The sequence below is a fragment of the Herbaspirillum sp. CF444 genome, from assembly GCF_000282135.1.
Taxonomy (GTDB): domain Bacteria; phylum Pseudomonadota; class Gammaproteobacteria; order Burkholderiales; family Burkholderiaceae_D; genus Herbaspirillum.
Genome location: NZ_AKJW01000027.1, coordinates 1 through 57222 on the forward strand (window position 1 = coordinate 1; position 57222 = coordinate 57222).

Below are 57222 nucleotides of genomic sequence, written 5' to 3' on the forward strand. Positions count from 1 at the left end.
CCGGCGTATAGCGCAGCGCGAATCGATTCGGCGCTTGCATCGCCGCGATACCAGCGCTGCGCACCGCCCCATTCGATCAGTTGCGTGCCGGCCAACGGCAGCGGTTGCGCCACCGATGGCAAGGAGAGTCGCCACAACGGCGCCGCCGTGTCGGCGAAAAAGCCATGGCTTTGCTCGCGCACATCGCGCCAAAAATCATCGCCGTTGGTCAGCGCCGTGCCGCCCAGTTTTTTCTGCGCCGCGTCGACAGCCGCCTGTGCACCCGACAAGCGTATCGTCAGCACGCCGTTGACCCAGGCGCTGGCCGATACCGGCAATGGCTGGCCGCCCCACTCGTTGAGCAGGCGAATCGCATTGGCCTCGTCGACTTCGAACACGCGCGTGCTGCTCGCGAACGGCTGCGGCAAGACTTTCAGCGAGACTTGCAGGATCAGGCCCAGCGTGCCGAGCGAACCGGTCAGCAGGCGCGAGACGTCATAACCGGCGACGTTCTTCATCACCTGTCCGCCGAAGTGCAAGATTTGCCCCTGCGCATCCATCAGATCGGCGCCAAGCACGAAGTCGCGCACCGATCCGCTGAACTGGCGGCCCGGTCCGGACAAACCTGCCGCGACCATGCCGCCGACGGTTGATGCGCCGCCGAAGCGCGGCGGTTCAAACGCCAGCACCTGGTTGTTGGCGGCCAGCGCGGTATCGATCTCCGACAGCGGCGTGCCGCAACGCGCGGTGATCACCAGCTCGGTCGGCTCGTAGTCGACGATGCCGCTGTAGGGTCGTGTATCGAGCACCTCGCCGCGCAGCTCCTGGCCGTACCAGTCCTTGGTGCCGCCGCCGCGGATCTGCAGCGGCGTTGCGCTTGCCGTGGCCGCGACGATGCGTTCTTTGAATACGTGCAATGGTTCGGTCATCTTCAGAATCTCGGCAAATCGGGAAATTTGATCTGGCCGCGCTGCACGTGCATCTTGCCGTACTCGGCACAGCGATGCAGCGACGGGATGGCCTTGTCGGGATTGAGCAGGAAAGCCGGGTCGAAGGCGCGCTTGACCTTGAAGAAGGCTTCGCGCTCGTCCGGCGAAAACTGCACGCACATGGAGTTGATCTTTTCGATGCCCACGCCATGCTCGCCGGTGATAGTGCCGCCGACTGCGACGCACAGCTCCAGGATCTCGGCGCCGAACAATTCGGCGCGGTGAAATTCATCCGCCAGGTTGGCGTCGAACAGAATCAGCGGATGCAGATTGCCGTCGCCGGCATGAAACACGTTAGCGCAGCGCAGGCCGTATTTGCCTTCCATCTTCGCGATGCCGAGCAAGACTTCCGCCAGCTTCTTGCGCGGAATGGTGCCGTCCATGCAGTAGTAATCCGGCGAGATGCGGCCCGCCGCCGGGAAGGCGTTCTTGCGACCCGACCAGAAGCGCAGGCGCTCGGCTTCGGATTGCGAGACGGCGATGGCGGTGGCGCCGCTGGCGTTGAGCACTTCGCTCATGCGACCGATTTCTTCCTCGACTTCTTCGATGGTGCCGTCCGATTCGCACAGCAGGATCGCTTCGGCGTCAATGTCGTAGCCGGCCTTGACGAAGGGCTCCACCATGCGCGAGCTGGTCTTGTCCATCATCTCCAGCCCGGCCGGGATGATGCCCGCGGCGATCACGTTGGCGACGGCGTTGCCTCCCTTTACCACGTCGTCGAACGAGGCCATGATCACGCGCGCCTGTTGCGGCTTGGGCACCAGCTTGACGGTGACTTCGGTGACGATGCCGAGCATGCCTTCGGAGCCGATGAACACCGCCAGCAGATCAAGACCGGGGGCATCGAGGCCGGCGTTGCCGAGCTCGACGACGTCGCCTTCGATGGTGACCATGCGCACGCGCAAGACGTTGTGCACGGTCAGGCCGTATTTGAGGCAATGCACGCCGCCGGAGTTTTCGGCAACGTTGCCGCCGATGGTGCAGGCGATCTGCGACGACGGATCGGGTGCATAGTACAAACCGTAAGGCGCAGCTGCCTCCGAGATTGCCAGGTTGCGCACGCCGGGCTGGACCACGGCGGTGCGCGAATACTTGTCCATGCTGACGATCTTGTTGAACTTGGCGGTCGACACCACCACGCCGTCGGCGATCGGCATCGCGCCGCCCGACAAACCGGTACCGGCGCCGCGCGGGACGATCTGGACTTTCAGGTCATGGCAGGTCTTGAGGATGGCGACGACCTGCGCTTCGTTCTCGGGCAAGACGACGACCATCGGCAACTGCCGATAGGCGGCAAGACCGTCGCATTCGTAAGGACGGGTGTCTTCTTCGTCGAACAACACGCAATGCGGCGGCACCACCGCTTTCAGCGCGGCAACCACCTCGCGCTGGCGCGCGGGAGAAAATAAGGGGGCAACTGGGGCGTTCATGCGTGACCTCGTTTGGCTTTGGGCTGGGACGCGGCGATGACGGGTAGTTGATTTTTTGCCGGCTTATCGTGCAGGCTTTGAAATGCTTGTCTCGCTATTGTCTTCGCAATGCCTGAAGTGTAGCGAATTTCGGCTCCGGATAGCGAAAAGCGTGGTCTGGGCGCACTGAAAAGAATTCACGCCGGGCTATGAATAACTTTCAGGGACGCTGAACATATCTGATGCGTCGTCCGCGCACGCTGGGACCCAGTGTCTTACGACGGCCAAGATGATCGATACGTTCTTAACGCCGCTGGGTCCTGACTTTCGTCAGGACGACGGTGGTGTTTGTATGAGCCTGGGGAAATAATTAACGCTTAGATATTCTTGAACGCGTTCTGCAGCCAGTCGATGAAAGCATCCACCTCAGGCCGCTCGCGAATCTGCTTCTCGTACACCACGTAATAGGCATGCGGCGGCGTGCGCAGGCGGACGTCGAACAGTTCGACGATTTCGCCGCGGGCCAGCAGTTCTTCGGCGAAGTGCTGGCGCGTCAGGCCGACGCCGTAGCCGTGGCGAACCGATTCCAGCAACAGGCCGAGGTCATCGACGCGCAGGCCGGTGGACGGCTCCGGCCAGTCCTTGAGGCCGGCGGCTTCGAACCATGGTTGCCACGGCTCCAGTGCGGAACGCAGCAGGTTGGCGTGTTGCAGGTCTTGCGGCGTCTTCAGCGGCGCGATGGTCTTCAGATAGGCCGGGCTGGCGACGGCGAAGGCCGGCTCTTCGAACAGTTTTTCGGTAACGAGGTTGGGATAGTTGCCGGCGCCGAAGCGGATTTCGACATCGCTTTCCGACAGGCTCAGGTCGTACAGCGGCACCGACAGGTACATCTCTACGGTGATGTCGGGATAGCGCTGCGTGAACTCGGCGATGCGCGGCACCAGCAGGTGGCGGGCAAAGGTCGGCGGCAGCATGATCTTGACCTTGGGCTGCACCGTGGCATTGCGATGCGGCATCGGGAAATCGGTCAGCGTGCGCAGCGCGGAACGCACCACGTCGAGATAGCGGCGACCGAATTCCGACAGGCCGATGGAGCGGCCGTCGCGATAAAACAAGCGCTCGCCGACGAAGTCTTCCAGCAGGCGAATCCGGTGCGACAGCGCCGAGGGCGTGATGCAGAGTTCTTCGGCCGCGACGGCGAAGGAGTTGTGACGCGCCGCAGCTTCAAATGCCGAGAGGGCATGGACGGGAGGGAGGCGTGTTGCCATGTCTTGTTTTACCTGCTGTTGTTGTGCGGGACGGCCATCCTGTTTGATGGCCCATCCCGGGTACTGCCTGATGATGTTTAAACGACGATACGTTGCCGCTTACCAGCGCACGATCTTGCCGGGGTTCATGATGTTCTTCGGATCGAGCGCATGTTTGATCGCGCGCATGACGTCGATGGCGCCCTCGCCGTGCTCCTGCACGAGGAAGTCCATCTTGTGCAAACCGACGCCGTGTTCGCCGGTGCAAGTGCCGTCCATGGCGATGGCGCGCGCGACCATGCGTTCGTTGACGCCTTCGGCGCGGGCGACATCGGCCGGATCGTTGGGATCGACCATCATCTGCACATGGAAATTGCCGTCGCCGACGTGGCCGATGATGGCGTGGACCAGTCCGTTGGCTTCGCAGTCGGCCTTGGTTTCCAGCACGCATTCGGCCAGGCGCGAAATCGGCACGCAGCAATCGGTGGAAATCGCGCGCGCGCCGTGACGCAATTGCAGGATGGCGAAGTAAGCGTTGTGACGCGCCGCCCATAGACGCGAGCGATCCTCCGGACGCGTGGCCCATTCAAAGCCGAGCGCATTGTTGTCGTTGGCGAGTTCCTGCACGACTTCGGCCTGCTCCTTGACGCCATGTTCGCTGCCGTGGAATTCAAACAGCAGCAATGGGTTTTCGGGCAGCGTCATCTTGTCGTGGGCGTTGATGGCCTTGACGCCGTTTTCGTCGAGCAGCTCGACACGCGCCAGCGGCACGCCGACCTGGATCGCCTGGATCACGGTGTTGACGGCGTCGGCCACGCTGGGGAAAGAACAGATGGCGGCGGAGACGGCCTCCGGCTGCGGATAGAGGCGCACGGTGATTTCGGTGATGATGCCCAGCGTGCCTTCGCTGCCGACATAGACGCGGGTCAGGTCGTAACCCGCGGAAGATTTCTTGGCACGCGTGCCGGTCTTGATGATGTTGCCGTCGGCGGTGACCACCGTCAGCGCCAGCGTATTTTCGCGCATGGTGCCGTAGCGCACGGCGTTGGTGCCGGAAGCGCGGGTCGAGGCCATGCCGCCGATGGAGGCGTCTGCGCCCGGATCGATCGGGAAGAACAGGCCGCTGTCCTTGATCTCCTGATTCAACTGCTTGCGCGTGACGCCGGCCTGCACGGTGGAGGTCAGGTCTTCGCCGTTGACGGCCAGCACCTGGTTCATCTGCGACAGATCGATCGTGATGCCGCCTTGCAGCGCCAGCACGTGGCCTTCGAGCGAAGTGCCGGTGCCGTAGGGGATCACGGGGACTTCGTAGCTGCTGCACAGCTTGATGAAGGTGGCGACTTCCTCGGTGGTATGCGCAAACACGACGGCGTCGGGCAGCATCGGATCGTAGGAGGATTCATCGCGGCCGTGATGCTCGCGCATGGCCTGGGTGGTGGAAAAGCGATTGCCGAACAGGGCCTGCAAGGACGTCAGCAGCGCCTCGGGAACGGGCTTGCGCAATTTCTGCGCATCAACGATATGGTTCATTGCTTGTCTCTCTGTCTGTTGGAATAGTGACGCAAGGGAATATGTCGTTATGCCGGAAATGTACTGAAACTCCAGCTCGCTCGTCGTCAAAACCTCTGTGGGATTTTACTCTCTTGCCGCAAACATATTTTATATTTGTCTGACAACTTGAGCCTTAAACGCAAATTTTTAGCCTATCCTTGAGACTTTTTCTTGCAGAGAAAAGCATGGGCAATCGACTTTCCAAGATCACGACGCGCACCGGCGACGACGGCAGCACCGGACTCGGCGACGGCAGCCGCACGGCGAAAGATCATCCGCGCATTCACGCATTGGGCGAGGTGGACGAACTCAATTCGCATATCGGTCTGCTGTTGTGCGAAGACTTGCCGACGAGCTTGCGCGAGGAATTGCTGGCGATCCAGCATGACTTGTTCGACCTCGGCGGCGAGCTTTGCATCCCGGGCTACAGCCTGATTGCGGAAACACAGGTCGCGCGGCTGGATGCGTTGCTGGAGAAGTACAACGCCGGCTTGCCGCCGCTGAAAGAATTCATCCTGCCCGGCGGTTCGCGCGCGGCGGCGCAGATGCATGTGTGCCGCACCGTCTGCCGCCGCGCCGAGCGCGTCGTGGTGACGCTGGCGCAATCCGAAGCCGTGCATCCGCAGCCGCGGCAATATCTGAACCGGCTGTCCGATCTTTGCTTCGTGCTGTCGCGTGTGCTCAACCGCTATGCGGGTGGCAGCGACGTGTTGTGGCGGAAGGGCCGCACTGAAGACGAAAAGAAATAAACCATATAAATAAAAAAGCGGCCAAGGCCGCTTTTTTACGTCGTCATTCAGCTAACTCAAGCGTTGTTGACCACCAGACGCGGCTGATCCTTGCCGAAGCGTTGCACGATCGATGCGGCAATGCCGTCGCCGTCCAGGCCGCAGCTGGCCAGCAATTGCCCGGCGTCGCCGTGATCGATGAAGCGGTCCGGCAAACCCAGGTGCAGGATCGGTTTGACGATGCCGGCTTCAGCCAGCGCTTCGGCCACGGCAGCGCCGGCGCCGCCCATGATGCAGCCTTCCTCGACCGTCACCAGGGCATCGTGGCTGGCGGCCAGTTGCCTGATCAGCGCGACGTCGAGCGGCTTGATGAAGCGCATGTTGGCGACGGTGGCGTTGAGCTTGTCGCCAGTGGCCAGCGCCGGCGCCACCATGGTGCCGAACGCCAGGATCGCGATGCCCTTGCCTTCGCGGCGCACTTCGCCCTTGCCCAGCGGGATGGCGGTCAATGTTTTCTCGACTGCGGCGCCGGTGCCGGCACCGCGCGGATAGCGCACCGATGCAGGGCCTTTGTATGCGAAGGCAGTCGACAGCATCTGGCGGCATTCGTTTTCATCGGACGCGGCCATGACGACCATGTTGGGGATGCAACGCAGGAAGGCCAGATCGTAATTGCCCGCGTGCGTGGCGCCGTCGGCGCCGACCAGGCCGGCACGGTCCAACGCAAACGTCACGTCCAGGTTTTGCAGCGCGACGTCATGGATCAGTTGATCGTAGGCGCGTTGCAGGAAGGTCGAATAAATCGCCACGACCGGTTTCAAACCCTCGCAGGCCATGCCGGCGGCGAAGGTGACTGCATGCTGTTCGGCGATGCCGACGTCGTAGTAGCGATCGGGGAATTTCTGTTCGAACTTGACCATGCCCGAGCCCTCGCGCATGGCCGGCGTGATGCCGACCAGGGTCTTGTCTTGCGCGGCCATGTCGCACAGCCATTCGCCGAAGACTTGCGTGTAGGTCAGTTTGCTCGCCGCCGCCGGCTTGATGCCTTCGGCAGGATTGAATTTGCCGGGACCGTGGTACAGCACCGGATCGGCTTCGGCCAGCTTGTAGCCCTGGCCTTTCTTGGTGACCACGTGCAGGAACTGCGGGCCCTTGAGGTTCTTCAGGTTTTGCAGCGTCGGGATCAGCGAGTCGAGGTCGTGGCCGTCGATCGGGCCGATGTAGTTGAAGCCGAATTCTTCGAACATGGTGGCCGGGACGATCATGCCCTTGGCGTGCTCCTCCAGACGCTTGGCCAGCTCCAGCATCGGCGCCGGCAACATGGACTTGCCGACGTTCTTGGCCTTGGCATAGAACTGCCCCGACATCAGGCGCGCGAGATAACGATTGAGCGCGCCGACCGGCGGCGAAATCGACATGTCGTTGTCGTTGAGGATCACCAGCAGATTGACGTCTTCGCAGATGCCGGCGTTGTTCATCGCTTCGAAGGCCATGCCGGCGGTCATCGCACCGTCGCCGATGACGGCGATGGCGTGACGGTCTTCACCCTTGGTCTTGGCGGCCAGAGCCATGCCCAGCGCGGCGGAAATCGAGGTCGAGGAATGCGCGGTGCCGAAGGTGTCGTACTCGCTCTCGGCACGGCGCGGGAAACCGGAAATGCCATCGAACTGGCGCAGCGTCGACATCTGGTCGCGACGGCCGGTGAGGATCTTGTGCGGATAGGTCTGGTGGCCGACGTCCCAGACGATGCGGTCTTCCGGCGTGTTGAAGACGTAATGCAGGGCAATCGTCAATTCCACCGTGCCGAGATTGGACGAGAGATGTCCGCCGGTCTTCGACACCGAATCGAGCACGAAGGCGCGCAGCTCGTCGGCCAATGGCTTCAACTGGGTGCGCGGGAGTTGCCGCAGATCGGCTGGGCTGTTTATCGTATTAAGCATGCTGGTTGATCACCGTTAATTTGCTACTGCGAAGATGGCGTGGCTGACCGATCATGTCGTCTTGTTGCCGCCATCGCATTCTTCGTACACTTCATTTCGTATTCTTCGTTCTCTTCGCTATTTTCTTATGCCTTGCGTTGCACGATCAGATCGGCAAGCTCATGCAGGCGGCGCGCCTTGTCGCCGAATTGCGCCAACGCCTGGTGCGCATCTTCGCGCAGTTTTTCCGCCAGCGCCTGCGATTCGCTCAACCCCAGGATGGACACATAGGTCGGCTTGTTGTCGGCGGCATCCTTGCCGGCGGTCTTGCCGAGCGTGGCGGAATCCGCCGTCGCGTCGAGAATATCGTCCACCACCTGAAACGCCAGGCCGATGGCGCCGGCATAGACTTCCAATGCCGCCGCTTCCGCCGTCGACAGCAACTTGCCGCTGTAGGCGCCGAGCAAGATCGATGCGCGCAACAGCGCTCCTGTTTTGAGCCTGTGCATCCGTTCCAGTTCCGCCAGCGACAAGGTCATGCCGACGCTGGCAAGATCGATCGCCTGGCCGCCGCACATGCCCGCCGAGCCTGCGGCTTGCGCCAGCAAGTTGACCATCTTCAACTGACGTGCGGCCTGCGCTTCGTCAACGATGTCGGACAATACCGAGAATGCTTGCGCCTGCAAGGCGTCGCCGACCAGCAAGGCGGTCGCTTCGTCGTACTTGACGTGGACGGTGGGTTTGCCGCGGCGCAAGGCGTCGTCGTCCATGCAAGGCATGTCATCATGCACCAGCGAATAAACGTGGATCATTTCCACCGCCGCGGCGGAACGCGCGAGCAGTTGCTCGGGAGCATCGAACAATTCGCCGGCGGCGTAGACCAGCAGCGGCCGCACGCGCTTGCCGCCGTCCAGCGCGGTGTAGCGCATGGCCTGGTGCAGGCGGGCCGGCATGTGAGTTTCCGGCGGCAGCCAGGTGTCGAGCGTGGTTTCCATGCCCGACTGGACATGCTGCATCCAGTCCAGAAAGGACGAGGACAAGGACGAGGAGGCACCGATTCTGGCGTTCATTCGCGGTCCTCATCGTCGGAAGACCCGGCGGCCAGCGGCTTGAGCATGTCGCCCTCGAGTACTTTGACCTGGCTGTCGACCTTGTCCAGCTGGGCGGCGCAGAACTTGACCAGTTCGGCACCCCGCTTGTATGCCGCGACGGATGCTTCCAGCGGCAGTTCGCCCGCTTCCATCTGGACGACCAGTTGTTCCAGCTCTTCCATGGCTTCTTCAAACGAGGCGGGAGAGCTGGCTTTGACAGGATTTTTTGGCATAGTGGCTGATTTCGAATATAGCCCGTTATTTTAGTGCAAACCGCCACAGATAGGCGTTCGAACGCGAACTTGATGGTGATTTACACGGTCGAACGCTCCTGATATCCCGGTTTTATGGTACTATCCACGGTTCTGTCCAAAATTTCCTCTTCATATCATTTGAACCCAGGTTTTTGCGGATTCTTTCTCTCTTAGGTTGGTGCAAATTAATTTGGGGGCGGAGATGTCCGATCTTGCTACTTTTGCCAAACTGGCGCGCTCAAATGCGCAATTGCCGGTAGGCGTCTATTTTGACGCGGCGCTTTTCAAGCGCGAAATTCACCAATTGTTTCAGAAGGGCCCGCGCTACGCCGGCCATGAATTGATGGTGCCCAATGTCGGCGACTATGCAACGCTGCCATGGGAAAACGAAGGTCGCATGCTGGTGCGCAACGCGCAAGGCATCGATCTGCTTTCCAACGTCTGTCGCCACCGTCAAGCCAAAATGTTGGACGGGCGCGGCAACGCGCGCAATATCGTCTGCCCGCTGCACCGTTGGACCTACGACCTCAAGGGCGACCTGATCGGCGCGCCGCATTTCGGCGAAACGCCGTGCCTGAATCTGTCCAACACACCTTTGCAAAACTGGAACGGCCTGCTGTTCGAGAACAACGGCAAGGACGGTGTCGACGTCGCGGCCCAATTAAATCAATTGGGCGTGAGCAAGGACCTCGATTTCTCGGGTTATCTTTTCGACCATGTCGAAGTCCACGAATGCGATTACAACTGGAAGACGTTCATTGAGGTCTATCTGGAGGATTATCACGTCGAACCCTTCCATCCCGGTCTGGGCAGCTTCGTCAGCTGCGACGACCTGAAATGGGAATTCGGCAAGAACTACAGCGTGCAGACCGTGGGCGTCAATCACGGCCTGGCCAAATCCGGTTCGCCGACCTACAAGAAGTGGCAGGAGCAGGTGCTGCGCTTCGGCAACGGCCAGGCGCCGAAGTACGGCGCGATCTGGCTGACGCTGTATCCGAACATCATGGTCGAGTGGTATCCGCATGTGCTGGTGGTATCGACGCTGTGGCCGAGCGGCCCGCAAAAAACCACCAACGTCGTCGAGTTCTACTATCCGGAAGAAATCGCCCTGTTCGAACGCGAGATGGTCGAAGCCGAACGCGCAGCGTATATGGAGACCTGCGTCGAGGACGACGAGATCGCCCTGCGCATGGATGCCGGTCGGCGTATACTGATGGATCGCGGCACCAGCGAAGTCGGCCCGTACCAGTCGCCAATGGAAGACGGCATGCAGCATTTCCATGAATGGTACCGGTCGCAGATAGCGGTGCAAGAAAACTGATTTCCCCAAGGAGGAGAGCATGCAGAAAGCAGCGAAGATGCGATGCAAACGATGTAGCCTCACGATATTCGCAGCATCCGTAGCTTCAGACGAATTCTGCATCGCCTCCGATTAACGCAATATCCGAAGGCAGCGCCGGCACCAGCTCGCGCTGCCTGTTTTTTTGTCATCGTTTTTGAATAGAGTACCGTCATGCAATCCCTCTGGATGCTTGTTGCCTCCTTCCTGTTTTCCATCATGGGCGTCTGCGTCAAGCTGGCCGCCGATCACTACTCCACCGCTGAAATCGTGCTCTGCCGCGGCATCGTCGGGGTCTGCTTCATCTACGGCCTGATCTGCATCAAGGGCGGCACGCTGAAAACGCCCTACCCGCGCGACCACATCATCCGCGGCGGCGTCGGCGTGATCTCGCTGTGGCTATGGTTTTACTCGTTCAGCCTGCTGCCGGTGGCGACCGCCACGACGCTGAACTACATGTCATCGATCTGGATTGCCGCGATGCTGTTCGGCATGGCCTGGTGGCAGGGAAAAAAGCGTTTTGAATGGGGCCTGGCCGGCACGGTGCTGCTGAGCTTCGTGGGCGTCGCCTTGCTGCTGCGTCCGTCGATCAATCCGGACGAACTGCTCGGCGGCGTGATCGCCTTGTTTTCCGGCGTGCTGTCGGCGCTGGTATATCTGCAGGTGCGCAAGCTCGGCCTCCTTGGCGAGCCGGAATATCGCGTCGTGTTCTACTTCTCTTTCACCGGCCTGCTGGCGGGCATCGCAGGCTGCATCGCCACCGGCAGCGTGCCGTTCTGGCATGCGCACAGCATCAAGGGCGTGGCGCTGATCCTCACCATCGGCCTGACCGCGACCATCGCCCAGATCGCCATGACGCGCGCTTACCGGCTCGGCAACACGCTGGTGACGGCCAACCTCCAATACACCGGCATTGTGTTCGCCAGCATGTGGGGTATGCTGATCTGGAAAGACGCACCGGGCTGGCTGGGTTTTGCCGGCATCGCGATCATTCTGATCAGCGGCGTCGTCTCCACGTTCTACAATCAACGCTCGCAGCAAACCTCCAAGAATCTGCCGGCGATCGATCCGATCGCCTCCGAAGTATAGGAAAAACCATGACCTACGCTACCCTCATTTCCGCCGCCGAACTCGCCGCCCACGCAGGCGACGCCAACCTGCTGATCGTCGACTGTCGTCACGACCTGGCCAATCCCGCCGCCGGCCTCGACGCCTATCGCGCCGGCCACATTCCCAACGCGCGCTTTGCGCATCTGGACCAGATACTGTCCGGCGCCAAGACCGGCAGCGACGGCAAATTCAAGGGCCGCCATCCGCTGCCGGAGCGCCAGGATTTCATCGACGCCATGCGCGTCATCGGCGTCAACGCCAACACGCAAGTGGTTGCTTACGATGCCCACGGCGGCATGTTCGCGGCGCGCCTGTGGTGGCTGCTGCGCTGGGTCGGCCATGTACAGGTGGCGGTGCTGGACGGCGGCCTGCAAGCCTGGCAGGCACAAGGCGGCGCCGTGACGACCGAGATGCCTGCGGCCACGCGCGGCGACTTGCAGGAACAGCCGTCGCTGGTCACCACCATCGATGCCGAGGGCGTGCTCGACAATCTCGACAGCAAAGCCATGACCGTGGTGGATGCGCGCGCGGCAGATCGCTATCGCGGCGAGAACGAAACGCTGGATGCCGTCGGCGGCCATATCCCCGGTGCGAAGAATCGTTTCTTCAAGGACAATCTCGCCGCCGACGGCAGCTTCAAATCGCCGGCAACGCTGCGCGCCGAATGGAATGCACTGATCGATAACCCGCAAACCGCGATCATGCAATGCGGCTCGGGCGTGACCGCCTGCCACAACTTGCTGGCGCTGGAAGTCGCCGGCTTGCCGGGCGCGAAACTGTATCCCGGTTCGTGGAGCGAATGGAGTTCCGACTCCACTCGTCCGGTCGCCACCGGTCCGCAGCCCTGATAGAAAATCAGCGATCAGGGAAGGCGTCGCCGGCCGGAGAAAGAAGGACACACCGGCAACTAACGCCTGGCGATCTCAATGCGCGTGCGCGTGGCTGGTCAGCACCAGCACGATGGCAACGCCAAGCGCGATCAGGATCACTTGCGGAATGGTTTCGCGCAGCGTCGCCCGGCGTTGCATTTGCGGCATCAGGTCGCTGACGGCAATGTAAATGAAACCGGATGAGGCAAACACCAGCACGTAGGGAATCCATTCCATCCCGCGCTCCAGCGTGATGTATCCCAAGACGCCGCCCAGCACCGCCATGAGACTGCAAATCAGGTTGTAAACATAGGCGCGGGTGCGCGAGAAACCAGCATTGAGCAGCACGATGAAGTCGCCGATTTCCTGCGGAATTTCGTGCGCGATGATGGCCAGGCCGGTCACCAACCCAAGATGCGGGTCCGCCAGAAAGGCCGCGGCGATCAGGATGCCGTCGGTGAAATTGTGCAGGCCGTCGCCGACCAGAATCATCCAGCCGGCCTTGCCTGCTTCACGTTTGTCATGACCGTGATGGTGGCCGTGACCGTCTTCTTCGTGGTGATGGGAATGGCGCAGGATGGACAGTTTTTCCAGCAGGAAAAACGCCAGCAGGCCGCCCAGCAATACGGCGAACAACTTGTGCGGCTCGGCCGAGGATTCAAAGGCTTCCGGCAAGGCGTGCAGCAACGACGTCGACAGCATGATGCCGACCGACAGGCTGACTAGGCGCTCGACCATCTTCGACAACAAAGCGAACGAGAAAATCGCCGCAGCCGTGATGCTGACCACCCCGGCGATCGCCGTGGCAAGCAGGATGGAAACCAGAGTGGAATTAATTTTGGGACCCAATCATCAGAGATAGCGCGGTCTGCGCGACAAGAAGTGGCAGATTAGACCATAGCTGATTTTTTTCGGCAAATCGGATCAACGCGCCTGATCGCCCGTCCCCGGCAACGCGGCGCCGTCGGATACGGGCGCTTCCGCTTGCGCGAACAGCACTTCGTCAATGTTGTCGGCATCTTCGCCGGTCAGGCGACGTATCGTCTCCAGCAACACCTTTTCCTGATAGGGCTTGCCGAGATACTCGTTGACGCCCAGCTCCATGGCGCGCTCCCGATGCTTGGCGGCGGTGCGCGAGGTAATCATGATGATGGGCAGCGTAGCGGTGCCGCTCATGTCGCGAATGTTGCGCGCGAGATCGAAGCCGTCCATGCGCGGCATTTCAATGTCGACCAAGGCAACGTCGGGACGCACGTCTTGCAATTGATGCAAGGCATCGACGCCGTCGGTCGCCAGCACGACGTGGTATCCCTCGCGCGTCAGCAAACGCTGCATGACGCGCCTGACCGTGAGGGAGTCGTCGACCACCAGGATGGTTTTCTTGTTGCTGTTGTCGCCGCCCGCGGCAGGCTCGACCTGGCGCAGCACTTTTTGATAACCGTGACGCTGCGCCAGCTGGATGGGATTGAGGATCAGCGCAATGCTGCCGCTGCCCAGCACCGTGGCGCCGACGACACCGACCATGTGGGCCAGTTGCGGCCCGATGTTCTTGGTCACGACTTCGCGGTTGCCGATGATGCGATCGACCAGAATGGCGAGGAAGTCATGGCCGCTCTTGACCACCAGGATCGACAAAGTCTGCCCCGCCGGCACGCCTTTGTCTTCGCCCAGCAAGACGGGCAGATAATGCATGGGCAACTTGCGACCGTGCCAGTCGAGACTGCCCTCGCGGAACACCTCGGCCTGCTCGGCGGCTTTCAATTGCAAGACCTGTTCGACCAGAAGCGACGGGATGGCGTAGGTTTGCTCGCCCAACTCCAGCAACACGACCTGGGTAACGGCCAGCGACAGCGGCAGATGGATAATGAAGGTCGCGCCTTCGCCGGCGACCGTGTCGATACTGATGCGACCGCCCAGCGAGGCGACTTCGGAGCGCACCACGTCCATGCCGACGCCGCGTCCGGCGATGGCCGTCACGTCGGCGCTGGTGGTGAATCCCGGCTGAAAGATCATGCCGGTCAGCTCCGTGTCCGACAGCACCTGGCCGGCGTCGATCAACCCGAGACGCACCGCCTTCTCGTGAATGCCCGCCAGATCCAGTCCCTGGCCGTCGTCGGACAGGCAGATCATGACTTCATAACCTTCCTGGCTGATCTCCAGCGACAAGCGCCCAACGGCCGGCTTGCCGGCCTTGCGCCTTTGCTCGGCCGTTTCAATGCCGTGCGCCGCGGCGTTGCGCAACAGATGTTCAAACGGTCCGACCATTTTTTCCAGAATGCTGCGGTCCACTTCGACGGCGCTTCCGCGAATTTCCAGCTCCAGCTCCTTGCCGGTTTCCTTCGCCATCTGGCGCACCAGCCGGTGCAGCCGCTCTTCCACGCCGCGGAACTGCACCATGCGCGCCCGCATCAGTTCCTGCTGCATTTCGCGGGTGAGCCGGGCCTGCTGCGTCAGGCTGTTCTGCGCATGATCGACGGTCTCCAGCAGGTTCTTTTGCAACGAGGCGACATCGTTGACGCTCTCCGCCAGCATGCGCGTCATTTCCTGCAGATGGGTAAAGCGGTCGAACTCCAGCGGATCGAAATGCTGGTTCTGCGGCTGGCGCTGGTTGGAAGCCGCAATCTGGATTTCGGCCTGGATTTCCACTTCGCGCAACTGCGTCGTCAGCCGCGCGACATTGCCGCCCAGATCGGCCAGATGCTGGCGCAGCACGTCGACTTCGGACTCCAGCCCTGAGCGTGAAATGGAGATCTCCCCGGCCTGATTGAGCAAACTGTCCAGGATGCCCGCGCGAATGCGCACCAGCGGCGCGGCATTGACGGTTTTTCCGATATCGGCCTCGGACGATCCTGCGGCGTCGCTTCCCGTCAAGACGACCTGCACCGCAGGTTTGTCCGCGCCTTGCTCGTCGGGTGCGAACAAAGGCGACATCGGCGGTACTGCCAAGGGAGTCTGGAGCGCTTCGAACAATTGCAAGCCGTGATCGTAACGCGCCAGCAAGTCGTCGATCTGCATGACCGATGGCGTACCGGTGCGCACCATCTCGTCGATCCTGGATTCCAATTCGTGCATGTGCTGGCCGAGGCGCATTGCACCGGCCATGCGGGCGCTGCCTTTGATCGTGTGCAGCGGTCGCAGAAGATACTGAATCAACCCGCGACTATCCGGCGATTTTTGCAGCTTGTGCAGGCTTTCGCCTATCTGAGGCAGGAGATCCCTGCCTTCTTCCAGGAATATCTCAAGCAACTCAGGATCGATAAGATCGGCCCCGGCATCGGCGGAATCTTCTTCCGGCGAGACGGCGGTGAGCGGATGACCTTGGCCAGGGACATCCGGCGAGGCTTCCCGACGGAGCAGCTTCATTCCGTCCAGCAAGGCATGCAATTGCTGTTGCAAATCCGCGCGCGCGGGAGGCATCCGGCGCGATGCAAACATCTGCTGCATGGTTTGCAATTGACGCACGATCTGCAGCAGGCTGGCGGAGACATTGGCGTCAAGCGCGCCAGGAAAATGTGCAATGCATTGGATGACGTCGTCCAGCGCTTGCGCCAATGTGTTGAGCGCCGCAAATTGCACCGACGCCGAACTGCTCTTGAGCGAATGCGTTGCGCGCAGCACTTCCGGCGCCACCGCAGTCGGCAGAATCTCCTGCCACTGCTCGAGATGCGAACTGATTGTGGCCAGCAAGCTTGCCGACTCCTTGCAATAAACCAGGTGCAGTTGCGCCGGTATTTCCATCTCGCCGATGCGGACGGATTGCTCCTCGCCGGCAACGGCTGGCGACGTGGTCTCAACGTCCGTCTCTGCGCCGTCCATGCTCTTTCCTTGCCTCGCTTGTTCGACTGCCTCGATCAATGCATCGGGGCGTCGCGCGGATTTTCCGCGTTCCCTGAACTCGCCGATCCAGCCGGTCATCTCCCGCTTCGCATGCTCAAGCAAGGCATATGCGTCGGTGCTTCCCGGCGTCGCTTGCGTCAACCACTCGTTCAGGAAGGTTTCGATCGCCATGGCGCCGTCGCTCAAGGCATTCAAGCCAACCATGCGGCTGCTGCCCTTGAGCGTATGAAAACCGCGCCGCAATGCGCCGACGTGCGCCATATCGTCCGGCGCGCCGCGTGAAGCTGCCAGCGTGTTATCCATGTTGTCCAGGATCTCTTCGGCTTCCGTCAGAAAGATATCCAGAAACTCGGGATCGACATCTTCATCGACCGGTTCTTCCGAGGCGGTGCCTGCGGCAAGGCCTGGCGCAGGCGATTCGACTTCTTCACGCTGCTCCGGCTGCGCAGTCTTGGCGGCCAGCGAAGGAGCATCGCTCTCCGTATGCGCGACCTCTGATTGCTTTCCCCGATAAGGAATCACGCCGTCACGCCGCATCAGGGGCAGGGACAAACTCAATGCGGCAAGGTTATAGATGGCGCTTTTTAATGCCGCCGGTTGCAAGGTCGCAGCTTCATCCGCGCCGGAAGCATTTTCTATCCTGAGTGCGTCCGCACCGAGCATTTGGGCCGGAACATCCAGCTTCAGGCGTTCTGCGACACCGGCAAGTTCGCGAATCGCCTTTGCCACTCTTGCCGCTTCAGCCTGGCTGTACGCTTTATTGAAACTGCTTTCGATCAAGGCCTCGGTGCGGCCGAGCGCGCCCTCCAGTTCGGCCAGCGCAATCTGGCCAGGATCGCGGACGGCCGGCGCTGCATATGTTGCGGATGTTGCGGATGCTGCCTGCACCGCATCGATAGCGGCGTAACATGGCTGCTGATAGTCTGCCTGCTGTATCTCCGGCAACGCGTTGGCTTGTTTGATCGCGCGCGCGGCTTCATTCGCAGCAGGGGCCAGTGCAATGAAAAAAAGGCCCTCGCGCAGCAACCGCGCATCGCCTTCACGCATGTCGCTCACGAGGCGCCGCAGTTGCAAATTGACCTGTCCCAGGAATTTTTTGGCGTACTGGTCGACGTCGATGCCGCCGCCGGCGAACAGCATGACGGCCGCCTCGATGGTGCGCCAGAAGTTCTTGTGGTGCGAGACGACAACCATATTGACGACTTTGCCAATGACGTCGGCCATGCGCTGCAAGAAAGGTGCGCCGACGTTCGCGTCCGTTGCGTGCAGATAATTCAGCTGCGAACTCTCGAACTCGGTCCGGCATGCCGCCAGAGTGGTTTCGGATAACTCGGGAGCCGCTTCGTCGGAACAGGGAAACCGCAAGTCGTTGTCGCTGATGGGTTTCGGAAAAACCAGATCGACCGGATGAATTCTTTCCTGGCCTGTTGTCGCAAGCAGTGCTTTATAGGCGTGGAACAAACGCAATGGATGCGGCAATGGATGCGGCACCGAATCCGCGGTCAGATCGTCCAGATAGTGCAACAAGGATACGCAGGCGCTCTCTGCGACCTGGGCCCTTTCGGAGCGAGCGCTACCGTCCTGTTCGGCAGCAAGCACCAGCGCCATGGCGTTAAAAAAAACGGCCAGCGACGGTTCATCGACGAAGTTCAGCGCCTGCGTGATTTTTTGCAGGGTGACGCGAATCCGAGCGATGTCTTCGGCAGTCCTTGCCGCCTCCAGCAACTGGCGCGTCTCAAGCATCGCGCTCTTCAACGCCGGTGCCAGTATTGTCAGACCACCGGGCATTTCCTCGGTCTGCATATCGGAGAAATCCTGGCTGTCTGGATGGGGATGCATGATGGCGTTTGACATCGGGGCGTTGAATATCGCGGAGCGAGCGTCAGGAAATCGTTACCCGGAAGCGAGATACCGAATTCTTGAGCAATTCGGCGAGATCATTCAGTTCATTGAGCAGCGAAACCACTTCTTCGCGACGGCGCTCGATGCTTTCGTTTTCAGAGAGGATGTTCTGAATATTCTGTGCGACGCTGTTGGCCGACGTGGCTTGCTCTCCCGTCGAAGAAGAAATTTCCTGGATCAGTTCCGCCAGTTGATTGGACACATGCCGGATATCGAACAGCGAAGCGCCGGCGGCATCCGACAGTTTGGCGCCTTCCACCACGCCGGCGGTCGATTTTTCCATCGCCGCGACGGCATCGTGCGTGTCCGCCTGGATCATGCGCACCAGTGCGCCGATCTGGCGCGTTGCGGCGCTGGACCGCTCCGCCAGTCGCTGCACTTCTTCGGCGACAACGGAGAACCCGCGCCCGGCCTCGCCTGCGGAAGCCGCCTGGATGGCGGCATTCAGCGCCAGCACGTTGGTCTGTTCGGTGATGTCGGAAATCAGCTCGGTAATTTCGCCGATCTCCTGCGAGGATTCGCCCAGGCGTTTGATGCGCTTGGAGGTTTCCTGAATCTGTTCACGGATTTCATTCATGCCCTTGACGGCGTCTTCCACCGCCTTGGCGCCGCGTTCAGCCACCACCACGGAATGCCGCGCGACATCGGCGGACTTGTTTGCCGAGATCGAGACGTCGGTGATCTGGACCGACATTTCCAGCATGGATTGTCCCGTTTCATGAATTCTGCGCGCCTGGATTTGACCCGCGGTGGTCAACTGCTGCGTGTTGTCCTTGACCTTGTTGGATGCACCCGCGACCTGCGACGCGGTGCGCGTGACCTGCCCGACCAGCCCCCGCAAAGCCTCGACGGTGTAGTTGACGGAATCGGCAATTGCGCCGGTGATGTCTTCCGATACGGTCGTGTGCACCGTCAAATCGCCGTCCGCCACCTTTTGCAACTCGCTCATCAAGCGCAGGATGGCGGCCTGATTGATGGCGTTGGTGCGCATGGCGCGCTCTTCCTGCTGCTGCGCATGCAATCGTTGCGCCTCGGCTTCCTGACGCCGCAGCTCGGCCTCTTCGGCGTTGCGCCGGCTGCTTTGCAATTGCACCCAGGCGATGCCGATGCCGCAAATCAGGGCCATCAGCATCGACAGCAGCATGATCCAGAACGTCCAGGAGCGTGTTTCCTGGGCCAGTCGGTAGTCGTTTTGCAAGACGGTCAGATGTTGCTTGAGCGTTTCGTTCTCGAGAAAGACCAGTTGCTCCGATTGTTTGGCGGCGATGAAGTTTTGCAGGTTGCCGAGGATGTTGGCGACCAGCGGCTGATATTCGCCGAACACTTTTTCCAGTTCGCTCAGTTTGTCGCGCACATCTTTGTTGCGCACCGCGGTCAGACCGAGGATCTCGCTGCCGTTGAGGAAACCGTCAATGATGTCGCGAAAGGTGTTGACGTCTTTGCCAAGAAGAAAGGCGGTCTCCGGATTGACGCCTTCGGAAGTCAGGAATTCATTGGCGCTGCGCCCCAGCCGCAAGGTCAGCAGCACCAGTTGGCCGGCAGCGGCGATTTCACGCGGAGAATTGCCGCCTTGCGATTGCAGCATGGAGATCTGTTCGCTCAGGTCAAGCAAAGGAGGAGACAAGGAACGCAGGCGCGCCAGGGTGACGCCAAATCCGGTGAGCTCGGGCTGCAGCTTGAGTATCGTAGTGGCGGCCTTGTCGGTGTGATCCCAGATTTTCTGGACATCGGTCAGCACCGCGCGCATCTCCGGTTCGGGCTTGCGTATCGCATATCCCTGGTATTCGCCGCCCAGTGTCAGCACGCTGATGCCCTGGTTGAATTCCCGGCGGCTTTCGCTCAACTGATTGAAGGCTTCACGATTGCCCTGGATGGCGTTGGGTACCGCCTTGCCGATGCGCTGCGAGTGCATGACCAGATCGCTGGTGATGTGCGCCTGAAGACTCGCATGAATGTAATGCTTCGACCCCAGCCAAAGGAAGAAGAACATGGAGACCAGGGCGAGTATCAGCAACAACAGCAAAATGCGCGTTTGCGCGCGCAGGGATTGCCGACCGATAAAAGGCAGGCGCGTGTGCTGGTAGCGCTGTATGTATTTTTCCGCCGTGGCACTGACGGTCGCTGACGCGCTTGCAAGGCTCTCTGCCGGTGCGGTCGTTTTGTTTTTTGACAACTGAGGCAGCTTGAATGCCATCACTGAGACTCCTTAGCGGAATGCCGCACGCTCATAAACCGACCTGCAAAAACCGCGCGTCGCCAATGATGGCGGCAAGGCTGATTTCAATCCACTCCTGCTGGTTCCGATCGAGATAGCGCTTTCCCGTGCTGATTTCGGATGCGTCATCCATGCCATGCAGCAAGGTCATTTCCTGAATATGCCGCAAACCCAGCACGCGCGACACCATGAAACCACTGGTCCCCGACAGTACGGTGGAAACAACGATGACGCGACTCTCCTTACCCCATGCTTGCTGCTCGCCGCCCAGATATCTCTCCAGATCGACGACGCCAATCAGGTTGCCGCGCACGTTGGCCAGCCCCAGATACCAGTCCTTGGTCAGCGGCACCTTGGTCACCGGCATGAAGTTGGCGATCTCGCTTGCTTCACGCAGATCGAGCAGGCAATGCCGGTCACCCACGACAACGCCAAGGCGGCCGTCGCGCATGCCGGAACCATCGCGAGCGGCTTCCATGCGCTCCAGCAAGCGCGCCTGGAAGTCGCGCAGGCGACTGCTCTTCCATTGTTCCGGCGGCAAATTCGTTACCTCTTCTTGCGCCATCGCTCCTCTTCTTCCTGCTTCCGGCCGACTGTAGTCGCTCCTATTGCGCAAGGGCCGCAATCTTGGCCACCAACTCATCCGCGTTGACCGGCTTGACGATATAGTCGCACGCCCCCTGGCTCAAAGCCCAGATGCGGTCCGTCTCCTGCCCTTTGATGCTGCATATCATCACCGGAATGTGTTTCAGATCGGGATCGCGTGCAATCTGGCGTGTGATCTGAAATCCGTTTTTTCCCGGCATGACGATATCCATCAAGATCAATTGCGGCTCGGATAGTCGCATTTTATTGAGCGCCACATCGCCATCATCGGCCGTGTCGACCTCAAATCCTTTCTTGATCAGGATGTCCGCCAGCAGGTAGCGGTCCGTCGGTGAATCGTCGACGACAAGTATTTTCTTTATCCTCATCGAGCCATTGCTCCTTGCTTGAAAGTACGCTGATCAGGACTCAACGGCGGTAGGGCGACCCTTGGCATGAGTATTGACTGCCTCCAGCAACCTCTCTTCCGAAAACGGCTTGGTCATGAACGCGGTCGCACCGACGACTGCGGCGCGCGCCCGATCAAACAGACCGTCCTTGGACGATAGCATCACAACCGGAGTTGCATGAAATCTTGCATTTTTTTTAATTAACGCACAAGTCTGATAGCCATCCAGCGCCGGCATCAGGATGTCGCAAAAAACCAGGTCGGGATTGCTGTCGGCGATGACGGCGAGAGCGTCGAATCCATCAACGGCAAGAACCACCCGATGACCTGCCTGGCGAAGGAACAGATCGGCGGAACGCCGTATGGTGGCGCTGTCGTCAACGACAAGGATGGCGAGGGGGCCTTGCTGTGCGATATCGGACATTGATTCCCTCTGCGATGCCGACCGATAAAGGTCTGTGGGCCGACTATAACAAAACGGGAAGCAGGCCATAAACTGAACAGGCCCGCCTTCCACCCTTATTTGGCGGGAAAGCAGGCCTGGCGGCACGACAGGAATCCGTGGCTGGATTGATGGCGGATTTAGAGCGCAACCATCTCGAAATCTTCCTTGCGGGCGCCGCATTCAGGACAGGTCCAGTTGATGGGCACGTCTTCCCAGCGCGTGCCGGGAGCAATGCCTTCGTCCGGCAGGCCGGCCTCTTCGTCGTAGACCCAACCACAGATCAGGCACATCCAGGTCTTAAATTCTGTTTTGCTATCGCTCACGGCTGACTATCCCTCAAATCAATCAAGTAAAATGGTAAACCAGATATCTTAATCTACTCGTCGTGCAAAACCAAACTTCTCCCCTGATATTAACTTTTGGCGCAGCCGATCCTGTCGGTGCCACCGGCATCCAGGCCGATCTCGCCACCTTTGCCGCCATGGGCTGCCATGGCTTGTCCATCATCACGTCCCTGCTGGTCAGCGATACGGCGCGTATCGAGGATATCCAGGTGATCGACGTCGACTGGATGGCCGACCAGGCGCGCGTGATTCTCGAAGACATGCCGGTGGCGGCATTCAAGGTTGGCGCGGTGGGCAGCATCGAAAACATTTCCGCCATTGCCGAAATCGTCTCCGATTATCCCGACATCCCCCTGATTCTGGATCCTTTCATCACCGCCATGCCCGCACAGGATGGCGACGATGACGACAACCTGATCGCCATTCGCGAGCTGCTGATCCCGCAAACCACGCTGATGCTGGCCTCCGCGGTGGAGCTGAACCGCCTGGCGGAAACCTGGCGCGAACCGGTTCCCGGCGATGCCTTGCAGCTCGATGCCACGCGCATCATTGAAATGGGCTGCGAATATCTCTTCGTCACCGGCATGCCCGGCGAGATGCACGAGGTCGTCAATGCGTTGTTCGACGATACCGGCGTCATCCGCCGCGACAGCTGGCAACGCCTGCCGGGTTCGTTTACCGGCGCCGGCACGACCTTGTCCGCGGCCATCTGCGCGATGCTGGCCAATGGCCTGGAAATTCCGGAGGCCGTCTCCGAAGCCCAGGAATTCACCCTCGCCGCTCTTGCCCATGCGCAACGCCTGGGCATGGGCAAGCTGATTCCCGACCGCTACTTCTGGGCGCGCGAATCGGACGAAACCAACTGACACTTTTCCCACATTCCCGTATGAACCTGCAAAGCTCCGGCACCACCAACGAATCCCTGTTCGCGCGCGCTCAACAAACCACGCCCGGCGGCGTCAACTCGCCGGTACGCGCCTTCCGCTCGGTCGGCGGCACGCCGCGCTTCATCACCAGGGCGCAAGGCCCCTATTTCTGGGATGCCGAAGACCGTCGCTACATCGACTACATCGGTTCCTGGGGCCCGGCGATTGTCGGTCATGCCCATCCGAAAGTGGTGCAGGCGGTACAAGAAGCCGCCGCGCGCGGCCTGAGCTTCGGCGCGCCGACCGAAGGCGAGATCGAGATGGCCGAAGAGATTTGCAAACTGGTGCCGTCGATCGAGCAGGTGCGCCTGGTGTCCAGCGGCACCGAAGCGACCATGAGCGCCCTGCGCCTGGCGCGCGGCGCCACCAAACGCGACAAGATCGTCAAGTTCGAGGGTTGCTACCACGGTCACGCGGATTCCCTGTTGGTAAAAGCCGGCAGCGGCTTGTTGACGTTCGGCAATCCGACGTCCTCCGGCGTGCCGGAAGATTTCGTCAAGCACACGCTTGTGCTGGATTACAACAACACGCAACAACTGGAAGATGCCTTCGAGGCCGCCGGCAATGAAATCGCCTGTGTGATCGTCGAGCCGGTCGCCGGCAACATGAACCTGGTGCGTGCGACACCGGAATTCCTCCACACCATGCGCCGCCTCTGCACCAAGTACGGCGCCATCCTGATTTTCGATGAAGTCATGTCGGGCTTCCGCGTGGCCCTGGGCGGCGCGCAGTCGTTGTACGGCATCACTCCCGACCTGACCGCATTGGGCAAGGTCATCGGCGGCGGCTTGCCGGTTGCAGCCTTCGGCGGCCGCGCCGACATCATGAAGCACCTGGCGCCGCTGGGCGGCGTTTATCAGGCCGGCACGCTGTCCGGCAACCCGGTGACGGTCGCTGCCGGCCTGACAACGCTGCAGATCGTCCAGGAAGCCGATTTCTACACCCGGCTTGGTACGCAGACCCGCAAGCTCGCCGACGGCCTCTGCGAGGCTGCCAGGGCCGCCGGCGTGACGTTCTCGGCCGACACCGTGGGCGGCATGTTCGGCCTGTACTTCGCATCGACGGTGCCGGTCAGCTATGCCGAAGTCATGCAAGGCAACAAGGACAAATTCAACGTGTTCTTCCACGCCATGCTGGATGCCGGCGTTTATCTGGCGCCGTCGGCATTTGAGGCGGGATTTGTTTCGGCTCAGCATGACGATGCCGTGATTGAAGCGACCATTGCCGCTGCACGCACCGCTTTCGCTGCGATCAAATGACCAGGCAGGAAATGCGGAAAATAAAAAAGGACGCCTGAGCGTCCTTTTTTATGTCTGAAGAAACGGTTAAAACTGTTGTTTCCCGGTCAGATATCCTGGCGAATCAAGCCGAGAACGACGAACCGCAACCGCAAGTGGTCGTTGCGTTCGGATTCTTGATCACGAATTGCGCGCCTTCCAGGTCATCCTTGTAATCGATCTCCGCACCGACCAGGTACTGATAGCTCATCGAGTCGATCAGCAATTGCACGCCGTTCTTGGTCATGGTGGTGTCGTCTTCGTTGACGATTTCATCAAAGGTGAAACCATACTGGAAGCCCGAGCAGCCGCCGCCTTGCACGAACACGCGCAACTTCAGGTCGGGGTTGCCTTCTTCTTCGATCAGTTGCGCAACCTTGGCGGCGGCGCTGTCGGAAAAGATCATTGGCGATGGAATCGATGTTTCTGGAATTTCTGCAACGGCATTCATAGTAAGCTCCTGCTAATCAGCGGACAATGGAGTGATTATAAGGCTTATGGGAAATTCATGCATCGCCGCCGGCCGAAGCCGCCAGTTTGAGCACCGGCGCCTCTTCGGTCTGCCCGTGGCTGAGCTTGCCGGATACCAGCGCGCCGCCATGCATTTCCAGAGCCTTGTAGTAGACATCTCCAGTTATGCGGGCTTTCGGCTGTAATTCAAGGAGTTCGACCGAATGCACGTCGCCGATGATCTCCCCATTGACGATCAGGTGCACGGCGCGAATCTCGCCGACGATCTTGGCATGCTCGGAAATGACCAGCACGCTAGGCTGGCCCGCTTCGGCATTGATGTTGCCCTTGATATGGCCGTCAATACGCAGGCCGCCCTTGAAATGGACGTCGCCCTGGATACTGGTGGAAATGCCGATCAGGCTGTCGATGGTGCTTTTGGATTTACGTCCCAACATGATTCACCTCACAAATTCACGGATTGCTGAGCTCGCGTCTGGCCTCTTTCGAGAACGCGAGCCTGAATCGACTTGATGGTTGCACCTTCGGGAAGCGTCAAGACACCGTCGACCCGTTGATAGTACTTGAATGCGAGCTTATAGCGCGCGAGATCCGTGGCGTTTTGCTCGGGGAAGTTGATAATAACACTTTTGCCCCCCTGCAACACCGTAACGCTGAACTGCACATTCCCCACGAACTGCCGGCCTTTTTCACCCTGAATGGCGAGCAACTGGTAACGCACCTGGTTCGGCGCGACAATCTCGGCTTTCAAACGCTGTATGGTGACGCCATCGGCGCCCACATTGGTCGGGAGCAAGCTTTGGAAGAAAGAGAGATCTTCTTTCAGCTTAGCATTTTCCGCCTCGAGTGTCTTGATCTGCCCGGCCAGTTGCGCCTGCGCCGAACGCTCTATGTTGAGCTGGCTTTCCGCGGCATTGGCCGTGGTGGAAAACTGGTCGCGCTCGGCATTGAGCTTCTTGATCTGCTCCGACAAGGCATCGACCCGGTCGCGCATGCCATCGGGATTCAACCCCGAGAAATTGTTGCGCCCCAGATCGTAGGCCCACATGGCCATCGCGCCGCCCACGCCGATAACAACCGCCAGAATCAGTGCCCGCAGCGGCCACGGCATGTGGCGCTTGATCGTCATCTTCGGCGCTGAAATCGACATGCGCCGAACCCACAGCCTGTATTTCACGGTAAAACGGGGACGTGCAGCAGACCGGTGGTTTCTTCCAGTCCGAACATCAGGTTCATGCATTGCACCGCCTGGCCGGAAGCGCCCTTGACCAGATTGTCCTGCACCACCAGCACCACCACGGTGTCGCCGTTGTCCGGACGGTGCAAGGCGATGCGCAACATGTTGGAGGCGCGCGTGGTGCGTGTTTCCGGGTGCGAACCGAACGGCATGACGTCGACGAAAGGCTCATTCTTGTAGGCGTCCTCGAACAAGGCTTGCAAGGCGGCGTTGTCGATTTCCCTGGTCAGGCGCGCATACAGCGTGGAATGCATGCCACGGATCATCGGCACCAGATGCGGCGTGAACAGCAGGCCGACTTTGTCGTCGGTCAGCTTGCCCAATTGCTCCAGGGTTTCCGGCGAGTGGCGATGGCCCGACACGCCGTAGGCTTTGAAGTTGTCCGAGGCTTCCGAAAACAGGGTAGCGATTTCCGCCTTGCGTCCGGCGCCCGACACACCCGATTTGCAATCGGCGATGAGATGCGACGCATCGATCACGCCGGCCTTCAGCAGCGGCGCGTAACCCAACTGCATGGTGGTCGGATAGCAACCTGGATTGCCGATGAGGCGCGCCTTCCTGATGTTTTCGCGATTGAGCTCCGGCAGGCCGTAAGCAGCTTCCTTCAGCAGCTCCGGGCAGCTGTGCGGCATCTTGTACCACTTCTCGAACGCAGCAATGTCTTGCAGACGGAAGTCCGCCGCCAGGTCGATGACCTTGACGCCGGCAGCCAGCAGCTCTGGTGCCTGCGCCATGGCGACACCGTGCGGCGTGGCAAAGAAAACCACGTCGCAATCGTTCAGCCGGGCATTGTCAGGAGAAGAAAAAGCGATATCGACGCGGCCGCGCAGCGACGGATACATGTCGGCAACCGGCATGCCGTCTTCTTTGCGCGACGTCACTGCCTGCAATTGCACCTGCGGGTGCATGGCGAACAAGCGCAGCAACTCCACGCCTGTGTATCCTGTGCCGCCGACGATACCTACCTTGATCATGTGTTTTCCTTGCTGAAAGAGCGTGCCCGAGAGCGTTTTATTTTAACAGGAGAATATTTCTGCCACATTACCCCAAACTGCTTCGATTCAAAGCGCGAATAAGGCGGAAAAATAACGTTGATACCGAAATGGAACCGAGGCTGACGACACTGCAGCCGCCCCTTCCTGAGCCACGCAAACACGGCCCGCAAAATGCAAAAAGCCGCCAAGCTTGTCGCTAGCGGCTTTTCGTTGTGCTGAAACAGCACGCGTCGTGATTAACGCTTCGAGAATTGCTTTGCGCGACGTGCTTTGCGCAGACCAACCTTCTTACGTTCGACTTCACGTGCATCACGAGTAACGAAGCCTGCCTTGGACAGTTCCGACTTCAGTGTTGCATCGTAGTCGATCAGAGCGCGGGTGATGCCGTGACGAACAGCACCAGCCTGGCCGGATTCACCGCCGCCGTGGACGTTGACCATGATGTCGAAGCGCTCGACGTTGTTGGTCAGCTCCAGTGGTTGACGAATCACCATCAGACCGGTTTCGCGCGAAAAATATTCATTCGCTGGCTTGCCGTTGACGACGATCTTGCCCGAGCCGGACTTGATGAAAACGCGAGCCACTGCACTCTTGCGACGGCCGGTTCCGTAATTGTAGTTACCGATCATGTCTATTCCTTAGAGTTCGAGTGCTTTGGGTTGCTGAGCAGCGTGCGGATGGTTGCCATCTGCATAAACCTTCAGCTTCTTGATCATCGCGTAGCCGAGCGGGCCCTTGGGCAGCATGCCCTTGACCGCTTTTTCCAGCGCGCGACCTGGAAAACGCTGTTGCATTTTCAGGAAATTGGTTTCGTAGATGCCGCCTGGGTAGCCGCTGTGACGGTAGTACGTCTTTTCAGTTGCTTTGGTGCCAGTGACACGCAGTTTGCCGGCATTGATCACGACGATGAAATCGCCCGTGTCGACGTGCGGAGTAAATTCTGGTTTGTGCTTGCCGCGCAGTCGGAGTGCCACTTCGCTGGCAACACGTCCGAGGACTTTGTCCGTCGCGTCAATCACGAACCACTCGCGCTTTACCTCATGGGCTTTAGCGGAAAAGGTTTTCATGATGACTTCCTAATGTAATTAAATAAACGCTCAATTTGGCGGTTCTGCGGCTACCGAAACGATGCTGATCCTATGCTTCGTATTCGTCATACCAACGCAGACTCTTCCTTGTTGTCTTTCCCAGAGCGCACGGAAAGCCGAGAATTATAGCCTTTTCAAGGACTTAGCGTCAAACCCTTTATTGGCCTGGCCTTGTACCGTGGACTTTTCAGCACATTCGTCTATGAGGAGGCTCGCAGGACGCCGGGCCGTTACGGACAAAAAAAACCCGAAACGAGGGTTTCGGGTTTAAATCCACACCAAAGGAGGAGGGTGGAGGAGACAAGGTTTGATTGCGTCGAAACGTCAATCAGTGAATCCAATATAGCAAACAGAATTGTGCAGCGCAAGATTTAATTTCTCCTCTATGAGTCAATTAAAAGTTAAATAAAAGTAAGTCTTTTTGCTGCTTTGCAATATGCATTTTTTTGCCTATTTACTCTACCCCGGCCCTATCCGCTCCAGACCGGATTTCCCGAAAAAGTTACAATAGCCGCCTCCCTCTAATTACCCTGCGAGAACGCACATGGAATGCACAGTACGCTGGACCGGTCTTTCCGGCATGACCTTCTTGGCTGAAACCGGCTCAGGCCACGTGGTGGCGATGGACGGCGCCCCGGACGGCGGCGGCCGCAACCTGGCGCCGCGCCCGATGGAAGTGGTGCTGCTCGGCACCGGCGGCTGCACGGCTTACGACGTGGTGGTGATTTTGCGCAAAAGCGGCCAGGATATTCGCGGCTGCGAAGTGACGCTGAAGTCGGAACGCGCGGAACAGGATCCCAAGGTCTTCACCAAGATCCACTTTCATTTCACGGTGCGCGGCCGCAACCTGAAGCCGAATGTTGTCGAGCGCGCCATCAAGTTGTCGCATGACAAATATTGTTCGGCATCCATCATGCTGGAAAAGACTGCGGAAATGACACACTCTTTCGAGATCGTCGACGACCTCAGCGACGAAGTGCAGGCCCAGACGCAACAGTAAACGTCCCCCATCTCTCTCCGTTTGCAGCGGAACCGGGGATACAAAATAAAACAGGGCTTTGCGCCCTGTTTTTCATATGCGGTAAGCCACCGTGGTCATGACTCTGGACATCATTTTCATCACGCCCCGAATCGGCGCCGGCATCTCAGCCGCACCAAGGGCTTTCGCCGCTGCGCCGTGCGCCGCTTCATCCTTGCGCATCTGATCGACGATGGCGCGCGATTTGGCATCTTGCGGCGGCAGTTTTTCCAGATGGCTGATCAGGTGCAACTCCACCTGACGCTCGGTTTCGGCAACGAAACCCAGATTGCGCGCATCGCCCACGCGCGCGGCGATAGTGCCGAGCACATACGAACCGGCGTACCACAAGGGATTGAGCAGACTGGTATGCGAACCGAGCTCGCGCAAACGCTCGGCGGTCCACGCCAGATGGTCTTCTTCCTCGATGCCGGCATGGGCGAATTGCTGCTTCAACGCCTGTGCCTGGGCAAAACGCCCCTGCGCGTCGTACAAAGCCTGTGCGCACACTTCGCCGACGTGGTTGACCCGCATCAGGCCGGCGCTGTGCAACTTCTCTTCGTCGCTCATCGCGGCGTCGCCGACATGGGCTGCCGGGTTCGGACGCGATGACGCCACCACGCCGCTGACCACGCGCAAAGCCTTGTCCAGATCAGTAATCAGTCGATCGACGAATTGCATGGATAGGCATCCCCGTAAAAATTAATCGCTGCCGAGCAAACTCGCTCAGGCCATCTTCCAATTCATGGTTTCGCCGCCGTTCAGCGGCACGACGGTCGCGTCGCCCATCGGCAGCTCCGCCGGGATCGTCCAGCTTTCGCGACGCAAAGTAACCGTACCTTCGTTGCGCGGCAAATCGTAGAAGGCCGGACCGTTGAAGCTGGCGAAGGCTTCGAGCTTGTCCAGCGCGCCGGCCTGATCGAAAGCTTGCGCGTACAGCTCCAGCGCATGCAGCGCGGTATAGCAGCCGGCGCAACCGCAGGCATGCTCTTTCAGGCCCTTGGCGTGCGGCGCCGAATCGGTGCCGAGGAAGAACTTGTCGCTGCCGGAAATCGCCGCGGCGACCAGCGCCTGGCGATGCGTCTCGCGCTTCAGCACAGGCAGGCAGTAGTAATGAGGACGGATGCCGCCCTTGAAAATTTCATTGCGGTTGTACAGCAGGTGATGCGCGGTGATCGTCGCCGCCGTCGGTCCTGCCGACGCCATGACGTAGTCGGCGGCATCCTTGGTGGTGATGTGCTCGAAGACCACCTTCAGTTCCGGCATGTCTTTGCGCAGCGGCGTCATGACGCGATCGATGAAAACGGCTTCGCGATCGAAAATGTCGATCGCCGGGTCGGTGACTTCGCCATGGACCAGAAAAGGCATGCCGACTTCCTGCAGTACTTCCAGCGTCTTGTAGCACTTGCGCAGATCGGTGACGCCGGCGTCGGAATTGGTGGTGGCGCCGGCCGGATACAGCTTGACTGCCTTGACGAAGCCGCTTGCCTTGGCCTTGCGGATTTCTTCCGGCGGCGTGTTGTCGGTCAGGTAGAGCACCATCAGCGGCTCGAATTGCACGCCGGCCGGCAGCGCGGCAAGGATGCGGCCGCGGTAGGCGCCGGCCTGCTCCGTCGTCGTGACCGGCGGCTTCAGGTTCGGCATGATGATCGCGCGCGCGAATTGATGAGCGGTGTGCGGCAATACGCTTGCCAGTGTCGCGCCGTCGCGCAAATGCAAATGCCAGTCGTCCGGACGGGTAATGGTCACTACGTCGCTCATCGCTCTTCTCTTCCCTCAAAATCGGTGCTCGTGCCGGGTGCACGAAATCCCGCTATTTTACCGCAAGGGCTGCCGCGCCCGAATTGCGGCAGCTCAAACATCTGCCCGCGAATGCGGCCCTGAAAACAAAAACCGCCGCGGCCTGAACCGGGCGGTTTTCGTCGAAAGACTGGATTTACCGGTTCAAAACGCAGACAACGCGCTCCGATCCGGCAGATTCGGCGTCTTAGTGCGTGATGATCTTGGCCAGGAAGTCGCGCGCGCGTTCCGAGCGCGGCGAACCGAAGAAGTCTTCCTTCTTGCAGTCTTCCACCACCAGACCTTTGTCCATGAAGATGACGCGATTGGCGACCTTGCGCGCAAAGCCCATTTCGTGGGTCACGACCATCATGGTCATGCCTTCTTGCGCCAGGCCGACCATGACGTCCAGCACTTCATTGATCATTTCCGGATCGAGCGCCGAGGTCGGTTCGTCGAACAACATCGCGATCGGGTCCATCGACAGCGCGCGGGCAATCGCCACACGTTGCTGCTGGCCGCCGGACAGCTGCCCCGGGAATTTATCCTTTTGTGCGATCAGGCCGACGCGGTCCAGATACTTCAGGCCCTTTTCGGTCGCTTCGTCAACGCTGCGACCCAGCACTTTAACCTGGCCGATGGTCAGGTTTTCGCGGATCGACAGATGCGGGAACAGTTCGAAGTTCTGGAACACCATGCCGATGCGCGCGCGCAGTTTCGACAGGTTGGTCTTCGGATCGCCGACGGACACGCCGTCAACCGTGATCGTGCCCTTCTGGAACGGCTCCAGGCCGTTGACGGTCTTGATCAGCGTCGACTTGCCCGAACCCGAAGGACCGCAGACCACGACCACATCGCCCTTGGCGACGCTGGTGGTGCAATCGGTCAGAACCTGGAAGCTGCCGTACCACTTGCTGACGTTATTGAGTTCAATCATTTATTTCTCCTAATTCCTGAATACGGTATCGGCCGGCCACGCTTTGGATGGCCGGCGTGTGTCGGTTAGCGAATGATGGCGATCTTGTGCTGGAAGCGCTTCACGGTTTGCGACAGCACGAAGCTGAGCACAAAGTAGACCACGGCGACGAACAGGTACATTTCCACCAGACGGCCGTCGCGCTGAGCGATCTTGGATGCGCTGGTCACGAAGTCCGGCACCGAGCCCAGCACGTACACCAGCGACACGTCCTGGAACAGCACGATGGTTTGCGTCAGCAAGATCGGCGTCACGTTGCGGAAAGCCTGCGGCAGCACCACGTTGCCCATCATCTGCCAGTAGTTCATGCCGATGGCGTAGCCTGCAAACACCTGGCCGCGCGGGATCGACTGAATGCCCGAACGCATGATTTCGCAGTAATACGCCGCTTCAAACAGAATGAAGGTAATCAGCGCCGATTGGAACGCGCCGACCTGGATCGGTTCGCTGGCGCCGATCACCCAGGCGCCGATGAACGGCACCAGGAAGTAGAACCAGAAAATCACCAGCACCAACGGCACCGAACGGATCAGGTTGACGTAGGTCGTTGCAACGAAGGACAGCGGCTTGTTGCTGGACAGGCGCATCATCGCCAGCAGGGTGCCGAGGATGATGCCGCCGACCATTGCGGAAACGGTCAGCACCAGCGTGAACTTCAGGCCGGTCGTGATCAGATAGAACCACGAACGCTGAATGATATCGAAGTCGAAATTGGAAAACATAGTTTAATGGCCTCCCGTACTGGAACTGCCGGTCGTGATGTAACCTGGCACGGCGGTAACTTTTTCCAGGATGCGCGCCAGCAGCAGCGCAATGACGGAAATGATGATGTAAATGATGGTGGCGCCGGTGAGCGATTCGAAGGTCTGGAACGTGAATTCGCGCATCGAGTAAGTCGCCGCCGTCAGCTCCACCAGGCCGATGGTCAAGGCCACCGAGCTGTTCTTGATGATCGCGGCAAACTCGTTGGTCAGCGCCGGAATGATGATCCGGAAAGCCATCGGCAACAGCACGTAGCGGTAAGTCTGCACGGGCGTCAGACCCAGTGCGGCGCCGGCCATGCGCTGACCGCGCGGCAAGGCGTTGATCCCGGTGCTCACCTGCACCGCGACCCGCGACGAGGTAAAGAAACCCAGCGCCAGGAAGGCAGTGATGAAAGATGCTTCCGGCAGGCTCTTGAGCCAGTCGCCCACTGCAGCGGGAACCAGTTCCGGCATCACGAAGTACCAGAGGAACATCTGGACCAGCAATGGAATATTGCGGAACAGCTCAACGTAGCCGTTGGCGATGCGAACGGCCCACGGCTTCTGGGTCGTGCGGATGGTGCCGATGATCGTGCCGAGAATCAGCGCCATGATCCAGGCCAGTACGGCCGTGGCGATGGTCCATTTCAGGCCGTTCATTAATGTATCGATGTAGGGAATGCCATCGGGAGACTGCTCCCAGAATATGCCCCAGTTCCAGTTGTAATGCATAGATGCCCTCGTCTTCTCGTCTCGACTCGTTTGCGATCAGGAATAGCGTATTGCCACGATATTCCCAGGCGGCCTGCACCGGATTTACGGGGAAGTAAAAAACGGTTTTCTGAGCAGGTCTTGCTTTCTTCGCCAACTTAAACAAAACGGGGGACAACTCCCCCGTTTCGCTTTTCATGCTACACAGCAATGAAATACTGTGTTTTCAGCCATTTCTTCGACTTATTTCTTCTTCGAAGATTGCTTTTGCGCTTCCGGCACGGCTGCGTAAGCAGACGGTTCGCCGGAATCGGTAGGCTTGGCGAAGACGGCTTGCAGCTGCGGGCTCATCGGCACGTTCAGGTTGACACCCTTCGGCGGGATAGGCGACTGGAACCACTTGGCATAGATCTTCTTGATGTCGTCGCCCTTGTAGACGTTGATCATCGCATCGTCGACAACCTTCTTGAAGGCGGTGTCGCCCAATGGCAGGATCAGGCCGTATGGCTCAACCGACAGCGCTTCGCTGGAAACGACGTAATCGCCAGGCGCCTTGGAGTTGGCAGCCAGCGAAGACAACAGAATATCGTCCATCACGAACGCGACTGCACGGCCGGTTTCAACCATCAGGAAAGCTTCGGCGTGGTCCTTGGCGGCCAGGATGTTCATACCCAGGTTGCGCTCGGTGTTCAGCGTAGTGATTTGCTTCAGGTTGGATGTACCGGAAGTCGACACGATGGTCTTGCCCTTCAGGTCGTCCAGAGTCTTCAGATTGGCGGCCTTCTTCGACAGGAAGCGGTTGGCGGTAACGAACTCGGTCACGGCGAAAGCAACTTGCTTCTGACGTTCCATGTTGTTGGTCGCCGAATCGCAAGAGATGTCGGTAGTGCCGTTGGCGATCAGTGGAATACGGGTTGCCGAAGTCACAGGAACCATCTTCACGTTCAGCGAAGTCAGGCCCAGTTTCTTCTGGATCGCTGTTGCCGCCTTCAGGCACAGGTCGATCGAATAACCTTGGTACGATTGCTTGTCATCGAGGTAGGAAAACGGGATCGAAGCATCGCGCACGCCCAGTGTCAGCGTGCCGGTTTCTTTGATCTTCTTCAGACGACCGGTGAATTCTTCCGCATGGACCGAACCCATCAACACACTTGCCCCAACCAATACCCCTGCTAGCTTTAATAACTTCATGTGACCTCCTGGAAAAATTTTTACGTAGTGTACCAAAAGCCATTCTTCAAAAATAGCCTTCATTCCTGAAAAGAGGCTATTTCGCCTTTAAATTACCTTAGTTTTCAAAAACCTTCCTGCGCTGCAGGATGCGGTCCAAAAAACCGTCATCTCACGCGGAAATCCCGCCAAATTCACTCATCCGCGACTTTATCGGTCGGGTAACGCAAGGTATCGCGCAACAGATATCCCATCGGCATGTTCATCGCCGGGATCGTTGCACTGATCGGCTTCATGAACCAGCGGTCGTAAATCCTGAAAATCTCGCCCGAGCGGATAATCTTCACCATCTGCAAATCCACGTACCGCTTGAATTCCGGATCGCCCTTGCGCATCATGATCCCGTAAGGCTCCAGCGACAGCGAATCGCCGACCACCATGTAGCGTTCCGGATGCGGCACCGACAACAGATAGCGGCGCAACAATACGTCTTCCATCACGAAGGCGTCCGCCTGACCTTTTTCCACGCTGTTGAAGGCCTCTTCGTTGTAGGTCACTTCCACGATCCTGATGCCGAGAGAGCGAACCTTGCTGCGCTCTTCAATCTGCTTCACCATCGGCGTGTTGCGCGGCACCACCACGGCCCTGCCGCGCAGGTCTTCCCAATTGCGAATCCCCGAGTTGGCTTTCACCAGCATGCGCACCGATGCGAAGAAATGCGGCACGGTAAATGTTTCAATCTTGCGGCGCTCTGCATTGTTCGTCGACGTGCTGCATTCCAGATCGGCCTTGTTCTGATCCAGTGCGATAAAACGCGTCACCGTATCGACTTCCATGAACTGAACCTGCATCTGCGGCAATTTAAAATCCTTGCGCATCTCTTCCGCGATTCTTCGGCACAGTTCGATGGTATATCCCGTCACCTGCTTGTCGTCGCCTACAAACGCAAACGGCATCGTCCCGTTCAGGTAAGCGATCACCAGCGTGTTCGTGCGTTTGATCTTGTCGAGCGTTCCTTCCGCATGTACCTGCAATGACATGCAGATACCCAACGCAGCCACTGCCCAACGACACCATGCCTGCCTGACCGGTCTCTTCGCCATTCGCGACTCGCTTGCCGGCCTTGCGACCGGAGAAGTTTATTGAGCAAGTATCATGCCAGAAAATCAAACAGGCAATCCTGCAATCAAGGGCATAATTCGCGGCCTTATCCGGTCGTTCATGCATAAAGCGAGTGCGTGCGACGGCGCTGGCTACGCAGCCGGATACGATTTTCAAGAAGAATATTTTTTGCCGCCTTCGAGAAGCATTGCAGCAAGCGCCAATGCGCTCGCGCCGGCGACGCAATGGTCGTCGGCATGTTTCGAATGTTGGGCGTGGACGTCTCCTCCTTACGCACAAATCAAACGGTCACGGCGTGGACAAAAAATGCGATCAAAACGCACGCGCGCTTTTCGCATTTTCCATCACAGGCCGACACAGGCACGCCTGCAATCGCCGCTTACTCTTTTTCTATTTTCGGCAGCAGGAATGTTGATTTTATTGTTTTCCCTGCCGCCGTTTGTTTCACCTGCCTGTTTCACCTGCCTGTTGTTACCTGCTTGCCGCCGGCAGCATCAAGGATACAAACCGCGCATTTCACGCGCTTGCAGCACGCGCGTACATGCGACGATGAATGCCGCCGTGCGCAAGGACACCTTCTTTTCCTCGGCCAATTGCCACACCGCCGCGAAGGCTTCGCGCATGATGCGCGTGAGGCGCAGATTGATTTCGTCTTCGGTCCAGAAGAAGCTCGAAAAGTCTTGCACCCATTCAAAGTAACTCACCGTCACGCCGCCGGCATTGGCAATCACGTCAGGCACGATCAACACGCCTTTGTCGGCCAGGATATCATCGGCGGCCGGCGACGTCGGACCATTCGCGCCTTCGAGAATGATCTTCGCCCGGATCGACGAAGCATTGTTCACCGTGATTTGCTGTTCGAGTGCAGCAGGCACCAGAATGTCGCAATCGGTTGCCCAAAACTGGGCGCGGTCCTTGACTTCATCCGCGCCCGGGAAACCTGCAACGCTGCCGTGTTGCGCAACATAAGCGTGCAGCGCCGGCACATCCAGACCGCTGGCGCGCACGACCGTCGTGATGTGGTCTTGCACCGCGACGACCTTGGCTCCCGCTTCTGCGAACAGACGCGCAGCGATGCCGCCGACGTTGCCGAAACCTTGCACCGCGACGCGTGCATCCTTGATGTCCAGGTGGCGTTTTGCCGCCGCTTCGCAACCGACCACAAACACGCCGCGGCCGGTCGCTTCATGACGACCGAGACTGCCGCCGAGCGAGATCGGCTTGCCGGTCACCACGCCCGATGCCGTGCTGCCCTGATTCATGGAATAGGTATCCATCATCCAGGCCATGATCTGCGAATCGGTATTGACGTCCGGCGCAGGGATATCCTTGTTGGGTCCGATGATGATGCCGATTTCACTGGTGTAACGGCGCGTCATGCGCTGCAATTCACCGCGCGACAAGGTCTTGGGATCCACGCGGATGCCGCCCTTGGCGCCGCCGTAAGGCACGTTCACCGCTGCGTTCTTGACCGTCATCCAGGCCGACAACGCCATCACTTCGGACAGCGTCACGTCCTGGTGGAAACGCACGCCGCCCTTGCCCGGGCCGCGCGAAGTATTATGCTGCACGCGATAGCCTTCGAAGTGGGCAATGGTGCCGTCGTCGCGCTCGATAGGCACGTCGACGATCAGCATGCGCTTCGGGCGCTTCAGGGTTTCCACCCAGCGCGCCAGCGAGCCGAGGTAAGGGGTAACGCGGTCGATTTGTTCGAGATAATCACCCCATGGGCCGATGCCATGCGGAGTAAGGTAGGAAGGTACTTCGTGCTGCTTGACTGGTTCGTTCGACATGATGCAATCGCTCCTTGATGTTGCCACGCTTTAGCCATGCTGGCCGAGGCTGCTGCAAAATTAATCAAACCGCGAAACTCAGGGTTACGCCATCCTACTCCTTCCGGAGTCGGAGTTGTCGCGCGATGTTGCTTAATTTTTCAACCGCCGGCGAGGAGAAAGCCTCGCCAGGCGCGTGGACGCATCTGCACAGGAAAACCGTGCAAACCCGACTCCAGGGCACGCCATCGACAGCGACGCCATCGTAGGGCAATGCAACGCAGCAAAGCTAATGCTTTGTGCGCATGCAACTATGCAATCCATGCATAACCATCAAAGAGCCCACGTATTACGCGCCTTTCGGAGGTTTTTTTGCCCGTGCAGCCGCATTCTTCCGACCTTCTTCGAGCTCCTGGAGGTAATCCCACAGGCGCGCGACGATGACTTTCCCGCTGCGTTGCGGCGTCGGCCGTTCGCGGTACAAGCGGATTTCCATCTCGACTTCCCAATCGCCGTGGGCGCCGTCGGTACGCGCGAGCTGCTTGTTGCGCACCTCGCGGATGACGGACGACTCCGGCAGGAAGGCGACGCCGTGCCCCTCCAGCGCCATCATCTTGAGACTTTCCGACATATCGGTCTCGTAGTGCTTTTCCAGATGCAGCGGCTTCTTGGCATCGGTCAGGATCAGCTCGACCATGCGCCCCAGATAGGCATTCGGCGTGTATGACAGGAACGGCAGCGGCGCCTTGGCGCTGCCGGGGAAAACGTAGTCCGGCTTGCCGGTGCGGTCGCAACGCGCATACGGACGCACGCTTTCGCGCCCCATGGTCAGCATGTCGTAACGACTGGAGTCGAGCTGTACCGGCTGGCGCGGATGGTGGTAGCACAGCAGCAGATCGCAGCCGCCCTCGACGATGGTCATCACGGCGTCATGCACGTTGAGTGCAATCAGGCGCGTATTGAGCGCACCGAAACCCGACTCCAGCGACCCCAGCCATTTGGGGAAATACGTCAGCGACAGCGTATGCGGCACCGCGAAATCGACCGTGGTCTGCGCCGCCGGCCTTTTGCCGCGCAGCATGGCGCGCGTATTGTTGATCTGCCCGAGCATTTCCACCGCCTGCTCGTAGAACACCTCGCCCGCCGCCGTCAGCCGCGTCGGATACGAGGTGCGATCGATCAGATCGGACCCCAGCCACGCTTCCAGCGATTGTATGCGCCGCGAAAAAGCCGGCTGCGTCACGTGTCGCAATTCGGCCGAGCGGCTGAAACTGCGCGTCTCAGCCAGGGAAATGAAATCTTCCAGCCACTTGGTTTCCATTCGTTCCGTCCCGCCTCAGGAGAGCATGATGCCAACGATGCTTCGATTTGTTTTATAGTCTATGCCAGTTGCAGCGATGGCGATGGCTCGGACGCGCCTTCGTCCTCATCATCGTCTTTGGCTTGCTGTCTCGCCCACATCTGCGCATACGCGCCGCCCGACGCCAGCAATTGCGTATGCGTGCCGCGCTCGATGATGCGACCATGCTCCAGCACCAGGATCTGATGCGCATCGACGATGGTCGATAAGCGATGCGCAATGACCAGCGTGGTGCGATTCTGCGCGATTTCGCTCAATTGTTCCTGGATCGCCTGCTCCGATTTGGAATCGAGCGCCGAAGTCGCTTCGTCGAAAATCAGCACAGCCGGATTTTTCAGCAAGGTGCGCGCGATCGCCACGCGCTGCTTTTCGCCTCCCGACAATTTCAGGCCGCGCTCGCCCACCGTCGTCGCATAACCGTCCGGCAGCGACTCGATGAAATCATGCACGTAGGCAGCCTTGGCGGCGGCAATGATTTCTTCCTTGCTGCTGCCGGGCTTGCCGTAGGCGATGTTGTATTCGATCGTGTCGTTGAACAGCACGGTGTCCTGCGGCACGATGCCTATGGCCTGACGCAGCGACGATTGCGTCACCTTGCGCAGATCCTGGCCGTCGATGGTGATGCTGCCGGCGTCGACGTCATAGAAGCGATACAGCAATCGCGACAGGGTCGACTTGCCTGAACCGCTGTGACCGACCACCGCCGTCGTGGTCCCGGCGGCGATCTCAAAATCGACGCCGAACAGGATCTGACGCTTGCTCTCGTAGCTGAAATCGATGTTCTTGAAACGCACTGCCGCGCCGTCCGTGACGAGCGGTTTGGCGTCGGATGTATCGGCGATTTCCTTGTTCTGCTCCAGCAGCGAAAACAAACGCTCCATGTCGGCCAGGCTCTGCTTGATCTCGCGATAGATCACGCCAAGGAAATTCAGCGGAATATACAACTGGATCATGAAGGCATTGACCAGCACCAGGTCGCCCAGGCTCATCTTGCCGCTGATCACGCCCTGCGTCGCGCGCCACAAGATCAGCGTCACCGCGATCGCGATGATCGCCGACTGCCCCGAGTTCAGCAACGACAGCGACGATTGCGATTTGATGGCGGCCGTTTCGTAACGCTGCAAACCTTCGTCGTAACGGCGCGCTTCGAAATCTTCGTTGCTGAAATATTTCACCGTCTCGTAGTTGAGCAGCGAATCGATCGCCTTGGAATTGGCCCGCGAATCGAGATCGTTCATCGTGCGACGGAAGTGCGTGCGCCACTCCGTCACCGTGATCGTGAAGAGGATATACAGCACCAGCGCGCCGCCCGTGATGACCGTGAACCAGATCTCGTAGTGCAGCACCAGATACACCATCACCAGCGCGATTTCGATCAGCGTCGGCAAGATGCTGAACAACGCATACGACACCAGCGTCGACACGCCGCGCGTACCGCGCTCGATGTCGCGCGTCATGCCGCCGGTCTGGCGGTTCAGGTGGAAGCGCAGCGACAAAGAGTGCAGATGACGAAACACCTGCAACGCAATCGTACGCACCGCGCGCTGCGTCACCTTCGCGAACACGAACTCGCGCAACTCGGTGAAGACCGTGGTCGCCAGACGCAGCGCGCCGTAAGCCACCAGCAAGGACAGCGGCAACACCAGCAAGGCTTGCGGATTGTTGGGACTGATGGTCATGCGATCGATCAGTTGCTTGAGCAGCAACGGCACCCCGATATTGGTCAGCTTGGCGCCGACCAGAAAACCCAGCGCCAGCAGCACGCGCCATTTGTAGGTCCAGAGATAGGGCAGCAGCGTGCCCAGCGTTTGCCAATCGCTGTGTGCAGGAACAGAAGCACCGCGCTCAGCTTGCGGCGCGGAAGATGGCGGATATCGACGCATGAAAGAATTGACCGAAAAAATTTGTGCTTTTGTTTTACGGAGGAGCCGACGCAGACGCTGCGACTCCTATAAACTAGGGGATTGGGGTCCGATGACGGCCCCCGGGCTTTGCCCTCCCGAACTTCCGCATTATAAGAGTCCGCAGGACTTCACGCTTTTAAAAGGAATCCAATGACAAGCCAGCATAACACCTCGCTGCCGGTAGGAAAGATGCCTCAGTTGCGCGTCATGCCGATGCCGGCCGACGCCAACGTCTACGGCGACGTCTTCGGCGGCTGGATCATGGCGCAGGTCGACATCGCCGGTTCCCTGCCCGCCACCAGGCGCGCCAACGGCCGCGTCGCCACCATTGCGGTCAACTCCTTCTTGTTCAAACATCCGGTCTTCGTCGGCGATCTGCTATCGTTTTACGCCGATATCGTCAAAGTCGGCAATACCTCGATCACCGTCAACGTCGAAGTCTATGCGGAGCGCAATCGCCTCCAGACCGAGATCGTCAAGGTCACCGAAGCCACCCTGACCTACGTCGCCACCGACGAACACCGCCAGCCGCGCGCCCTGCCGCCGCTGGCGCCGGGCGACAGCTCCCCCATCTCCAGCGGACTCCAGGACCTGGGCGGCGGCTGGAGCGCGGCATGATTTTCAATTGATTTTCCGGGACAGGCCTGCCCGCCGCGGACCTGTCTTTCCATCAACTGCCAAGACATTTCCATGACCTCCATTTCCGCACGTCCCGATGTCCTCATCGCCGCCAGCCTTCCCCCGCACCTGAGCCAACGCCTGCACGACCATTTCAATTGCCATGACATCAACACGCTGAGCGAAGAAGCGTTGACCGCCATCGCACCGTCCATCCGCGCCATCTCGTCCAAAGGCGAAACCAAAGTCACGCGCGACTTCATCGCCCGCTTTCCATCGCTGGAAGTCATCTCCGTCTTCGGCGTCGGCTATGACGGCGTCGATGCCGTCGCCGCGCGCGAGCGCGGCATCGAAGTCACCAACACACCCGACGTGCTGACCGACGACGTCGCCGATTTCGCCATGACGCTGCTGCTGTCCACGGCACGCCAGGTGGTCCATGCCGACCGCTTCGCCCGTAGCGGCGAGTGGAAAAAAGGCCCGCACGCACTGACCACCAAGGTCACCGGTTCGCGCCTGGGCATCGTCGGCCTGGGCCGCATCGGCAAGGCCATCGCCAAACGCGCCGAAGCCTTCGACATGACGATTGCCTATCACAATCGCTCGCCGCAAAGCGACGTCGGCTACCGCTATGTCGCCGATCTGAAGACGCTGGCGTCCGAAGTCGATTTCCTGGTCCTGTCGATGCCGGGCGGCGCCGGTACGCGCGCATTGATCAATGCCGAGATCCTCGAAGCGCTCGGTCCCAAGGGTTTCCTGATCAACGTCGCGCGCGGCTCGGTGGTCGACGAGACGGCACTGATCAAGGCGCTGCAGGAAGGCAAGATCGCCGGCGCCGGTCTCGACGTGTTCGAGAACGAACCGAACGTGCCGGAAGCGCTCGCCAGGCTCGACAATGTCACGCTGACGCCGCACATGGCCAGCGGCACCGTGATCACGCGCACCGCGATGGCGGATCTGGCATTCGACAACCTGCAGGCGCATTTCAGCGGCAAACCCCTGCTGACGCCGGTGCCTCGCTAAGCAGCAAAACCATGCGCGCCGCCATGAGCACCGCCATGGGCACGTCATGGACTGCTGAGTTGAATCCCGGCATCACTGGAGAAACACCATGTTGAAAGAAGCGCTGAAACAATGCGGACTGATCGCGATCCTGCGCGGTATCCGCCCCGACGAAGTCGAGAGCATCGGCAAGGTTTTGTATGACGCCGGGTTTCGCATCATCGAAGTGCCGCTCAATTCTCCCGAGCCGTTCGAAAGCATCCGCGTCCTGCGCGACCTCCTGCCCGCCAATTGCATGGTCGGCGCCGGCACGGTGCTGTCGCCGGCGCAGGTGCTGCAAGTCAAGGATGCGGAGGGGCAATTGATCGTCATGCCGCACAGCGATCCGGAAGTGATTCGCGCCGCGACCGAAGCCGGTCTCGCCAGCGCGCCGGGCGTGGCCACGGTGACGGAGGCATTTGCCGCGCTGGCCGCAGGCGCCGACATTCTCAAGATGTTCCCGGCCGAGCAACTCGGTCCCGTCGTCGTCAAAGCCTGGCGCGCGGTGATTCCGGCCAACGTCATGCTGGTGCCGGTCGGCGGCATCACGCCTGCCGGCCTCAAGGAATTCGTTGCTGCCGGCGCATCGGCGTTCGGCTTGGGATCGGCACTGTATAAACCCGGCATGAGCGCCGAACAGGTGAAGCAGAATGCCGAAGCCTTCGTCAGCGCGTGGAAGCAAACCCAAACCTGATCTGCTGCAACGTTGTCAATGCAACGATCATAAAAAAACGCGACCTGCCGGGTCGCGTTTTTTATTTGTGCTGCGGAAGAAATCAAACCCAAAAAATCAGGCCGCCTTCTTCTCCTCTTTTTTCTCATCACGCAATTCCCGGCGCAGGATCTTGCCGACGTTGGTCTTGGGCAGTTCATCGCGGAACTCGATGTACTTCGGCTTCTTGTAGCCGGTGAACTGTTCCTTGCAGTAGGCCATCAATTGCTCGACGGTAAGCGACTTGTCCTTGCGCACCACGAACAGCTTGACCGCTTCGCCGGTGTGTTCATCCGGCACGCCGACGCAGGCACATTCCAGTACGCCCGGATGCGCCGCCACCACGCCTTCGATTTCATTCGGATAGACGTTGAAGCCGGACACCAGAATCATGTCTTTCTTGCGGTCGACGATGCGGGTGTAGCCGCGCTCGTCCATGATGCCGATGTCGCCGGATTTGAAGAAGCCGTCCGGCGTCATGACCTTCTCGGTTTCGTCAGGCCGGTTCCAGTACCCGGCCATGACTTGCGGACCGCGGATGGCGATTTCTCCCGGTTGGCCCAACGGCACAGGCTTGCCGTCGTCGTCCAGAATCGCGATGTCGGTCGACGACAGCGGCAGGCCGATGGTGCCGGTGTATTCCTCGATGGTGCAAGGGTTGGCGCTGGCGATAGGCGAGGTTTCCGACAAACCGTAGCCTTCGATGATGGCGCAACCGGTGACCTTCTTCCACTTGTCCGCCACCGACTTCTGCACTGCCATGCCGCCGCCGACGCAGCAGCGATAGCCGGAGAAATCCAGTTTGGCGAAGTCGGGATGATTCAGCAGCGCGTTGTACAGCGTGTTGACTGCCGGGAAGGTGTTGACCTTGTACTTGCCCAGCTCCTTGATGAACCCGGGGATGTCGCGCGGATTCGGGATCAGCACGTTGAGCGCGCCTTCGCGCGTGCCCAGCATGTTGCAGACCGTCAACGCGAAGATGTGATACAGCGGCAGCGCGCAGATGAACACCAGTTGATCGAGCTTGGCGCCTTGCTTGAGCGCCGGCATCAGCCACTCTTCGGCCTGCAGTACGTTGGCCACCAGATTGCGATGCGTCAGCACCGCGCCCTTGGCGACGCCGGTGGTGCCGCCGGTGTATTGCAGGAAAGCGATGTCGTCGTGACCGATCTCGACCGGCGCCGGCTTCTTGCCCTCGCCCAGCGCCAGCGCTTGCTTGAAGGTAATCGACTGCGGCAGCGAGAACGGCGGCACCAGTTTTTTCACATGGCGCACCACCAGATTGACGATGGCGCCCTTGAGGCCGCCCAGCAGCTCGCCCATGCTGGCGACGACGACGTGCTTGACGCTGGTATTGGCGATCACCTTGGCCAGCGTGCAGGCGAAGTTTTCCAGCACGAAAATGGCTTCGGCGCCGGAGTCCTTCAACTGATGTTCAAGCTCGCGCGGGGTGTACAGCGGATTGACGTTGACCACCGTGTAGCCGGCGCGCAGGATGGCGGCGATGGCGATCGGATATTGCAACACGTTCGGCATCATGATCGCCACCCGTGCGCCCTTTTTCAGGCCGGTGCCTTGCAGCCACGCGCTCAGCGTATTGGACAGCTTGTCCAGTTCGCCGTAGGTCAGGTACTTGCCCATGCACGCATAGGCATTGCGGTCTGCGTATTTGACAAAGGCCTCGTCGATCAGCTGGACCAGCGAGCGGTAGCGGCTTGGGTCGATGTCGGCCGGGACGCCTGCGGGGTACGATGCAAGCCAGAATTTATCCATATTGTTCCTTTTTGTCTCCGATTCAGAGCGGCAGCCTGATTGCTTCAGGACTTTGGCGCGCGCTGCAAAAAAAAGCACGGTTGTGTTTTTATTTATTGCAGATGCTATCCACCAAACTCATTAAGGGCAAGTATTTTGAGAAGATTTAAGAAAAATTTCTTGTTTTACCTCTCAGCCACGCCCATCGGCTGACACCTTGCGCCATCTTTTTCAAACTGGCAACTTTTTCTGTCGATTTGAAGCGATTTTCAAAAATAGTCAATCCGGCAATAAAATTTCCACTGTACTCCCACTGAGCTACTGTAGCACTGACGACAAGCTATTTTGCCGCAGCTTGCAAACGATCCAACTGCTCGTCGCGCTCAGGCTTGTCCAGCTTCGCCAGCGCTTTCACGCGCTCGAAGAAATCGGCGAAATCGCGGCTCTGGCGAAACAGGGCGCGAAACGCCGGCACCCGGTCATGGTAGGTGCCGACCAGCGCCAGATGTGCATTCGACAGCGGCATGGCAAACCAACGGTCATAACCGCTGAATCCCCCCCAGCGGACCTTGAGTTGCCGGTATTCGGCGCGCAAGGCATCGAAGATCGCAGCCTTGCGCTGCAACTTGTCGGCGTCGCCGGCATTGCTTTGATAGTCGGCTTCCAGTTGGGACCGGTATTTCAGCAAGAGTTCAAGAAAGTCTTCCTTGCGTGCGGCGAAAACGCGGTATGCCTGCGTCAGCTTGTCGTCATGCCGCGCCTGCAACCAGCGCTCGAGGCCGAGCTCTTCCACCGTGGTGGCATAGGATTCATTGAACTGCGAGTCGCCTTTGACGTAGACCACCTGATGGCCCAGTTCATGGAAAATCAGGCGCGCCAGTTCGCCGTCGGGATAATTGATGAAGGTCGACATGACCGGATCGTTGAACCAGCCCAGCGTCGAATACGCCGGCACACCCAGCACCTGAACGTCGTAGCCTTGCCCGACCAGTCCGTCGGCATAATCCTGTGCATCCTGCTGGCTGTAATAGCCGCGATAATCGACGCAACCGGCAATCGGAAAACACCACTGCTTCGCCTGCAGGGACAAGGCCGGCGCCGCCACCACGCTCCAGACGACGAAGGGACGCTGCAGCTGCGCATAGTTCTTGTAGCTGCCGTTGTCGGGCAAGGACAACTGCTCCACCGCGAAACGGCGGATCTCGCGCACGGTCTGCAACTTGGCGCGCAAACGTTCGGAGGTGGCCGGATCGGCCAACCAATCGTCGATAGGCCTGGCCTGCGCCAGCAACGAGAACTCCCCATGCGCCGCCTGCGCGTAATACCCCAATGAGCCCAGCGAAGAGCAGCCGGCCACGAACAGGCAGCCGGCAATCAAAACAATGCTCTCTAAGCGCCTCCCACCCATGACTCCACCTGCACCAGCACGTCGTAGAACGTCGGCGCATTGCCCATGTCGGTCAGCCGCTGGCTGGTCACTTCATTGGCATTCTTGCCGTCGACGGAAAACTTCTTCCACCAGATCGATAGTCCCACCACCAGGCCGGGACGCGCCTTGGGCGTCACGCGCACCTTGGCCAGCATGCTGCCGCGGTCGTTGAAAATGCGCACCGCTGCGCCGTTCGCGATGCCGCGCGCAGCGGCGTCGTCGGGATGCATGTCCAGATGCGGCTCGCCTTCGGTGTCGCGCAGACTCTGCACGTTGACGAAAGACGAGTTGAGGAAATTACGCGCCGGCGGCGAGATCATCGCCAGCGGATATTTCTCTGCAAGCGCCGCATTGCTGGCGACCGATTCGTGCGGTGCGATATAGGTCGGCAGCGGATCGAAACCGTCTGCCTGCATGCGCGCCGAATAGAACTCGCACTTCCCCGACGGCGTACCGAAGCCGCCGTTGGCGAATGGCGCCACGGGCATGTTCAGGCGCTGCCAGCCCTTTTCCTTGAGACGCGTCCAATCGTAATCGGCGGCCCGTTCGTTGCTGCGATCGAATGCCTGAGCCGCGATCGCGTCATCGCTGTCCTTGAAGCAGTCATCGTCAAAACCCATGCGCGCCGCCAGCAGGCGGAAGATTTCCGTATTCGGTTTCGACTCGCCCAAGGGTGCGATGGCGGCGTTGTTCGCCATCATGTAGACGTGGCCGTAGGTGGCATGCACGTCGACGTGTTCCAGCTGCGTGGTCGCAGGCAAAAGGATGTCGGCGTAGTCGGCTGTGTCGGTCTGGAAATGCTCCAGCACCACCGTGAACAAATCCTCGCGCGCGAAACCTTGCACCACCTTGCCCGACTCGGGCGCGACCGCGACCGGGTTGGAGTTGTAGACGATCATGGCTTCCACGCGCGGACCGAATTCTTCGGAGGCATCCCGCAACAAATCGTCGCCGATGGTGCTCATGTTGATGGTGCGAGTGGCCACGCCATGCCGCGGCAAGAAATCGGGACGCTGCAGGAAAGCGCTGTTCTTCGGAAACGAATCCGACGTCGACAATTGCAAGCCGCCGCCGGCATGCCGCCACGCGCCGACCAGCGCCGGCAGGCAAGCCAGATTGCGCACCGCCATGCCGCCGCCGTGCACGCGCTGCAAGCCATAGTTGGCGCGGATCATGGTGATCTCGCCGCGCTGCGCCGCACCGCCGTATTCGCGCGCCAGCTGGATGACTTCGTCGGCGCTGATGCCGCACACGTCGGCCACGCGTTGCGGCGGCCACTCCTGCACGCGTTGCTTCAATTGATCGAAGCCCAGCGTGTAGTGCGCGATGTAATCGGCGTCGAGCAGGTTCCCGTTGATCAGCACATGCATCAAACCCAGCGCCAGCGCGGCGTCGGTGCCGGGCAGCAGCGCAACGTGCTGGTGGCATTTGTCGGCGCTCAGCGAGCGATAGGGATCGATGGCGATCAGTTTGGCGCCGCGTCGTTTTGCTTCCTGCACGCGCGTCCAGAAATGCAGATTGGAGGCAATCGGATTTCCGCCCCAGATGATGATCAGCTTCGCGTCCTGCACGTGTTCGGTGTCGGCGCCGATGCGCGTACCGATGGTGTACTTGTAGCCCACGCCGCCGGCCGAAGCGCAAATCGTGCGGTCCAGCAGCGACGCGCCGATGCGGTTGAAAAACCGCATCGACATCGATTCGCCCTGCACCAGGCCCATGGTGCCGGCATAGCTGTACGGCAAGATGGCTTGCGGATTGCGCGCGGCGACGTCCTTCAAGCGCGCGGCGATGGTGTCCAGTGCTTCATCCCAGCTGATGCGCTCGAACTTGCCCTCGCCCTTCTTGCCGATGCGTTTCATCGGATGCAGCAGGCGCTCCTTGTGATAAGTGCGCTCGGTATAGCGGGACACCTTGGTGCACAGCACGCCCGCCGTGGTCGGATGGTCCGGATCGCCGCGTACTTCGGTGGCGACGCCGTCCTTGACGGTGACGAGCAAGGCGCAGGTGTCGGGACAATCGTGCGGGCAGGCGCCGCGGACGATGATGGGATCGGAGCTGGAAGACACTGGATTCGGCACGGAATTCATGACAATTAGGAAACTGAGAAGAAACTGGAGCCGGATTGGGCGGCAAGCGCTTACTTTATCTTAAAATGCGGCATCCCTTTCAGATGCTTTCATCATGCAGGCTCAAGACTCTGCGGTTCCCGACACGACTCCCGCGGTCGAATTCTGGCGCGATCCGGCCTTGCCGTTCTTCGAAGGCCGGCGCGCCGTCGGCAGCGTCAGCTGCTATACGCCGCACACGCATCCGACGTTTTCCATCGGCATCGTTGACGCCGGGACCAGCGTGTTCTCGCTACCCGGCCGCGAGACGCCGATACGACCCGGTGACGTGGTGCTGATTGCCGCCAACGAAGTGCACTCCTGCAACCCGGCGCAGCGGGAAAGCTGGAGCTACCGCATGTTCCATATCGATCAGGAATGGCTGTGCGCATTGCTCGACGAAGCCGGCATGTCGCCGCGCATGGCGTTGGTCTCGCAAGTGCTGCGTTCGCCGCAGGCATGTGCTCTGATGAACAAGATCAGCGACGCCATGCGCGACGGCGAAGACGCCCTGCAAAAGGAGACGGTGCTGGTCGATGCGCTATGCGAATTGTTTGCTGCGTTTTGCACGCCGTCATCGGATGAAATGCACGACGCCCACACCGGCTCAGCACAGGCAGATTCCGACCTGCAACCCGCGCACGACTATCTGCAACACCATTGCTGCGACAAGATAACACTCGACACGCTCGCGCAACTGGCCGGCACCGGCCGTTATCAGTTGATCCGCCAGTTTCGCCGCCGCTACGGCATGACGCCGCATGCGCTGCAGATCGACATGCGCATCAACCTGGCGCGCGATTTCCTGCGGCGCGGCGCTTCGCTGGCCGATATTGCTTACCGCACCGGTTTTGCCGACCAGAGCCATTTCCATCGCGCCTTCAAGGCGCGCGTTGCAGCGACGCCCGCGCAATATCAGCTCGGCGGCTAAGCGAACAGCGTCGCGGCCACTATCCCCAGCGCAACCACCAGCAACACCACGCCCGCCAGCCATTCGGCGCGCGGGAAATAGTCCGCAATACGTACAGCGACGCGCTCGTCGGACACCGCCAGCACCAGTGCCGCATCCCAGGCAAAGACCGCCGCAAACATCCACGCGCCGTACAGCATCTTGATCTCCGTCCCGGTTGTCGCGCCCACCATGAGCGTGAACAATCCCAGATAGAACAAGCCGTTCTTCGGATTCAGGCCGCCGGACAGAAAGCCGGCAGCGAAACCTTTGAAGAAACCGTGATGCGTTTTCTCTTCGCGATCAGTCCGTTGCCACATCAGCGACTGCGGGCTACGGCTGGCGCGGATAAAAGCCCAGCCGATATAGGCCAGATATCCGCCGGCCAGCAATTTCATCGCCAGCAGCAAGGCGGGACTGTGTTGCAGCACGCTGAAGCCGGTCAGCGCCATCACGATATACACGCCGTTGGCGCAGGCAATGCCGAGACTGGTGCCGATGCCGTTGCGCCGGCCGTGACGCAAGGCATTGCGCAACAGCAGGAGAAAATCGGGACCGGGACTGACCAGCGCCAGCCAGTGCGCCGTCGCCAGCAGGAGGAATTCGTGCAAGACCATGTTTTGCCATCCGGATGTTTGAATCGAGATGGCGATGCTAGGCGTGCTGGCGGAGCTCGTATTGAACAAAATTGCGTCATCGCCTCTGTACGCGCCACGGCTTGTTGCGTTACTCTTCATTTCCCCATTGCAACATCAACCAACAACGAAGGAGACACTTCCCATGACATTCCGCTTTCCTCCCTTGCGCCATATCGCCTGTGCCGCAGCGCTTGCAACCTGCGGCAGCGCCTTTGCCCAGATGCAAACCCTGACGCCGGAGCAGCAGCATTTCCATGCGATCTACAAGGAACTGGTTGAAATCAACACCACCCATTCGGTCGGCAGCACCACACAAGCAGTGCAGGCCATGCAGGCGGTATTGCTGAAAGCCGGTTTCGGCAAGGACGAGATGCAGATCATCGAACCCTTCCCGCGCAAGGGCAACCTGGTGCTGCGCTGGAAAGGCACCGGCGCGAAACGGCCGATGCTGCTGATGGCGCACATCGACGTGGTCGAAGCCAAGCGCGAAGACTGGAAGACCGATCCCTTCAAGCTGCAGGAGAGCGACGGCTATTTCACCGCGCGCGGTTCGATCGACGACAAGGCCATGGCGTCCGCCTTCGTCTCCGTGCTGGCGCAATTGAAGCAGGAAGGCTTCAAGCCCACGCGCGACATCATCATGGCGCTCACTGCCGATGAAGAACGCGGCGACGTCGAAAGCAACGGCGCCATGTGGTTGCTCAAGAACAAGCCGGAACTGTTGCAAGCCGAATTCGGCATCAACGAAGGCGGCGGCGGTGAGCTGCGCAACGGCAAGCCCAACCTGCACCGCGTGCAGATTGCCGAAAAGCTGTACACCACTTATGAATTCGAATTGCGCGACGTCGGCGGTCACAGCTCGCTGCCGACCATCACCAATCCAATCTACGGCATGTCGGAAGCGCTGGCGCGCCTCGGCGCTTACCGTTTCCCGGTGATGCTGGCCGAGGTCACCAAGACTTACTTCAGCCGCACCGCACCGTTGATGTCGGGCCAACTGGCGGAGGACATGCGCGCCGTCGGCAACGGCAGCACCGATCCCGCCGTCATCGATCGCTTGTCGAAGACGCCGCTGTATAACGCACAGTTGCGCACGACCTGTACCGCCACCATGGTCAACGCCGGCCACGCCGAGAATGCCTTGCCGCAATCAGCCAAGGCCGTGGTCAATTGCCGCATGTTGCCGTTCGACGACCCGGACAACGTCGAAAAGCAACTAAAGCAGGTCATCACCAACAATGGCGCCAACGACAAGATCACCATGCGCCAGTTTGCCAAGCCGACGCGCAGCCCGGTGTCGCCGTTGCAGGGCGACATGTTCTCGACCATCGAAACCCTGACCAGGGAAATGTGGCCGGGCGTGCCGGTCATCCCTTTCATGAGCACCGGCGCCACCGACAGCCGCTTTGCGCGCAATGCGGGGATTCCGATGTACGGCGTTTCCGGCCTGTTCTTTGATCCGGCCGACCTGCGCACGCACGGACTGGATGAGCGCGTGGAGATTCCTCGCCTGTACGACAGCCGTGAATTCATCTTGAAACTGGTGAAGAAGCTGGCGTCGTAATGTGCTGAAGCTTATGCGCTGAAGCTTGAAAGAAAAACGCCGGCATGATCGCCGGCGTTTTTTATTGTGCGTCGTTGAGATGGCAGGCGGACAGATGGCCCGGCGCGATTTCCCTGAGCAGCGGTTTTTCCACCGAACAGCGCAGCATGGCATGCGGACAACGCGGATGGAAATGGCAGCCCGACGGCGGATTGAGCGGGGACGGGATCTCGCCCTTGACCGCAAAGTACGTTGCCTTGCCCACTTCCAGCTTGGGCGCCGATGCCAGCAAAGCCTGCGTGTAGGGATGGTTGGCGCGCGCAAAGACGGCGTCGGTCGGCGCCGACTCCACGATGCGGCCGAGATACATGATCAGCACGCGATCGGAAATATGGCGCACCACGCCGAGGTCGTGACTGATGAACAGATAGGTCAGATCGAGTTCGTCGCGCAGCTTGATGAACAGGTTCAGCACCTGCGCCTGGATCGACACGTCGAGCGCTGCCACGGCTTCATCGCAGACCAGGAATTTCGGTTTCACCGCCAACGCACGCGCGATGCCGACCCGTGCCCGCTGGCCGCCGGAGAATTGATGCGGAAAACGGCGCAGCATGTCGCCGCTCAAACCCACGCGCTGCAAAAGTTCTGCGACGTATTCCTGCTGCCGGCGCTTGCCGATGATGCCGTGCACCACCGGCGCTTCCCCGACGATATCGACCACGCGCAGACGCGGATTCAACGACGCATACGGATCCTGAAAGATCATCTGGATCGCCAGTTGCCGCTCACGCTTCTGCTGCGGCGACAGCTTGTCGATATCTTCGCCCTGCCATAGGCGTCTGCCTTCCGTGAGGCCATGCAAACCCACGACCATGCGTCCCAGCGTCGACTTGCCGCAGCCGGATTCACCGACCAGGCCGACCACTTCACCCGCGTTGATATGCAGGCTGACATCGTCGACGGCGTGCACGACTTCTTCACGCAGCACGCGGCCGAATGGTTGCGTGAACAGGTTGGCTGTCTTCGCCGCGCCGTCGAGCGGTTTGACGAAGCGCTTGGCGACATGCTGCAGTTCCAGCAAGGGTTGCGTGTCTGCGTCTGTCTGCACGTTCTGTTCTTTCACTGCATTCAATGTCATGGCGCCACCTCCAGCGGCGCATCCGCCATCGGGTGGAAACAGCGCAAGGCGCGACCATCGACAATATGCGTCTCCGGCGTCTGCGCACATTCCACCGTGGCATGCGCACAGCGATCGCGGAAGGCGCAGCCAGACGGCAAGTTCAGCAGCGACGGCGTGCTGCCCGGAATCTGCCGCAAGGGCTGCCCACGCGGATTGCGGGACGGCGCCGAAGCAATCAGGCCGTAGGTGTAGGGATGGCGCGGCTGCGCCAGCACTTGCGCCACGGCGCCGCTTTCGACGATGCGTCCGGCGTACATGACGCTGACGGTATCGGCCAAACCGGCGACGACGGACAGGTCGTGCGTGATCCAGATCAGCGCCGTGCCCGATTCGCGACACAGCTTCTGCATCTCGAACAAAATCTGCCCCTGAATGGTGACGTCGAGCGCGGTGGTCGGCTCGTCGCAGATGATCAGGTCCGGCTTGTTGAGCAAGGCGATGGCAATCGCCACGCGCTGGCGCATGCCGCCGGAAAACTGATGCGGATAGGCATGCAGGCGCTCATCGGGCGCAGCGATGCCGACACGCACCAGCGCGTCGCGCGCGAGCGCCAGTGCGGCATCCTTGCTGACGTCCTGATGCGCCAGCACCGCTTCGGTCATTTGCGTATCGATGCGCAGCACCGGGTTCAGGGTCATCATCGGATCCTGGAAAATCATGGCGATGCGATTGCCGCGGATTTCGCGCATCCGGTTTGCCGGTATGGTGCGCAAGTCTTCGCCGTTGAGCAGGATGCGACCGCCAACCACTTTGCCCGGCTCGTCTATCAGTCCCATGATGGAATAGCCGGTCATCGATTTGCCCGATCCGGATTCGCCGACCAGACCCATGACCTGTCCCGGCTCGACCGTGAACGATACGTCGTCCACCGCGCGCGCAATGCCGCCGCGCGAGAAGAAATGCGTCTGCAGGTTTTCTACTTGTAGTGTGGCCGTCATGCTCATTGTCCTTGCAGGCGAGGATTGAGCACGTCGCGCAACTGATCCGCCACCAGGTTGATCGCCACCACCGTCGCCAGCAGGGCCACGCCGGGAAAGAAGCTGATCCAGTATTTGCCCGACAGCAGGTATTGGAAGCCGTTGGAAATCAGCAAGCCGAGCGACGGTTCGGTCACCGGCAAACCCAGACCGAGGAAAGACAGCGTCGCCTCCAGCGAAATCGCCGATGCCACCTGCAAGGCAGCGATCACGATCAGCGGCGGCAGGCAATTGGGCAACAGGTGGCGGAACATGATGCGCAGCGGCGACAGGCCGAGCAAGCGTGCCGCTTCGATGTATTCCTTCTTGCGTTCGACCAGCGCCGTGCTTCTGGTTGTGCGCGCATAGTAGGCCCACTGCACGGTGACCAGCGCAATGATGATCTTGTCGACGCCTCGTCCGGTCAGCGCCAACAGGATCAGCGCCACGAGGATGGGCGGAAACGCCAGCTGGATGTCGGCCACGCGCATGATCAGCGCTTCGATGCGGCCGCCGGCGTAACCTGCCAGCAGGCCCAGCGACAAGCCGATCGCCAGCGCGATCACGGTACTGGTGACGCCGACCATGACCGAGATGCGCAGGCCGTAGAGGATCGCCGACAGCATGTCGCGGCCCTGGTCATCGGTGCCAAGCAGGAAGGTCAGGTTGCCTTCCATCGACGTCTTGCCCGGTTCCAGACGCGAATCCATGACGTCGAGATGCTCCAGGTCATAGGGATTTTGCGGCGAAATGATGGGTGCAAAAATCGCCGCCAGCAAGATCAGCAGCAACAAAATGAAACCGAAAGTAGCGATGCGGCTGCTGAAGAATCCTTGCAGGAAACGCGTGAACGGCGTGTCGGCCTGTGTGATTTTCCGGGTAAAGATTGAATACATGTCAGCCTTTCGCTTCCGACAGCCGCACGCGCGGATCCAGTACCGAGTACAACACGTCGACGCACAGGTTGATCAGGATGAAGATGACCACGATCAGCGACAGGAAAGCGACGATCACCGGACGGTCGAGCACGCGGATGGAATCGATCAGCAGCTTGCCCACGCCCGGCCAGGCGAAGATCGATTCGGTCACGATGGAAAACGCGATGATGGAACCGAACTGCAGCGCGACCACGGTGACGATCGGGATCAGGATGTTTTTCAGCACGTGCACGCCGACGATGCGGCTGTTGCGCAAGCCTTTGGCGCGCGCGAACTTGATGTAGTCCTGCAGCAGCGCCTCCTGCGTGCCGGCGCGCGTGAGGCGGATGATCAGCGCAATGTTGAACAGCGAGAGATTCAGCGCCGGCATCAGCAGATGCTTGAGTCCGTCCCAGCTCAGGAAGCCGACAGGAACACCGAGCAACATCACCGTCTGGCCGCGCCCGCTGGTGGGCAACCAACCGAGTTCAACCGCGAACACCATGATCAGCATCAGCCCGACCCAGAAGGTCGGCAACGAAAAACCGAAGATCGACACCGTCATGATGGTCTTGCTGGCGATGCTCCTGGGGCGCAGACCGGCCCACAGACCCAGCGGCAGGCCGATCACGATGGCGATCAGGATGGCCGAGATTGCCAGCTCCAGCGTGGCCGGCAGGCGTTCCAGGATCAGTCCGAGCGCCGGCGTGGCATAGACGAAGGAGCGCCCCATGTCGCCGGCCAGCGCATTTTTGATGAAATAAAAGTACTGCACCCACAGCGGCTGATCCAGGCCGAAGGCGGCGATCACGCGCGCGCGTTCGATCTGGTCGGCGTCGGCACTGATGAGGATGTCGATTGGGTTGCCGATGGCGTAGACGCTGACGAAGACCAGCAGCGACATCAGGAGCAGTACGGCGACGCTCTGTACGCAACGGCGGATGATGAAGACGAGCATTGGCTGTTTTGGCTAGGCTATAAGAATGGCTTGATGGCAATCTGCACACGAAGTTGTGATGGTGCATAAATCATGCCGGATAAGCAACTACATTTATCGAGTACGCTCAGGCCTGAGAGTAATATAGGCACGGCACCAGCGCATGATCGGCGTCCGAGGTATCCTTCGTACATCGCCGGACACCATGCAACTGGTTTGCTCAACACCGGCCCAGTTTCGGCATTGGCGCATTGACAATACAGCAAGACGGCAGGCGTTTTATATAGGCTTCACCACAAGGCACGCATCATGAAACTCATCGACCCCATCACCCGATTCCATTCCGAACTGCAAAAAATCCGCCGCGACATCCACGCGCATCCCGAGCTGAGCTATGAAGAACAGCGCACCTCCGACGTCGTCGCGCAAAAACTGACCGAATGGGGCATCCCTGTCGTGCGCGGCCTCGGGATCACCGGCGTGGTCGGCATCATCAAGAACGGCAGCAGCACGCGCGCCATCGGCCTGCGCGCCGACATGGATGCACTGCCGATGCCGGAACTCAACACCTTCCCGCATGCTTCCAGGAACGAAGGCAAGATGCACGCCTGCGGCCATGACGGCCATACCGCCATGCTGCTGGGCGCGGCGCACTACTTGTCGCAGCATCGCGATTTCGATGGCACGGTGTATGTGATTTTCCAACCGGCGGAAGAAGGCGGACGCGGTGCAGAGCGCATGATCCAGGACGGCTTGTTTGAGAAGTATCCGATGGATGCCGTGTTCGGCATGCACAACTGGCCGGGCATGAAGGCCGGCACCTTCGGCGTGACGCCGGGACCGATGATGGCCTCGAGCAACGAGTTCCACGTCGTCGTCAAGGGCAAGGGCTCGCATGCGGCACAGCCGCACAAGAGCATCGACCCGGTCATGACGGCGGTGCAGATCGCGCAGAGCTGGCAGACCATCGTCTCGCGCAACGCCAATCCCAACGATCCGGCCGTCGTATCGATCACGCAGATCCACGCCGGCAGCGCGACCAACGTGATTCCCGACAACGCGGCACTGATCGGCACGGTGCGCACCTTCAGCACCCCGGTGCTGGACATGATCGAACGCCGCATGAAGGAAATCGCCGAACACACCAGCGCCGCCTTCGATGCCGAAGTCGACTTCACCTTCAACCGCAACTATCCGCCGCTGGTCAATCACGCCAAGGAAACCGCGTTTGCGGTCGAGGTCATGCAAAGCATCGTCGGCGCCGACAACGTGAATGCGACCGTCGAGCCGACCATGGGCGCGGAAGATTTCGCTTTCATGCTGCAGCACAAACCCGGCTGCTACGTCTTCATCGGCAACGGCGAAGGCGGCCACCGCGACAGCGGCCACGGCCTGGGGCCGTGCAATCTGCACAATCCGAGCTACGACTTCAACGATGACTTGCTGCCGATCGGTGCGACGTATTGGGTACGCCTGGCCGAGGCCTTCCTGAAGCCTCAATAAGACAAGAGCACCAGAATAAAACGGCGTCGCCTGACCGCGACGCCGTTTTTTATTGCCCGCGCAATCGGAACCTGTCAGTGCAGGGTTCGCCCTTCAATCAGCCAGTATCGCCACCGCCTGCTTGCCATAGGCAACGATGTAACCGCCGTTTTGCTGCTGCCATTCACGCGC

Annotated in this window: 52 protein-coding genes (1 of these 52 only partly in view); 13 read left to right on the forward strand and 39 right to left on the reverse strand. The window is 59.9% G+C overall.

Annotation, left to right across the window (positions count from 1 at the left end):
* From glcE to PMI16_RS07020, 4 genes are all read right to left on the reverse strand, one after another.
* The coding region (gene glcE / locus PMI16_RS07005) for a glycolate oxidase subunit GlcE (protein ID WP_007877879.1) at positions 1-908 on the reverse strand (908 nt) is incomplete at its 3' end.
* Between the two features lie 2 nt (positions 909-910).
* On the reverse strand, positions 911-2398 hold the full coding sequence (locus PMI16_RS07010; protein ID WP_007877881.1) for an FAD-linked oxidase C-terminal domain-containing protein: 1488 nt from the start codon (positions 2396-2398) through the stop codon (positions 911-913).
* Between the two features lie 356 nt (positions 2399-2754).
* Positions 2755-3645, reverse strand: a complete 891-nt coding sequence (locus tag PMI16_RS07015; protein ID WP_007877882.1) for a LysR substrate-binding domain-containing protein — start codon at positions 3643-3645, stop codon at positions 2755-2757.
* 99 nt (positions 3646-3744) lie between these two features.
* The gene (locus tag PMI16_RS07020) at positions 3745-5154 is read right to left on the reverse strand and encodes an FAD-binding oxidoreductase (protein WP_007877883.1); all 1410 of its coding nucleotides are present in this window, start codon (positions 5152-5154) and stop codon (positions 3745-3747) included.
* A gap of 206 nt (positions 5155-5360) precedes the next feature.
* On the opposite strand from PMI16_RS07020, the gene PMI16_RS07025 reads away from it, so the two are divergent.
* Complete coding sequence (locus tag PMI16_RS07025; RefSeq protein WP_007877884.1) at positions 5361-5924, forward strand: cob(I)yrinic acid a,c-diamide adenosyltransferase; 564 nt, start codon at positions 5361-5363, stop codon at positions 5922-5924.
* 56 nt (positions 5925-5980) lie between these two features.
* Here the strand turns inward: PMI16_RS07025 and dxs are convergent, their stop codons facing one another.
* The 3 genes from dxs to PMI16_RS07040 form a co-directional block, all read right to left on the reverse strand.
* The gene (gene dxs, locus PMI16_RS07030; protein WP_007877886.1) at positions 5981-7843 is read right to left on the reverse strand and encodes a 1-deoxy-D-xylulose-5-phosphate synthase; all 1863 of its coding nucleotides are present in this window, start codon (positions 7841-7843) and stop codon (positions 5981-5983) included.
* Positions 7844-7968: 125 nt separating this feature from the next.
* Positions 7969-8892 (reverse strand): polyprenyl synthetase family protein, encoded by a 924-nt coding sequence (locus tag PMI16_RS07035; protein WP_007877888.1) that lies wholly within the window; start codon positions 8890-8892, stop codon positions 7969-7971.
* Positions 8889-9146, reverse strand: a complete 258-nt coding sequence (locus PMI16_RS07040; protein WP_007877890.1) for an exodeoxyribonuclease VII small subunit — start codon at positions 9144-9146, stop codon at positions 8889-8891. Before PMI16_RS07040 ends, PMI16_RS07035 begins: the two co-directional genes overlap by 4 nt.
* 223 nt (positions 9147-9369) lie before the next feature.
* On the opposite strand from PMI16_RS07040, the gene PMI16_RS07045 reads away from it, so the two are divergent.
* The 3 genes from PMI16_RS07045 to PMI16_RS07055 all read left to right on the forward strand — a co-directional run bounded on the left by PMI16_RS07045 (position 9370) and on the right by PMI16_RS07055 (position 12464).
* Positions 9370-10488, forward strand: coding sequence for an aromatic ring-hydroxylating oxygenase subunit alpha (locus PMI16_RS07045; RefSeq protein ID WP_007877892.1), 1119 nt, complete (start codon positions 9370-9372; stop codon positions 10486-10488).
* A gap of 192 nt (positions 10489-10680) precedes the next feature.
* Positions 10681-11595, forward strand: coding sequence for a DMT family transporter (locus PMI16_RS07050; RefSeq protein ID WP_007877900.1), 915 nt, complete (start codon positions 10681-10683; stop codon positions 11593-11595).
* An 8-nt stretch (positions 11596-11603) separates the two neighbouring features.
* Positions 11604-12464, forward strand: a complete 861-nt coding sequence (locus PMI16_RS07055; RefSeq protein ID WP_007877903.1) for a sulfurtransferase — start codon at positions 11604-11606, stop codon at positions 12462-12464.
* 75 nt (positions 12465-12539) lie between these two features.
* Here the strand turns inward: PMI16_RS07055 and PMI16_RS07060 are convergent, their stop codons facing one another.
* From PMI16_RS07060 to PMI16_RS07090, 7 genes are all read right to left on the reverse strand, one after another.
* Positions 12540-13334, reverse strand: coding sequence for a ZIP family metal transporter (locus PMI16_RS07060; protein ID WP_007877904.1), 795 nt, complete (start codon positions 13332-13334; stop codon positions 12540-12542).
* A gap of 75 nt (positions 13335-13409) precedes the next feature.
* Positions 13410-18161 carry a hybrid sensor histidine kinase/response regulator gene (locus tag PMI16_RS07065; RefSeq protein WP_051994605.1) on the reverse strand — a complete coding sequence of 1584 codons (4752 nt, stop codon included), beginning with the start codon at positions 18159-18161 and terminating at the stop codon, positions 13410-13412.
* Between the two features lie 43 nt (positions 18162-18204).
* Positions 18205-20418: a methyl-accepting chemotaxis protein gene (locus tag PMI16_RS07070; RefSeq protein WP_007877906.1), complete on the reverse strand. Its 2214-nt coding sequence runs from the start codon at positions 20416-20418 to the stop codon at positions 18205-18207.
* A gap of 31 nt (positions 20419-20449) precedes the next feature.
* Positions 20450-21004 (reverse strand): chemotaxis protein CheW, encoded by a 555-nt coding sequence (locus PMI16_RS07075; RefSeq protein WP_007877907.1) that lies wholly within the window; start codon positions 21002-21004, stop codon positions 20450-20452.
* Between the two features lie 40 nt (positions 21005-21044).
* Positions 21045-21413 (reverse strand): response regulator transcription factor, encoded by a 369-nt coding sequence (locus PMI16_RS07080; RefSeq protein ID WP_007877909.1) that lies wholly within the window; start codon positions 21411-21413, stop codon positions 21045-21047.
* 33 nt (positions 21414-21446) lie between these two features.
* Positions 21447-21857, reverse strand: coding sequence for a response regulator (locus PMI16_RS07085; RefSeq protein WP_007877910.1), 411 nt, complete (start codon positions 21855-21857; stop codon positions 21447-21449).
* Positions 21858-22015: 158 nt separating this feature from the next.
* A complete protein-coding gene (locus PMI16_RS07090; protein WP_034379480.1) occupies positions 22016-22168 on the reverse strand; it encodes a rubredoxin in 153 nt (50 codons plus the stop codon).
* A 95-nt stretch (positions 22169-22263) separates the two neighbouring features.
* Between PMI16_RS07090 and thiD the strand changes: the two genes are divergently transcribed.
* Together thiD and hemL are read left to right on the forward strand one after the other, a co-directional pair.
* On the forward strand, positions 22264-23088 hold the full coding sequence (gene thiD, locus PMI16_RS07095) for a bifunctional hydroxymethylpyrimidine kinase/phosphomethylpyrimidine kinase (protein WP_007877912.1): 825 nt from the start codon (positions 22264-22266) through the stop codon (positions 23086-23088).
* Between the two features lie 20 nt (positions 23089-23108).
* A complete protein-coding gene (gene hemL / locus PMI16_RS07100; RefSeq protein WP_007877913.1) occupies positions 23109-24407 on the forward strand; it encodes a glutamate-1-semialdehyde 2,1-aminomutase in 1299 nt (432 codons plus the stop codon).
* 103 nt (positions 24408-24510) lie between these two features.
* Here the strand turns inward: hemL and erpA are convergent, their stop codons facing one another.
* The 6 genes from erpA to rplM form a co-directional block, all read right to left on the reverse strand.
* Complete coding sequence (erpA, locus tag PMI16_RS07105) at positions 24511-24876, reverse strand: iron-sulfur cluster insertion protein ErpA (protein WP_007877914.1); 366 nt, start codon at positions 24874-24876, stop codon at positions 24511-24513.
* Between the two features lie 55 nt (positions 24877-24931).
* Positions 24932-25333 (reverse strand): bactofilin family protein, encoded by a 402-nt coding sequence (locus tag PMI16_RS07110; RefSeq protein ID WP_007877923.1) that lies wholly within the window; start codon positions 25331-25333, stop codon positions 24932-24934.
* 8 nt (positions 25334-25341) lie between these two features.
* Positions 25342-26046, reverse strand: a complete 705-nt coding sequence (locus tag PMI16_RS07115; RefSeq protein ID WP_007877925.1) for a DUF6776 family protein — start codon at positions 26044-26046, stop codon at positions 25342-25344.
* Between the two features lie 23 nt (positions 26047-26069).
* Positions 26070-27107 carry an N-acetyl-gamma-glutamyl-phosphate reductase gene (argC, locus tag PMI16_RS07120; protein ID WP_007877929.1) on the reverse strand — a complete coding sequence of 346 codons (1038 nt, stop codon included), beginning with the start codon at positions 27105-27107 and terminating at the stop codon, positions 26070-26072.
* A gap of 257 nt (positions 27108-27364) precedes the next feature.
* Positions 27365-27757, reverse strand: a complete 393-nt coding sequence (gene rpsI / locus PMI16_RS07125; RefSeq protein WP_007877930.1) for a 30S ribosomal protein S9 — start codon at positions 27755-27757, stop codon at positions 27365-27367.
* A 9-nt stretch (positions 27758-27766) separates the two neighbouring features.
* Entirely contained in the window at positions 27767-28195 is a 429-nt protein-coding gene (rplM, locus tag PMI16_RS07130; RefSeq protein ID WP_007877931.1) for a 50S ribosomal protein L13, read from the reverse strand.
* Between the two features lie 565 nt (positions 28196-28760).
* On the opposite strand from rplM, the gene PMI16_RS07135 reads away from it, so the two are divergent.
* Positions 28761-29216 carry an OsmC family protein gene (locus tag PMI16_RS07135; RefSeq protein WP_007877935.1) on the forward strand — a complete coding sequence of 152 codons (456 nt, stop codon included), beginning with the start codon at positions 28761-28763 and terminating at the stop codon, positions 29214-29216.
* Positions 29217-29288: 72 nt separating this feature from the next.
* Here PMI16_RS07135 and coq7 read toward each other — a convergent pair whose 3' ends face one another.
* From coq7 to PMI16_RS07185, 10 genes are all read right to left on the reverse strand, one after another.
* Complete coding sequence (coq7, locus tag PMI16_RS07140) at positions 29289-29915, reverse strand: 2-polyprenyl-3-methyl-6-methoxy-1,4-benzoquinone monooxygenase (RefSeq protein ID WP_007877942.1); 627 nt, start codon at positions 29913-29915, stop codon at positions 29289-29291.
* A 45-nt stretch (positions 29916-29960) separates the two neighbouring features.
* Entirely contained in the window at positions 29961-30995 is a 1035-nt protein-coding gene (pyrC, locus tag PMI16_RS07145) for a dihydroorotase (protein WP_007877943.1), read from the reverse strand.
* 226 nt (positions 30996-31221) lie between these two features.
* A complete protein-coding gene (locus tag PMI16_RS07150) occupies positions 31222-31950 on the reverse strand; it encodes an amino acid ABC transporter ATP-binding protein (protein WP_007877944.1) in 729 nt (242 codons plus the stop codon).
* Positions 31951-32015: 65 nt separating this feature from the next.
* Complete coding sequence (locus PMI16_RS07155) at positions 32016-32711, reverse strand: amino acid ABC transporter permease (protein ID WP_007877945.1); 696 nt, start codon at positions 32709-32711, stop codon at positions 32016-32018.
* Between the two features lie 3 nt (positions 32712-32714).
* A complete protein-coding gene (locus tag PMI16_RS07160; protein ID WP_007877947.1) occupies positions 32715-33464 on the reverse strand; it encodes an amino acid ABC transporter permease in 750 nt (249 codons plus the stop codon).
* A gap of 222 nt (positions 33465-33686) precedes the next feature.
* The gene (locus tag PMI16_RS07165; RefSeq protein ID WP_007877948.1) at positions 33687-34634 is read right to left on the reverse strand and encodes an amino acid ABC transporter substrate-binding protein; all 948 of its coding nucleotides are present in this window, start codon (positions 34632-34634) and stop codon (positions 33687-33689) included.
* Between the two features lie 173 nt (positions 34635-34807).
* Positions 34808-35653, reverse strand: coding sequence for an amino acid ABC transporter substrate-binding protein (locus PMI16_RS07170; protein WP_237719806.1), 846 nt, complete (start codon positions 35651-35653; stop codon positions 34808-34810).
* 576 nt (positions 35654-36229) lie between these two features.
* Positions 36230-37528, reverse strand: a complete 1299-nt coding sequence (locus PMI16_RS07175; protein WP_007877950.1) for a Glu/Leu/Phe/Val family dehydrogenase — start codon at positions 37526-37528, stop codon at positions 36230-36232.
* 328 nt (positions 37529-37856) lie between these two features.
* The gene (locus PMI16_RS07180; RefSeq protein WP_007877952.1) at positions 37857-38828 is read right to left on the reverse strand and encodes a LysR family transcriptional regulator; all 972 of its coding nucleotides are present in this window, start codon (positions 38826-38828) and stop codon (positions 37857-37859) included.
* 59 nt (positions 38829-38887) lie between these two features.
* Positions 38888-40750 (reverse strand): ABCB family ABC transporter ATP-binding protein/permease, encoded by a 1863-nt coding sequence (locus tag PMI16_RS07185; protein WP_007877954.1) that lies wholly within the window; start codon positions 40748-40750, stop codon positions 38888-38890.
* A gap of 171 nt (positions 40751-40921) precedes the next feature.
* On the opposite strand from PMI16_RS07185, the gene PMI16_RS07190 reads away from it, so the two are divergent.
* The 3 genes from PMI16_RS07190 to PMI16_RS07200 all read left to right on the forward strand — a co-directional run bounded on the left by PMI16_RS07190 (position 40922) and on the right by PMI16_RS07200 (position 43124).
* Positions 40922-41389: an acyl-CoA thioesterase gene (locus tag PMI16_RS07190; RefSeq protein ID WP_007877956.1), complete on the forward strand. Its 468-nt coding sequence runs from the start codon at positions 40922-40924 to the stop codon at positions 41387-41389.
* Between the two features lie 72 nt (positions 41390-41461).
* A complete protein-coding gene (locus tag PMI16_RS07195) occupies positions 41462-42412 on the forward strand; it encodes a 2-hydroxyacid dehydrogenase (RefSeq protein WP_007877958.1) in 951 nt (316 codons plus the stop codon).
* A gap of 88 nt (positions 42413-42500) precedes the next feature.
* Entirely contained in the window at positions 42501-43124 is a 624-nt protein-coding gene (locus tag PMI16_RS07200) for a 2-dehydro-3-deoxy-6-phosphogalactonate aldolase (protein ID WP_007877968.1), read from the forward strand.
* A 96-nt stretch (positions 43125-43220) separates the two neighbouring features.
* On the opposite strand, the gene PMI16_RS07205 is transcribed toward PMI16_RS07200, so the two are convergent.
* From PMI16_RS07205 to PMI16_RS07215, 3 genes are all read right to left on the reverse strand, one after another.
* On the reverse strand, positions 43221-44915 hold the full coding sequence (locus PMI16_RS07205; RefSeq protein ID WP_007877970.1) for a long-chain fatty acid--CoA ligase: 1695 nt from the start codon (positions 44913-44915) through the stop codon (positions 43221-43223).
* Between the two features lie 319 nt (positions 44916-45234).
* Entirely contained in the window at positions 45235-46302 is a 1068-nt protein-coding gene (locus tag PMI16_RS07210; protein WP_007877985.1) for an aminopeptidase, read from the reverse strand.
* Complete coding sequence (locus tag PMI16_RS07215) at positions 46284-48410, reverse strand: molybdopterin-containing oxidoreductase family protein (RefSeq protein ID WP_007877987.1); 2127 nt, start codon at positions 48408-48410, stop codon at positions 46284-46286. The genes PMI16_RS07210 and PMI16_RS07215 overlap by 19 nt, the downstream gene beginning before the upstream one ends.
* A gap of 94 nt (positions 48411-48504) precedes the next feature.
* On the opposite strand from PMI16_RS07215, the gene PMI16_RS07220 reads away from it, so the two are divergent.
* Complete coding sequence (locus PMI16_RS07220) at positions 48505-49359, forward strand: AraC family transcriptional regulator (protein WP_007877989.1); 855 nt, start codon at positions 48505-48507, stop codon at positions 49357-49359.
* Here the strand turns inward: PMI16_RS07220 and PMI16_RS07225 are convergent.
* Entirely contained in the window at positions 49356-49994 is a 639-nt protein-coding gene (locus PMI16_RS07225) for a LysE family translocator (protein WP_007877991.1), read from the reverse strand. The genes PMI16_RS07220 and PMI16_RS07225 overlap by 4 nt on opposite strands.
* 163 nt (positions 49995-50157) lie before the next feature.
* Between PMI16_RS07225 and PMI16_RS07230 the strand changes: the two genes are divergently transcribed.
* Positions 50158-51579, forward strand: a complete 1422-nt coding sequence (locus PMI16_RS07230; protein ID WP_007877999.1) for a M20/M25/M40 family metallo-hydrolase — start codon at positions 50158-50160, stop codon at positions 51577-51579.
* 61 nt (positions 51580-51640) lie between these two features.
* Here PMI16_RS07230 and PMI16_RS07235 read toward each other — a convergent pair whose 3' ends face one another.
* The 4 genes from PMI16_RS07235 to PMI16_RS07250 are packed head-to-tail and all read right to left on the reverse strand — an operon-like array spanning position 51641 to position 55569.
* Entirely contained in the window at positions 51641-52696 is a 1056-nt protein-coding gene (locus PMI16_RS07235; RefSeq protein ID WP_007878001.1) for an ABC transporter ATP-binding protein, read from the reverse strand.
* On the reverse strand, positions 52693-53676 hold the full coding sequence (locus PMI16_RS07240; protein WP_007878003.1) for an ABC transporter ATP-binding protein: 984 nt from the start codon (positions 53674-53676) through the stop codon (positions 52693-52695). The genes PMI16_RS07235 and PMI16_RS07240 overlap by 4 nt, the downstream gene beginning before the upstream one ends.
* Positions 53677-53678: 2 nt before the next feature.
* Positions 53679-54590, reverse strand: a complete 912-nt coding sequence (locus tag PMI16_RS07245) for an ABC transporter permease (RefSeq protein WP_007878005.1) — start codon at positions 54588-54590, stop codon at positions 53679-53681.
* Between the two features lies 1 nt (position 54591).
* Positions 54592-55569: an ABC transporter permease gene (locus tag PMI16_RS07250; RefSeq protein ID WP_007878007.1), complete on the reverse strand. Its 978-nt coding sequence runs from the start codon at positions 55567-55569 to the stop codon at positions 54592-54594.
* Positions 55570-55857: 288 nt separating this feature from the next.
* Between PMI16_RS07250 and PMI16_RS07255 the strand changes: the two genes are divergently transcribed.
* Positions 55858-57051 (forward strand): M20 aminoacylase family protein, encoded by a 1194-nt coding sequence (locus PMI16_RS07255; RefSeq protein ID WP_007878008.1) that lies wholly within the window; start codon positions 55858-55860, stop codon positions 57049-57051.
* Between the two features lie 93 nt (positions 57052-57144).
* On the opposite strand, the gene PMI16_RS07260 is transcribed toward PMI16_RS07255, so the two are convergent.
* Positions 57145-57222: the end of a hypothetical protein gene (locus PMI16_RS07260; protein WP_007878009.1), read on the reverse strand. Its footprint extends 387 nt past the window's final position; the window shows 78 of its 465 coding nt (coding positions 388-465); its start codon lies off the right edge, out of view; the stop codon is at positions 57145-57147.

Bases quoted from the DNA above. Each gene is read 5' to 3' on its own strand.
- PMI16_RS07010 (WP_007877881.1), bottom strand. From the start codon at position 2,398: ATGAACGCCCCAGTTGCCCCCTTATTTTCTCCCGCGCGCCAGCGCGAG.
- PMI16_RS07015 (WP_007877882.1), bottom strand. From the start codon at position 3,645: ATGGCAACACGCCTCCCTCCCGTCCATGCCCTCTCGGCATTTGAAGCT.
- PMI16_RS07020 (WP_007877883.1), bottom strand. From the start codon at position 5,154: ATGAACCATATCGTTGATGCGCAGAAATTGCGCAAGCCCGTTCCCGAG.
- PMI16_RS07025 (WP_007877884.1), top strand. From the start codon at position 5,361: ATGGGCAATCGACTTTCCAAGATCACGACGCGCACCGGCGACGACGGC.
- dxs (WP_007877886.1), bottom strand. From the start codon at position 7,843: ATGCTTAATACGATAAACAGCCCAGCCGATCTGCGGCAACTCCCGCGC.
- PMI16_RS07035 (WP_007877888.1), bottom strand. From the start codon at position 8,892: ATGAACGCCAGAATCGGTGCCTCCTCGTCCTTGTCCTCGTCCTTTCTG.
- PMI16_RS07040 (WP_007877890.1), bottom strand. From the start codon at position 9,146: ATGCCAAAAAATCCTGTCAAAGCCAGCTCTCCCGCCTCGTTTGAAGAA.
- PMI16_RS07045 (WP_007877892.1), top strand. From the start codon at position 9,370: ATGTCCGATCTTGCTACTTTTGCCAAACTGGCGCGCTCAAATGCGCAA.
- PMI16_RS07050 (WP_007877900.1), top strand. From the start codon at position 10,681: ATGCAATCCCTCTGGATGCTTGTTGCCTCCTTCCTGTTTTCCATCATG.
- PMI16_RS07055 (WP_007877903.1), top strand. From the start codon at position 11,604: ATGACCTACGCTACCCTCATTTCCGCCGCCGAACTCGCCGCCCACGCA.
- PMI16_RS07065 (WP_051994605.1), bottom strand. From the start codon at position 18,161: ATGCATCCCCATCCAGACAGCCAGGATTTCTCCGATATGCAGACCGAG.
- PMI16_RS07070 (WP_007877906.1), bottom strand. From the start codon at position 20,418: ATGGCATTCAAGCTGCCTCAGTTGTCAAAAAACAAAACGACCGCACCG.
- PMI16_RS07075 (WP_007877907.1), bottom strand. From the start codon at position 21,004: ATGGCGCAAGAAGAGGTAACGAATTTGCCGCCGGAACAATGGAAGAGC.
- PMI16_RS07080 (WP_007877909.1), bottom strand. From the start codon at position 21,413: ATGAGGATAAAGAAAATACTTGTCGTCGACGATTCACCGACGGACCGC.
- PMI16_RS07085 (WP_007877910.1), bottom strand. From the start codon at position 21,857: ATGTCCGATATCGCACAGCAAGGCCCCCTCGCCATCCTTGTCGTTGAC.
- PMI16_RS07090 (WP_034379480.1), bottom strand. From the start codon at position 22,168: ATGTGCCTGATCTGTGGTTGGGTCTACGACGAAGAGGCCGGCCTGCCG.
- hemL (WP_007877913.1), top strand. From the start codon at position 23,109: ATGAACCTGCAAAGCTCCGGCACCACCAACGAATCCCTGTTCGCGCGC.
- erpA (WP_007877914.1), bottom strand. From the start codon at position 24,876: ATGAATGCCGTTGCAGAAATTCCAGAAACATCGATTCCATCGCCAATG.
- PMI16_RS07110 (WP_007877923.1), bottom strand. From the start codon at position 25,333: ATGTTGGGACGTAAATCCAAAAGCACCATCGACAGCCTGATCGGCATT.
- PMI16_RS07115 (WP_007877925.1), bottom strand. From the start codon at position 26,046: ATGTCGATTTCAGCGCCGAAGATGACGATCAAGCGCCACATGCCGTGG.
- argC (WP_007877929.1), bottom strand. From the start codon at position 27,107: ATGATCAAGGTAGGTATCGTCGGCGGCACAGGATACACAGGCGTGGAG.
- rpsI (WP_007877930.1), bottom strand. From the start codon at position 27,757: ATGATCGGTAACTACAATTACGGAACCGGCCGTCGCAAGAGTGCAGTG.
- rplM (WP_007877931.1), bottom strand. From the start codon at position 28,195: ATGAAAACCTTTTCCGCTAAAGCCCATGAGGTAAAGCGCGAGTGGTTC.
- PMI16_RS07135 (WP_007877935.1), top strand. From the start codon at position 28,761: ATGGAATGCACAGTACGCTGGACCGGTCTTTCCGGCATGACCTTCTTG.
- coq7 (WP_007877942.1), bottom strand. From the start codon at position 29,915: ATGCAATTCGTCGATCGACTGATTACTGATCTGGACAAGGCTTTGCGC.
- pyrC (WP_007877943.1), bottom strand. From the start codon at position 30,995: ATGAGCGACGTAGTGACCATTACCCGTCCGGACGACTGGCATTTGCAT.
- PMI16_RS07150 (WP_007877944.1), bottom strand. From the start codon at position 31,950: ATGATTGAACTCAATAACGTCAGCAAGTGGTACGGCAGCTTCCAGGTT.
- PMI16_RS07155 (WP_007877945.1), bottom strand. From the start codon at position 32,711: ATGTTTTCCAATTTCGACTTCGATATCATTCAGCGTTCGTGGTTCTAT.
- PMI16_RS07160 (WP_007877947.1), bottom strand. From the start codon at position 33,464: ATGCATTACAACTGGAACTGGGGCATATTCTGGGAGCAGTCTCCCGAT.
- PMI16_RS07165 (WP_007877948.1), bottom strand. From the start codon at position 34,634: ATGAAGTTATTAAAGCTAGCAGGGGTATTGGTTGGGGCAAGTGTGTTG.
- PMI16_RS07170 (WP_237719806.1), bottom strand. From the start codon at position 35,653: ATGTCATTGCAGGTACATGCGGAAGGAACGCTCGACAAGATCAAACGC.
- PMI16_RS07175 (WP_007877950.1), bottom strand. From the start codon at position 37,528: ATGTCGAACGAACCAGTCAAGCAGCACGAAGTACCTTCCTACCTTACT.
- PMI16_RS07180 (WP_007877952.1), bottom strand. From the start codon at position 38,828: ATGGAAACCAAGTGGCTGGAAGATTTCATTTCCCTGGCTGAGACGCGC.
- PMI16_RS07185 (WP_007877954.1), bottom strand. From the start codon at position 40,750: ATGCGTCGATATCCGCCATCTTCCGCGCCGCAAGCTGAGCGCGGTGCT.
- PMI16_RS07190 (WP_007877956.1), top strand. From the start codon at position 40,922: ATGACAAGCCAGCATAACACCTCGCTGCCGGTAGGAAAGATGCCTCAG.
- PMI16_RS07195 (WP_007877958.1), top strand. From the start codon at position 41,462: ATGACCTCCATTTCCGCACGTCCCGATGTCCTCATCGCCGCCAGCCTT.
- PMI16_RS07200 (WP_007877968.1), top strand. From the start codon at position 42,501: ATGTTGAAAGAAGCGCTGAAACAATGCGGACTGATCGCGATCCTGCGC.
- PMI16_RS07205 (WP_007877970.1), bottom strand. From the start codon at position 44,915: ATGGATAAATTCTGGCTTGCATCGTACCCCGCAGGCGTCCCGGCCGAC.
- PMI16_RS07210 (WP_007877985.1), bottom strand. From the start codon at position 46,302: ATGGGTGGGAGGCGCTTAGAGAGCATTGTTTTGATTGCCGGCTGCCTG.
- PMI16_RS07215 (WP_007877987.1), bottom strand. From the start codon at position 48,410: ATGAATTCCGTGCCGAATCCAGTGTCTTCCAGCTCCGATCCCATCATC.
- PMI16_RS07220 (WP_007877989.1), top strand. From the start codon at position 48,505: ATGCAGGCTCAAGACTCTGCGGTTCCCGACACGACTCCCGCGGTCGAA.
- PMI16_RS07225 (WP_007877991.1), bottom strand. From the start codon at position 49,994: ATGGTCTTGCACGAATTCCTCCTGCTGGCGACGGCGCACTGGCTGGCG.
- PMI16_RS07230 (WP_007877999.1), top strand. From the start codon at position 50,158: ATGACATTCCGCTTTCCTCCCTTGCGCCATATCGCCTGTGCCGCAGCG.
- PMI16_RS07235 (WP_007878001.1), bottom strand. From the start codon at position 52,696: ATGACATTGAATGCAGTGAAAGAACAGAACGTGCAGACAGACGCAGAC.
- PMI16_RS07240 (WP_007878003.1), bottom strand. From the start codon at position 53,676: ATGACGGCCACACTACAAGTAGAAAACCTGCAGACGCATTTCTTCTCG.
- PMI16_RS07245 (WP_007878005.1), bottom strand. From the start codon at position 54,590: ATGTATTCAATCTTTACCCGGAAAATCACACAGGCCGACACGCCGTTC.
- PMI16_RS07250 (WP_007878007.1), bottom strand. From the start codon at position 55,569: ATGCTCGTCTTCATCATCCGCCGTTGCGTACAGAGCGTCGCCGTACTG.
- PMI16_RS07255 (WP_007878008.1), top strand. From the start codon at position 55,858: ATGAAACTCATCGACCCCATCACCCGATTCCATTCCGAACTGCAAAAA.